Annotated in this window: 46 protein-coding genes and 2 pseudogenes (1 of these 48 running past the window's edge); 31 read left to right on the top strand and 17 right to left on the bottom strand. The window is 59.5% G+C overall.

From position 1 onward, the window contains the following. A protein-coding gene (locus ASG68_RS32830) for a calcium-binding protein (protein ID WP_156373978.1) crosses the window boundary here: on the top strand, positions 1-430 show its 3' portion. Its footprint begins 1277 nt before the window's first position; the window shows 430 of its 1707 coding nt (coding positions 1278-1707); its start codon lies off the left edge, out of view; its stop codon occupies positions 428-430. 35 nt (positions 431-465) lie between these two features. On the opposite strand, the gene ASG68_RS25190 is transcribed toward ASG68_RS32830, so the two are convergent. Further along, positions 466-1353 (bottom strand): hypothetical protein, encoded by an 888-nt coding sequence (locus ASG68_RS25190; RefSeq protein WP_062584100.1) that lies wholly within the window; start codon positions 1351-1353, stop codon positions 466-468. Between the two features lie 449 nt (positions 1354-1802). On the opposite strand from ASG68_RS25190, the pseudogene ASG68_RS32615 reads away from it, so the two are divergent. Continuing rightward, positions 1803-2855, top strand: a pseudogene (locus ASG68_RS32615) (diguanylate cyclase domain-containing protein). A gap of 26 nt (positions 2856-2881) precedes the next feature. Here the strand turns inward: ASG68_RS32615 and ASG68_RS25175 are convergent. After that, a complete protein-coding gene (locus ASG68_RS25175) occupies positions 2882-3814 on the bottom strand; it encodes a DMT family transporter (RefSeq protein ID WP_062584509.1) in 933 nt (310 codons plus the stop codon). Between the two features lie 245 nt (positions 3815-4059). On the opposite strand from ASG68_RS25175, the gene ASG68_RS25170 reads away from it, so the two are divergent. Genes ASG68_RS25170 through ASG68_RS25160 form a run of 3 tightly spaced genes read left to right on the top strand, consistent with a single transcriptional unit; the run spans position 4060 to position 7558 of the window. Continuing rightward, positions 4060-5211, top strand: a complete 1152-nt coding sequence (locus ASG68_RS25170) for a PspA/IM30 family protein (protein WP_413814043.1) — start codon at positions 4060-4062, stop codon at positions 5209-5211. A gap of 5 nt (positions 5212-5216) precedes the next feature. Continuing rightward, complete coding sequence (locus tag ASG68_RS25165) at positions 5217-5864, top strand: OB-fold-containig protein (protein ID WP_062584097.1); 648 nt, start codon at positions 5217-5219, stop codon at positions 5862-5864. After that, positions 5861-7558 (top strand): flotillin family protein, encoded by a 1698-nt coding sequence (locus ASG68_RS25160; RefSeq protein WP_062584096.1) that lies wholly within the window; start codon positions 5861-5863, stop codon positions 7556-7558. Before ASG68_RS25165 ends, ASG68_RS25160 begins: the two co-directional genes overlap by 4 nt. Before the next feature lie 68 nt (positions 7559-7626). Here ASG68_RS25160 and ASG68_RS25155 read toward each other — a convergent pair whose 3' ends face one another. The 4 genes from ASG68_RS25155 to ASG68_RS25140 all read right to left on the bottom strand — a co-directional run bounded on the left by ASG68_RS25155 (position 7627) and on the right by ASG68_RS25140 (position 11211). Then, positions 7627-8418 (bottom strand): 3-methyl-2-oxobutanoate hydroxymethyltransferase, encoded by a 792-nt coding sequence (locus tag ASG68_RS25155; RefSeq protein ID WP_062584095.1) that lies wholly within the window; start codon positions 8416-8418, stop codon positions 7627-7629. A 126-nt stretch (positions 8419-8544) separates the two neighbouring features. Continuing rightward, positions 8545-9771: an NAD(P)/FAD-dependent oxidoreductase gene (locus tag ASG68_RS25150; protein ID WP_062584094.1), complete on the bottom strand. Its 1227-nt coding sequence runs from the start codon at positions 9769-9771 to the stop codon at positions 8545-8547. Positions 9772-9782: 11 nt separating this feature from the next. Next, positions 9783-10094, bottom strand: a complete 312-nt coding sequence (locus ASG68_RS25145; RefSeq protein ID WP_062584093.1) for a MocE family 2Fe-2S type ferredoxin — start codon at positions 10092-10094, stop codon at positions 9783-9785. A gap of 31 nt (positions 10095-10125) precedes the next feature. After that, positions 10126-11211, bottom strand: a complete 1086-nt coding sequence (locus tag ASG68_RS25140) for a fatty acid desaturase family protein (RefSeq protein WP_062584092.1) — start codon at positions 11209-11211, stop codon at positions 10126-10128. 164 nt (positions 11212-11375) lie between these two features. Between ASG68_RS25140 and ASG68_RS25135 the strand changes: the two genes are divergently transcribed. The 13 genes from ASG68_RS25135 (at position 11376) to ASG68_RS31635 (ending at position 32376) form a co-directional block, all read left to right on the top strand. Continuing rightward, positions 11376-12407, top strand: coding sequence for a LacI family DNA-binding transcriptional regulator (locus ASG68_RS25135; protein WP_062584091.1), 1032 nt, complete (start codon positions 11376-11378; stop codon positions 12405-12407). Between the two features lie 737 nt (positions 12408-13144). Then, positions 13145-14074 carry a sugar ABC transporter substrate-binding protein gene (locus tag ASG68_RS25130; RefSeq protein ID WP_062584090.1) on the top strand — a complete coding sequence of 310 codons (930 nt, stop codon included), beginning with the start codon at positions 13145-13147 and terminating at the stop codon, positions 14072-14074. A gap of 143 nt (positions 14075-14217) precedes the next feature. Continuing rightward, positions 14218-15756, top strand: coding sequence for a sugar ABC transporter ATP-binding protein (locus ASG68_RS25125; protein WP_062584089.1), 1539 nt, complete (start codon positions 14218-14220; stop codon positions 15754-15756). A gap of 39 nt (positions 15757-15795) precedes the next feature. After that, positions 15796-16821 carry an ABC transporter permease gene (locus ASG68_RS25120; RefSeq protein WP_062584088.1) on the top strand — a complete coding sequence of 342 codons (1026 nt, stop codon included), beginning with the start codon at positions 15796-15798 and terminating at the stop codon, positions 16819-16821. A gap of 285 nt (positions 16822-17106) precedes the next feature. After that, positions 17107-18318 carry a plasmid partitioning protein RepA gene (repA, locus tag ASG68_RS25115; protein WP_062604032.1) on the top strand — a complete coding sequence of 404 codons (1212 nt, stop codon included), beginning with the start codon at positions 17107-17109 and terminating at the stop codon, positions 18316-18318. 72 nt (positions 18319-18390) lie between these two features. After that, a complete protein-coding gene (repB, locus tag ASG68_RS25110) occupies positions 18391-19353 on the top strand; it encodes a plasmid partitioning protein RepB (protein WP_062584086.1) in 963 nt (320 codons plus the stop codon). Between the two features lie 257 nt (positions 19354-19610). Then, a complete protein-coding gene (locus ASG68_RS25105; RefSeq protein WP_244484326.1) occupies positions 19611-19940 on the top strand; it encodes a DUF6074 family protein in 330 nt (109 codons plus the stop codon). Positions 19941-20586: 646 nt separating this feature from the next. Continuing rightward, positions 20587-21714 carry a calcium-binding protein gene (locus ASG68_RS32825; protein WP_062584085.1) on the top strand — a complete coding sequence of 376 codons (1128 nt, stop codon included), beginning with the start codon at positions 20587-20589 and terminating at the stop codon, positions 21712-21714. 96 nt (positions 21715-21810) lie between these two features. Continuing rightward, positions 21811-22629: an Ig-like domain-containing protein gene (locus tag ASG68_RS25095; RefSeq protein ID WP_062610241.1), complete on the top strand. Its 819-nt coding sequence runs from the start codon at positions 21811-21813 to the stop codon at positions 22627-22629. Beyond that, positions 22626-24224: an Ig-like domain-containing protein gene (locus ASG68_RS25090; protein ID WP_062610239.1), complete on the top strand. Its 1599-nt coding sequence runs from the start codon at positions 22626-22628 to the stop codon at positions 24222-24224. Before ASG68_RS25095 ends, ASG68_RS25090 begins: the two co-directional genes overlap by 4 nt. Beyond that, the gene (locus tag ASG68_RS32820; protein WP_413814047.1) at positions 24161-28024 is read left to right on the top strand and encodes a cadherin domain-containing protein; all 3864 of its coding nucleotides are present in this window, start codon (positions 24161-24163) and stop codon (positions 28022-28024) included. Before ASG68_RS25090 ends, ASG68_RS32820 begins: the two co-directional genes overlap by 64 nt. Positions 28025-28038: 14 nt before the next feature. Continuing rightward, entirely contained in the window at positions 28039-30135 is a 2097-nt protein-coding gene (locus ASG68_RS25080) for a TonB-dependent hemoglobin/transferrin/lactoferrin family receptor (RefSeq protein ID WP_082478615.1), read from the top strand. Between the two features lie 117 nt (positions 30136-30252). Continuing rightward, positions 30253-32376: a M10 family metallopeptidase C-terminal domain-containing protein gene (locus ASG68_RS31635; protein ID WP_062584082.1), complete on the top strand. Its 2124-nt coding sequence runs from the start codon at positions 30253-30255 to the stop codon at positions 32374-32376. A 115-nt stretch (positions 32377-32491) separates the two neighbouring features. Here ASG68_RS31635 and ASG68_RS25070 read toward each other — a convergent pair whose 3' ends face one another. Both ASG68_RS25070 and ASG68_RS25065 read right to left on the bottom strand, forming a co-directional pair. After that, a complete protein-coding gene (locus tag ASG68_RS25070) occupies positions 32492-32929 on the bottom strand; it encodes an RpiB/LacA/LacB family sugar-phosphate isomerase (protein WP_062584081.1) in 438 nt (145 codons plus the stop codon). A 25-nt stretch (positions 32930-32954) separates the two neighbouring features. Further along, the gene (locus ASG68_RS25065) at positions 32955-33722 is read right to left on the bottom strand and encodes a triose-phosphate isomerase (RefSeq protein ID WP_062584080.1); all 768 of its coding nucleotides are present in this window, start codon (positions 33720-33722) and stop codon (positions 32955-32957) included. 423 nt (positions 33723-34145) lie between these two features. On the opposite strand from ASG68_RS25065, the gene ASG68_RS25060 reads away from it, so the two are divergent. The 3 genes from ASG68_RS25060 to ASG68_RS25050 all read left to right on the top strand — a co-directional run bounded on the left by ASG68_RS25060 (position 34146) and on the right by ASG68_RS25050 (position 40594). Then, a complete protein-coding gene (locus ASG68_RS25060; protein ID WP_244484325.1) occupies positions 34146-37085 on the top strand; it encodes a calcium-binding protein in 2940 nt (979 codons plus the stop codon). Positions 37086-37256: 171 nt separating this feature from the next. Continuing rightward, complete coding sequence (pncB, locus tag ASG68_RS25055; protein WP_062584078.1) at positions 37257-38561, top strand: nicotinate phosphoribosyltransferase; 1305 nt, start codon at positions 37257-37259, stop codon at positions 38559-38561. A 221-nt stretch (positions 38562-38782) separates the two neighbouring features. Next, positions 38783-40594 carry a methyl-accepting chemotaxis protein gene (locus tag ASG68_RS25050; protein WP_062584077.1) on the top strand — a complete coding sequence of 604 codons (1812 nt, stop codon included), beginning with the start codon at positions 38783-38785 and terminating at the stop codon, positions 40592-40594. Between the two features lie 108 nt (positions 40595-40702). On the opposite strand, the gene ASG68_RS25045 is transcribed toward ASG68_RS25050, so the two are convergent. Next, positions 40703-40966 carry a hypothetical protein gene (locus ASG68_RS25045; RefSeq protein WP_062584076.1) on the bottom strand — a complete coding sequence of 88 codons (264 nt, stop codon included), beginning with the start codon at positions 40964-40966 and terminating at the stop codon, positions 40703-40705. A 129-nt stretch (positions 40967-41095) separates the two neighbouring features. Here ASG68_RS25045 and ASG68_RS25040 point away from each other — a divergent pair, with 129 nt between their 5' ends. The 5 genes from ASG68_RS25040 (at position 41096) to ASG68_RS25020 (ending at position 46418) form a co-directional block, all read left to right on the top strand. Beyond that, complete coding sequence (locus ASG68_RS25040) at positions 41096-41752, top strand: TetR/AcrR family transcriptional regulator (protein ID WP_082478616.1); 657 nt, start codon at positions 41096-41098, stop codon at positions 41750-41752. A gap of 162 nt (positions 41753-41914) precedes the next feature. Further along, entirely contained in the window at positions 41915-42736 is an 822-nt protein-coding gene (locus tag ASG68_RS25035; RefSeq protein WP_062584501.1) for an N-formylglutamate amidohydrolase, read from the top strand. Then, positions 42733-44628, top strand: coding sequence for a flavohemoglobin expression-modulating QEGLA motif protein (locus ASG68_RS25030; RefSeq protein ID WP_062584075.1), 1896 nt, complete (start codon positions 42733-42735; stop codon positions 44626-44628). Before ASG68_RS25035 ends, ASG68_RS25030 begins: the two co-directional genes overlap by 4 nt. 8 nt (positions 44629-44636) lie before the next feature. Continuing rightward, positions 44637-45683 carry a glutathione synthase gene (locus ASG68_RS25025; RefSeq protein ID WP_062584074.1) on the top strand — a complete coding sequence of 349 codons (1047 nt, stop codon included), beginning with the start codon at positions 44637-44639 and terminating at the stop codon, positions 45681-45683. Between the two features lie 90 nt (positions 45684-45773). Continuing rightward, positions 45774-46418 carry a spermidine synthase gene (locus ASG68_RS25020; protein WP_413814046.1) on the top strand — a complete coding sequence of 215 codons (645 nt, stop codon included), beginning with the start codon at positions 45774-45776 and terminating at the stop codon, positions 46416-46418. 1 nt (position 46419) lies between these two features. Here the strand turns inward: ASG68_RS25020 and ASG68_RS25015 are convergent, their stop codons facing one another. Beyond that, on the bottom strand, positions 46420-46788 hold the full coding sequence (locus ASG68_RS25015; protein WP_062584499.1) for a hypothetical protein: 369 nt from the start codon (positions 46786-46788) through the stop codon (positions 46420-46422). A gap of 326 nt (positions 46789-47114) precedes the next feature. Between ASG68_RS25015 and ASG68_RS25010 the strand changes: the two genes are divergently transcribed. Next, complete coding sequence (locus ASG68_RS25010) at positions 47115-47354, top strand: DUF2934 domain-containing protein (protein ID WP_062584072.1); 240 nt, start codon at positions 47115-47117, stop codon at positions 47352-47354. Positions 47355-47618: 264 nt separating this feature from the next. Next, on the top strand, positions 47619-49097 hold the full coding sequence (gene glgA, locus ASG68_RS25005) for a glycogen synthase GlgA (protein WP_062610258.1): 1479 nt from the start codon (positions 47619-47621) through the stop codon (positions 49095-49097). A gap of 40 nt (positions 49098-49137) precedes the next feature. On the opposite strand, the gene glgX is transcribed toward glgA, so the two are convergent. Continuing rightward, the gene (glgX, locus tag ASG68_RS25000; RefSeq protein ID WP_062584071.1) at positions 49138-51225 is read right to left on the bottom strand and encodes a glycogen debranching protein GlgX; all 2088 of its coding nucleotides are present in this window, start codon (positions 51223-51225) and stop codon (positions 49138-49140) included. 265 nt (positions 51226-51490) lie between these two features. On the opposite strand from glgX, the gene ASG68_RS24995 reads away from it, so the two are divergent. Continuing rightward, on the top strand, positions 51491-53599 hold the full coding sequence (locus ASG68_RS24995) for a mechanosensitive ion channel family protein (RefSeq protein WP_062584495.1): 2109 nt from the start codon (positions 51491-51493) through the stop codon (positions 53597-53599). Between the two features lie 15 nt (positions 53600-53614). Here ASG68_RS24995 and ASG68_RS24990 read toward each other — a convergent pair whose 3' ends face one another. The 5 genes from ASG68_RS24990 to ASG68_RS24970 form a co-directional block, all read right to left on the bottom strand. Further along, complete coding sequence (locus ASG68_RS24990) at positions 53615-53935, bottom strand: type II toxin-antitoxin system PemK/MazF family toxin (protein WP_062584070.1); 321 nt, start codon at positions 53933-53935, stop codon at positions 53615-53617. Then, entirely contained in the window at positions 53929-54183 is a 255-nt protein-coding gene (locus tag ASG68_RS24985; protein ID WP_062584069.1) for an AbrB/MazE/SpoVT family DNA-binding domain-containing protein, read from the bottom strand. Before ASG68_RS24985 ends, ASG68_RS24990 begins: the two co-directional genes overlap by 7 nt. A 143-nt stretch (positions 54184-54326) precedes the next feature. Further along, positions 54327-54707, bottom strand: coding sequence for a DUF6481 family protein (locus ASG68_RS24980; RefSeq protein WP_062584068.1), 381 nt, complete (start codon positions 54705-54707; stop codon positions 54327-54329). 242 nt (positions 54708-54949) lie between these two features. Further along, positions 54950-55165, bottom strand: coding sequence for a hypothetical protein (locus ASG68_RS24975; RefSeq protein ID WP_062584067.1), 216 nt, complete (start codon positions 55163-55165; stop codon positions 54950-54952). Between the two features lie 194 nt (positions 55166-55359). Further along, positions 55360-55569 carry a cold-shock protein gene (locus ASG68_RS24970; RefSeq protein ID WP_060637157.1) on the bottom strand — a complete coding sequence of 70 codons (210 nt, stop codon included), beginning with the start codon at positions 55567-55569 and terminating at the stop codon, positions 55360-55362. 403 nt (positions 55570-55972) lie between these two features. Between ASG68_RS24970 and ASG68_RS24960 the strand changes: the two genes are divergently transcribed. Together ASG68_RS24960 and ASG68_RS24955 are read left to right on the top strand one after the other, a co-directional pair. Then, on the top strand, positions 55973-56905 hold the full coding sequence (locus ASG68_RS24960; protein ID WP_062584065.1) for a VOC family protein: 933 nt from the start codon (positions 55973-55975) through the stop codon (positions 56903-56905). Between the two features lie 12 nt (positions 56906-56917). Then, positions 56918-57517 (top strand): alpha/beta hydrolase, encoded by a 600-nt coding sequence (locus tag ASG68_RS24955; RefSeq protein ID WP_062584064.1) that lies wholly within the window; start codon positions 56918-56920, stop codon positions 57515-57517. Positions 57518-57558: 41 nt separating this feature from the next. Here the strand turns inward: ASG68_RS24955 and ASG68_RS32905 are convergent. Then, positions 57559-57671 (bottom strand): annotated as a pseudogene (locus tag ASG68_RS32905) (IS110 family transposase); the annotation flags it as partial.

Here is a 57671-nt window from a genome sequence, read left to right as displayed (position 1 = left end):
CGGACTTGTTAACACGATCACCGGAACGACCGGCAAGAATACGCTGTCCGGCGGCGCGGGCAACGACACGCTGAATGGCGGCCTTGGCATAGATAAGCTGATCGGTGGCGCCGATGATGACACCTTTGTGCTCAACACCAAGCTGGGATCGGCGAATATCGATCTGATCGATGATTTCGTTGTCGCGGACGACAGGATCGTGCTCGACGACGACATTTTCACCAAGGTCGGCAGTGCGGGAGATCTCACCGTGTCCGCTTTCTACATCGGCGCTAAGGCGCACGACACCAACGACCGGATCATCTACGACCAGTCGACGGGCAGGCTCTGGTACGATGCCGATGGCAGTAACAGCGGCGCAGCGGTTCAGTTCGCCTTGCTCGACAAGGCGCTGAAGATGACCGCCGCGGATTTCGATATCATCGCGTGATCAACGTCCCGATCTTGTGGACACGCGGGGCGTGGCTACTCGGGCAAAACCGCGCTTGCATAGGCGTCGTCAATGGCGCGAAACTTGACCGCCTGCCAGGCTTCGTAACTCCGGATCAGTCGTTCGGAGACATGGAGATCGCCCCTGTTTTCCGATTGGCTCCAGGCGAGCAACCCGAGATCCTTGGCCCGATTGAAAACCCTTTGCAGGTGTCCGCGCGAAAGCGTGTGACGCTTGGACACCGTGCTTGCCCGAAAATTCCCAAGCGGCACAAATCCGTCATGCGATGACTTCAGGGGTATGCGGGAGATGAGTTCGTGCAGGATGTTGCTGCCTGATTCGGTGCAGACGAAGATATCGGCTTCGAGCGGCGGCTGTGACCATCGTGGATCGAACACGAGCGATCGAACCGTAAGCGCCTGTACGCGCGCGAGAAGCTGTGGATTGCCGATAACAGCCGACACACGCGTGCCACCATCGAGCCGGTCGAGCGCTGACAGATGACTTGTCGACCATCGGCCGATCATCTCCTCTCCATAGTCGCTTAGCCGTAACGGCCGCGACCGGCGATCGCTTCCGCCGAGATCGATGACGAGCCCGTAGCGGCGCATTTCAGCAAGATGGGCGACGATGGTGTTCCTGCTCATAAGGTTCTGGTTATCGAAGAAGGCTATGAGTGCTGAAGCCGTCAATGGTGGGGCCGCCGCGTCGAGTTTCCGCTCGAAATGAAGGCCTGTAATGGCCTGGGTGATCAGCCATTTCTGGATGCTCGACACATAGCGCACGACACGCGGGTCAATGTCGTGCATCTCCAGAAGCGTGAGCGCCGTTTCTCTTAAAACCAGTCGGAACGCCGGATTTTCGAGAATGTCATCAGCCCCGGTTTCACCGTCTGATGTCTTACGCTCAGGCTTGCATGTCATTTCGGTATGCCCAGGGCAATATTGGAATTGGAGAAGGGCCTCTTCCAGGAGGCAGTCTGACAATCGAGGTAGAGGAACGGGTACGAAAATCAATGATTTTCGCTGTTTTGGGCGAACCGCGGCCACGGATGTATCAGGTCGTCTCGGTCATGCCGTGACTCATTTTTGGGTTCATCCGATCCTCGTTCCTTGGCTTTCGCCTTTTGGAAATGCGAACGAGTGGTCTCTCCGTTTGGAGTTAAAACAAACTCAAGCTGTTGATTTCAAATAACTTTGTGCGTTTCGATCGGCTTCCAAAGTTGCATTGGCTGCAATTCGTGTCTGTCGAGATACAGTTTGGAATACGATAGCTTTCAGTTTTCACGCAAGTTGTTGGTAATCAACGGCTGACCATTAACCCCGCCGTAGGTTTGTTGTTCTACCGTCGTCTGCCAGGATCGGAGGGTGTTGTGGCAGGACAGAAGGCAAAATCAGGCTTGGCGGTGCCGCCGCAACCCGTGACCGCGGCAGATGTCGCGGATCAAATCCAGGCGCTTCTGAAGACGCGCGACAATTTCCGTGATGACCTTTTGAGCGGCCTCGACGCTTTGAAGCGGGTGACGGAGGAGCGCGATCAGTTGCTCGCCCTGATCAACCAGGTTCCGGACCAGCTTTTCGTCAAGGATCTCGACTCTCGTTTTCTGGTCGCCAATCAAGCGGTTGTCGCCGACAAGTCCTTCATAGCGACTGGAGAAGCGGTTACGGTCGAAGCATTGATCGGCAAGACGGATTTCGATCTCTTCGCACCCCCGGTCGCCCAGGAATTCCGCGATATCGAAGTCCAAATCATGCAGTCGGGGCAGCCGATGCTCAGCATGATGGAGCACAATGCCTATGCGGACGGCAGCCCGAAATGGGTTTCGATGACAAAGGCGCCGCTGCGTGACAGGAACGGCGTCATCACGGGCCTCGTCGGTGTCGCTCATGATGTGACCCTGCGCAAGGAGGCCGAGGACCGTGTCCGCTTCATGGCGCATCATGATGTGCTGACAGGACTGCCGAACCGCGCCTTGCTGGTGGATCGTCTCGATCAGGCCATCCTGCAGGCGAACGAAGCCGGGCGTTCAGTCGCGATCGTCTTTCTCGATCTCGACAATTTCAAATGGGTCAACGATACCCTTGGCCATTAGGCTGGTGACAATCTGCTGACGATCGTCAGTTCCAGGATCACCGTCTGTCTGCGCGCGACCGATACGGTCGCGCGGCTCGGTGGGGACGAGTTCGTCATCCTGCTGCCCGATCCGCCGCCGGAAGTTGCACAGATGGTCGATGTGGTCGAGAGGGTGCGGAAGGCGGTCGCGGCGCCGGTCGAGATCGGCGGCCATACTTTCAATGTCACCACCAGTCTCGGTATTGCGCGCTTCCCGCTTGATGGCAAGGGGCGTGACGAACTGCTGGCGAAGGCAGATGCGGCCATGTACCGGTCGAAGAAAAACGGCCGCAACACCTTCAGTTTCGCCTGAGCTGGCCATTTACTGCCCCGACAATGTCAGACGGCGCCTGCCCTGTCCTCCTGCGCGGCCGGTGACGAGAGCGCGAAAAGACCGGCAATGATGATCATGCAGGCGCCGGCGATCGTCGTCAGGTAAGGCACTTCCCCGAAAAACAGGAAGCCCCAGAGCGGCGCCCAGAGCATGCCGGTATATTCGAACGAGGCGACCACGCTTGCCTTGGCAATCCGGTAGGCATGGGTCAGCAGTGTCATGCCGATCGCGGCGATCACGCCGCAGGATGCCATCAGCATTGCGTCTTTCGCAGTTGGCCAGACCCAGGGGCGGACCAGGAACTCGATCGACTTGTGAGTGGCCTGCTGGAAGCCGGTCGCGTGAAAGAAAGCGGCAATCAGAAGCGCGCCCGTGAGATAGACGCCATTCTGGTAGAACGCCATGACCGACGCGGTGGCTTCGTTGCTGATCTTTCGCGCCATCAGCATGGCCAGGGCATAGGTCGCGGCCGACGACAGAGATAGAAGCGCTGCCGGTTCGAACAGCCCTGCCCCTGGCTTTAGCATGATTACCACGCCGACGAAGCCGACGACAACGGCGGTGATGCGGCGCCAACCGATGGCCTCGCCAAGCATGACGGGCGCGAGCGCGATCATGAACAAAGGCACCGTGAAATAAAGCGCCACCGCATCGGCGAGCGGCAGTGCCGGAAACGCCATGTAATAGGTGGTGTAGGCGACCAGCAGCAGTGCCGCGCGGCCGACGAGCGACTTGAACTCACGGCTGAAAAGGCTGCGGAGCCCCGCCTCGAAATGGACAAGCAGCAACAGGATCGGGACTGAGACAAGGCAACGGGTGGAAACGACCTGTGTCAGGGCATAATTGCCCGACACGGCCTTGATCACCGCATCCTGCAGCGAGAACACGAAGATGCCGAGGCAGAGGAAAAAGATTCCGAGAGTGGCGCGATTCTGCACGAGGCTCCCCAAGCTGTTGGAGGCATATTGCATTTTCGCGATCGCCCTGCCTTTCCTTTCGCGACATTTCCGCGTCGATGACTGATGAATTTGCTGCCGGAGCGGGTTCAGCCATTTGTCAGTGTATCACTTTGGCACGATATGGAGGGAAATCCGGAAACTCGATATAGGTCTGCAATCTGGGATTAATCAATCGACGCCGCATGCAAAAATAAAGGGTACCACTTCTTGAAAGCACTAAAGTGGTGCTTTACGTTATATGCATGGCTCCAATGACACACAATTCGACCTTACGCTACCGGCTCGCTCCCAGCGAGGAGGCGGAACTGGCTTTGCAGGAAACGTTCGACGCCTACTCTGCCATGCTCCTGCTTCTGGAGGAGCTTGCGGCGGAAAAGGGTGGTGCCAATCTCGTTACTTTGCATGAACTTGCCTATGAAACCGTCCGCGAGCGCACTGGACTTCCTGCGCGGCTTGTCACGCTGGGCCTGCGTGACTTTGCGTCCAACCGCGGTCATCCGTCCGGACCGCCTAGGCTGCCGCTCGATGAAAAATTGTTTGCCATCAAGGGGCCGGCGGATCTGACGATTGCCACGGTGCGTGGCCGCGTCGCCATCCCCTTTGACGTCGCCGGCTATTCGCGCGGCCCGCTGAATATTTTCGCAGCCCAACTCGTTGCCGATCATGGAACCTATGAAATCCATGTCGGTGTCACCACGCATTCCGATCGAATGGAGGAAAACATGATGATGAACGAAGGCATTCTTTCTCGCATGGGGCGCCTGATCGCCGGCGTTGCCAACGCCGCGATCGACAAGGCCGAAGGAACCAACAAGATCGCCGTCGTCGAGCAGGCCCTGCGCGAAATCGATGCAGCCGCCGATGAAGCGCGCACCGATATCGGCAAGGCGCGCGCCGAGGAGTACCGCCTTCAAAGCCGTCGCGGCGAAATCACTGCCGATCTGAAGGCACTGGACGAAAAGATCCGCCTCGCCGTCTCGTCCGACCGCGATGACCTCGCCAAAGCTGGCGTGTCGCGACAGATCGACCTGGAATCCCAGGTGGCTGCCCTCGACAAGGCGCTGGCCGATGCGCGCGCCTATCTCGATGAGGGCCAGCAGGCTCTGCAGGCGGTGCTGGCTACGCGCCGGGAAGCCGAGGCGCGGCTGGTCGACCTGAAGCGCAGCCTTGCCCAGTTTCCGGAAGAGACAGGATCGGGGCGGGTGCGAGTGAGTGCCACCGATGGCGCCGCTCGCGCGGCTGCGGCTGTCTCGCGTATTACTGGCGTTCCTGTCGGGGCGAACGCAACAAGTGCTGAACTGGATGAACTGGACCGTCTTCATCGCGAACAGGCGATCGAAGCGCGACTGGCTCAGTTCAAGACGGGCAAGAACTGACGCCCATGCAGCTGTTTCTTGCGCCGGAATCCCTGCCCTTCGCGATTGCCGCCGTGATGCTGGCCGCATTGACCGGGATCGAGATCCTCTGCCTGCTGGTCGGTTTTTCGCTCGGCGAGGCGATCGACAAGGCCCTGCCCGACGATCACGGCGGTATGCTGGGGCTGATGTCGTGGTTGAATGTCGGCGGAGTACCGATCCTGATTCTCATCATGCTGCTGCTCGGATTCTTCGCCATTATCGGATTCGTCATCCAGAGCGTCGCGCATGCCGTCGGAATCTCACTGCCCGCTACGCTTGCCGCCCTGCCCGCCTTCGTTCTGGCGCTTCCGGCGGTGCGGGCTTCCAGCCGCACCGGGGCGCGCATCGTGCCGAGGGATGAGACCTATGCGGTCGAGATGAGCGAATTCGTCGGACGTACCGGCGAAGTCACCGTCGGTCCGCTCGATCAGGGATTGCCGGGCAGCGTGCGGGTCAAGGACCAGCACGGCAACTGGCATAGTCTGAGAGCGCGTGCCGCCAAGAGTGAGAACCCGATTGCGATCGGCACGACGGTCCTGCTCGTCGACCATGTTTCCAATATCTACATCGCCATCCGTGCGACGTCGGACATTTTTCCGACACCCGGACCCACATCAACGGAGCTATCATGATCTACGATCTTCTCCTGCCTGCCGGCATCGGCATTGTCCTGATCCTCGGCATCGGTTTCGTTCTCGCATCGCTCTACACCCGCTCCAGCCGCGATGAAGCCTATGTGCGTACCGGTCTTGGCGGACAAAAGGTGGTTCTGGATGGCGGCTCCGTCGTCCTGCCGATCTTCCACTCGATCGCCCGCGTCAACCTGAAAACCTTGCGGCTCGAAGTGCGCCGCGGCGAGGGCGATGCCCTGATCACCAAGGACCGCATGCGCGTTGATATCGGCGCGGAATTCTATGTCCGCGTCAAGCCGGATGCATCGTCGATCGCGCTTGCCGCCCAGACGCTGGGCAACCGGACGAATGATGCAGAACAATTGCGCGTGCTGATCGAAGCGAAATTCGTCGACGGCCTGCGTTCCGTTGCCGCCACAATGACACTGGACGCCCTGCAGGAACAGCGCATGGACTTCGTCAAGGCGGTGCAGGAAGCGGTTGGCGCCGACCTCCAATCGAACGGTCTCGAGCTGGAATCGGTCTCGCTGACCCGCCTCGACCAGACGGATATCAAGCACTTCAACGCCAACAACTTCTTCGATGCTCACGGTCTGGCGGCGCTGACCCGCATCACCGAGGGTCGCAAGAAGGAGCGCAACGAAATCGTGCGCGATACCGAAGTGGCGATCGCGCAGAAAGACCTGGAGGCCCGCCAGCAGTCACTGGCGATCGAGCGGACGAAGCGTGAGGCGGAACTCAGCCAGGAGCGCGATATCGCCAACAAGTCGGCCGCGACCCGCGCCGAAACCGCCCAGCAGGAGCAGGCCGCCAAGCGCGCCGAAGAAGAGGCCCGTATTGCCTCCCAGCAGGCGATTGCGGAAGCTGAAGCCCTCGCCAAGCAGGTCCGCGAAAGCGCCAATATCGCAGCCACTCGCGCAGTCCAGCAGCGCGATACCGAGGCTAAGCGTGACCTTCAGATCGTCGCCCAGGAAAGCGCGATTGCCGTTGCCAACAAGAGCCGGGAGGAATCCGAGGCCAAGGCACAGGCCGAAAATGCCCGTGCGCTGGCGATCGCGGCCGAGGAAAAGGTTGGAACCGCCAAGGCGGTCGAAATCGCCGAACGCGAACGCCTGATCGCCGTCATCGATGCGCGCAAGCGTGCTGAAACCGAGGCAACGGCCGTGACCGTTGGCGCCGAGGCCGAAAAGCAGGCTGCGTCCGACCAGGCCGATGCTATCAAGACGCTGGCAACCGCCGAAGCCGATGCGGCGATCATCCGGGCGAAGGGCGTGCTCGAAACCGGCAAGGCCGAGGCTGAAAGTGCCGCTTTGCTCAACGAAGCCCGCAACAAGCTGAGTGCCGCCATCATCGACTTCGAAATCCTGCGTGAGCGGATCCGTATCATTCCCGAAGCCTTGGCCGAAGCGGTCAAGCCGATCGAAAAGATTTCCGACATCCGCATCTTTGACACCGGCGGCATGCTGGGGCGCGGTGGCGGTGCTGCCGGCGGAAGCGGTGTCGGCATGGGCGAGGGCTTGGCTGGACAACTGCTCGCCTACCAGGCCAACAAGCCGATCCTCGACAAACTGCTGAAGGAGGCAGGCTTCGAAGGCGACAACGCGGTCTCGGCCCTGCTCGGCAATCTGCAGGGCAACAAGACCGTCATCGTCGAAGAAGTAGATGAGGACGAAGAGGACGAAACCGCGAAGTAGTATGCAGTAGCAGCGACGGGGCGGGTAATTCCGCCCCGTTTTGTGTTGGGCTTTGCTGTAACAAAAGTTCAGTCCAGCGATGCCACAAAAGCTTCAAGCTCAGCCCGCTCGATCCCGACGAGATGCTCCCGGGCGGGATAAACCCCGGATTTGACGTCGGCTACATATTCCGAGAATGCGGCGATGCGCTCCTGCTGCAGGCGGTCGTATTCTGCCGCGAAATTGCGGTAGATCTTGGCGTGGCGCGGGACATGGCCCTTGTTGGAGCCGAGAACGTCATCGGTGAAGAGATATTGGGCGTCACAGCCTGTGCCTGCGCCCATGGAAAGCATCAGCATGGAGGTACGCTTGCTGATCTCGGCGGCGACTTCGCCGGGCACGACCTCTATTTCGGCGGCAAAGGCCCCGGCTTCCTCAAGTGCCTTAGCTTGCCGCCAGATTTCGAGCGCACTCTCGGCCGTCTTGCCGACGGCGCGGAAGCCGCCTGTCCAGGTTGCCTTCGACGGAATGAGACCGAGATGACCGCAGACCGGTATGCCCTCTTCACGCATGCGGCGGACGATGCCGAGACCCGCGGCGCAATAGACGGCGTCGCCGCCGGCTTTCAGCGCTTGGAAGGCAGCGCGGATATACTCGTCGGCCGTGACGAGGTCGCCATATTCGAGGCCCGGAAAGGCAAAGACAGAGGGCGCCGCCTCGCGAAACGCCGGGCCAAGCAAGGCTGGCGGCACGGAGACGAGATCGACCCCTGCCCGCTCGGCAGCATCCGCCTCGTCCAGCGTCTCGACGCGCAGCATGCTCAGCTGCCGCTTTCCCTTCATGGATAGAAGGTCTGCGACGGTAGGGCGACGGTGTCTCATGGGGTTCCTCCAGGCGTGCGCGATGAGGGCTTTGCCGCCGTCGCCGTGTGATTTGTCATTGATTTGACGCAGAACGCCGCAATCCGCTGTCGCGACGTCCTGAAAGAAGGGTTTCAGCTGTTACTGTCAGGCAGCCAGCAGGCTTTTCAGCTTCGTCCCCGGCGCCGCGAGGGCATCGGGATCGGGACGCACGCCGGCGGCGATCATCATTTCGGCGAGGCGGATATCACGGGCGATCGAATTGCCTGTGCCGATGCCGCTGGCGGCGATCAACCGGCCGGTTTCATCGAGATGGAACAGGATGAACGCGCCTTCGGCGACCTCCCGGCGAACGGTCAGCGTCGCGCCATCGGCCATTCCGGCAATCTGCAGCGTCAGGTCGTATTGATCCGACCAGAACCAGGGGACCGCCGAGACGGTGGCACCCTCGCCCATCAGATTGGCGGCGGCCAAGTTGCCTTGGTCGTGGGCATTGCGCCAGGCTTCCAAGCGCAGGCGCCGGCCACCGTAATGCGAAAGCGGAAAGGAGCAGCAATCGCCGGCGGCAAAGATGTCAGGCGCCGATGTCCTCAAGTGTTCGTCGACGGCGATGCCATTGTCGATCGCAAGGCCTGCGTCACGGGCCAGTTCGACATTCGGAACGGCGCCGATGCCGACGACGATCATGTCCGCGCTAATCGTACGGCCGTCGGCAAGGCGGATATGGGCAGCGTCTCCATCTTCGCTCAGGCTTTCGATCCTGGCGCCACAGAGCAGTTCGACCCCTTCCGCCCGGTGCCGATCCGCGACGATGGCGGCAATCGGCTCGGGCACGCCGCGTGACAGGATGCGCGGCAAGCCTTCAACCAGCGTCACTGCGACGCCCAGCTTGCGGGCAGTGGCGGCCAGTTCCAGTCCGATGAAGCCACCGCCGATGACGGCGAGATGTTTGCCGGGCTGCAAAGCATTGCGGATCTCGACCGCGTCCCCGTGGGTGCGCAAAGTCCGGATCCGGTGATTGTCGCCCGAAAGCCCAGGAAAGGGTCGCGGGCGGGCACCCGTCGTTAACAAAAGCTGGTCATAGGCAAGAATGACGCCATTGGAGAGCCTGACGATCTTGCCAGCCGGATCAATGCTCTCGGCAGTGACGCCGGTCAGAACCTCGATGCCGGCCTCCGCATATTGCGCCAACTCGGAAACGAGCTTCGGCGCATGGCCGTGCAGGAGGGCTTCCTTCGACAGCGGCGGGCGCTCGTAGGGAAGATGTGTTTCCGCGCCGACAAGCGTGACGCGTCCATCAAAGCCCTTTTCTCTGAGTGCGAAGGTGGCGCGGGCGCCGCACTCCCCTGCTCCGATGATGACGATGTGTGACATGGACGGTTCTTTCACAGCGAGATGTAGACGGTGCCGGCTTCGACCTTGACCGGATAGGTCTTCAGGTTGACGCAGACGGGAGCACCCTTGGCTTCGCCGGTCTTGTAGTTGAACCGGCCATTGTGCTTCGGACATTCGATGATGTCGTCCATCACCAGTCCATCGGCGAGATGGATCTTTTCATGGGTGCAAAGCCCGGCGGTAGCAAAGAACGTGTCGTCAGGGCTGCGATAAACAGCGAATGTCATTCCGCCGTGATCGAACCGGATGACGTCTTCCTCGTCGATCTTGTCCGTCGCGCACACTTCTACCCAGTTGCTCATTGTGTCCTCCCTTGGATGTTCAGTACCGGCTCTATTCGGCGGCGATCGGTGCTGCGTGAAGCTCTTCCCGATAAGGCTTGGCCGTCGGGGGCAGTTCGCGCTTGAGGAAATAATCCTCGTTCTTCAATTGGCGCAGGAAGGCGGGAATCATCTCGCGATAGCCTTCCAGCATGGATGCATTCGGCCGCGGCAGGTCGTGCTTGATCATTTCATGCAGTTGCGGCAGGGCGTGATAGGGCACCATCGGGAACATGTGATGTTCGACATGGTAGTTCATGTTCCAGTACACGAACCGGCTGAAGGGGTTCATGTTGACGCTGCGGCTGTTCAGTCGATGATCGATGACATTGTCGGCAAGGCCGCCATGCTGCAGCAGGCCGGTCAGCACATGATGCCAGGCACCATAGAGACGCGGCAGGCCGATCAGCATTAGCGGCAAGATGGAGCCCATATAAACGGCGAGAGCAATCGTCGCGGCGTAGATCAACACCCAGATGCGGGCAATCCGGATGGCGCGCGGCTGTTCCTGCTCGGGAATGAAGGTTTTTTCCGCATCACTGATGATGCCGGCCGCATTGCGGATCATGTCGATCATCGCATAGCCGGCATCGAGGATGCCGAAGAAATTCAGCATCAGGCGGAAAAGGTCCGGCGGGCGCATGACGGCGATTTCCGGGTCGCGACCGACAATGACCGTGTCGGTGTGATGGCGCGTATGGCTCCAGCGCCAGGTGACCGGATTGCGCATGATCATGAAACAGGCGATCTCATAGACGGCATCGTTCATCCAGCGCGTCTTGAAGGCTGTGCCGTGGCCGCATTCATGCCAACGCGAATCCGAAGCGGAGCCATACATCACACCGTAGATGAGGAAGAAGGGTACGCACCACCACGAACCCCAGAAGTAAACGCCGGCCGCACCGGTAACCAGCATGCTGCCCAGCCACAGGATCGTATCGCGAATGGCCGGGCCATCCTCGCGCTTCATCAATTCCTTCATCTGCTTGCGCGGAATGTCGGTATGATACCACTCGGCGGCGGAAAGCCCGCTTTCGACCGCGGCCTTCGCATCACGGCCAAGCAGGCTGTAATCGCGTTTGCTGGCACCCTTTTCCATCTTGTCCTCCCTGCGTCAGGTCCGGCATTGCCGTCGGCCTGGTGCTGTCGTCGTTGAGAGAACGATAGGTTGACTTTTCCGACAGCTCAATGCAGCCTTGCAATAATCTATCAAAACACATCAAATCTTGCATAGTGTGATGATGGTTTTTATCAGGAGAGACGATGAGCACGCGACCCACGATTACCGATCTTGCCAAGGCTGCAGGCGTCAGCGTCGCCACAGTCGATCGTGTGCTGAACGGCCGTCACAAGGTGCGGGAGGAGACGGCCCGCCGCGTTTACGATGCGGCCAAGGCAATCGGCTATCACGCCGTCGGTCTGCTGCGGCAGAGGGTTTTCGAGGATCTGCCGAAATATCGGCTGGGCTTTGTTCTGCAGAAGCCGAACCAGTTCTTCTATCAGTCGATGACGAAGGAGATTGAAAACGCCGCGCTGAACATGCCGGGTGTCCGTATCATTCCGCAGATCGATTACAATATGAGTGGGACACCGGTTGCTCTATGCGAGAAGCTCAGGGCGGTTGCCGCGCGCAATCAGGCCGTTGCGCTGGTCTGCCCGGATCACCCGGCGGTCACGGCCGTGGTCGAGGAGCTACGGGACAAGGGTATTCCCGTCTTCTCGCTGCTATCGGATTTCGCCGCCGGCGTGCGGGAAGGCTATGTCGGGCTGAACAACCGCACGGTGGGGCGCACGGCCGCTTGGATGATCGCCAAGGCTGCCCGCAAACCCGGTAAGGTCGCAACCTTTATCGGTAGTCACCGCTTTCACGGCCACGAACTGCGCGAGATCGGGTTCCGCTCCTATTTCCGCGAGAACGCACCAGAGTTTGAGGTTCTGGATACGCTGGTCAATCTCGACACGGCCGAAATCACCCATGAGGCGACTGTCAATCTGTTGCAGCAGCATCCGGATCTGATCGGCTTCTACGTTTGCGGGGGTGGTATGGAAGGCGCGATCACGGCGCTCGCCGAGGAGAAGATGGCCGGCAAACTACTCGTTGTGGTCAACGAGCTCACGCCGGAATCACGTGCGGCCTTGGCGGAGGACCTGGTGACCATGGCGATTTCGACCCCGGCGGCGATGGTTTCGCGGGAACTGGTCCAGCAGATGGTCGCTGCTGTCGATCGCGGCGTGCCTGGAGTGCCCGGTCAAACCTTTCTTCCCTTCGATATTTTTACGCCGGAAAACATCTGAAGGGCCTGCTTTGAGAGAATTATCTCACGCCATTTTTTCAATTCCATCACGGATGCAAGGGAAAGTCTTAGCTTCCCTTTGACTGCATGACGTTAGTCGAGGAATCTTCCCCCAAAAGCCATACGGTGTCCTCGTTCTCGTTAATGGGGCTCCGGTTTGAAATTTTCCCCAGCGGTGCGCAGCCGAAGCCACTGCGCAGCTTGGTGGTGTCGTTGGAGCGGCGCTTTCCAAGTGCTGTATGATACGTTCTAGTATTGAATCTGAGGGGAAGAAAAATTCCATCTGGAACTGGTTGAGGCCGGCAAGATTTTTGGCGTGTCGATATAAACTTGGCCATCGCGGCATACGCGTTCCGTGCCGGATTTCCATTGATCCTCTAGTTAATTCCCACATCGGGGATCGCGCCTAAGAACCTCGGAAATATTGCCAATCGTACGCATTTTCTCGTGTTTCGCCCGTTTAACGATCTTTCTCAGGGACGTCGCTGCGAGGGTGTTTGAGCAAGGGTCGGCGCCCGCGGATGTTTTTGCAGGAATATCAGTTGACGCGTACTTGACGTCGGAATTATAAAATGGAATACATATTCCGTCTTATCGAAATATCGGTTTGTTTATTCTGTTTTTGGACGGAGACCGCCGGGGAGAGGCGGGAGTAAGGAAATGGGCATCGCCGTGCGACGGGATGCTTCCGGCTTGTGGAGGGTGGTCGCCGGACACCGTTTTGTGGAGGAATAAATCATGAAGAAACTGATCCTGTGCGCGGCACTGGCTGTGATGATGTCGACCGCCGCCCATGCGGAAACCGTTGGCGTCTCGATGGCGAAGTTCGACGACAACTTCCTGACCGTTCTGCGCAACGGCATGCAGGACTATGCAGGCACACTGAGCGGCGTGACGTTGCAGGTCGAAGACGCGCAGAACGATGTTGCCAAGCAGCAGAGCCAGATCCAGAACTTTATCGCTGCCGGCGTCGATGCGATCATCGTCAATCCGGTCGATACCGATGCGACGGCAGCCATGTCGAAGATCGCCGAAGAAGCCAAGATCCCGCTGGTTTACGTCAACCGCGAGCCGGTCAACATCGACACGCTGCCGGAAAACCAGGCTTTCGTTGCATCCAACGAAGCTGACTCCGGCACGCTGGAAACCAAGGAAGTCTGCCGGCTTCTCGGCGGCAAGGGTAAGGTTGTCGTCATGATGGGCGAACTGTCGAACCAGGCAGCCCGCATGCGCACCAAGGACGTCCATGACGTCATCGCGACCGACGAATGCAAGGGCCTCGAGATCGTCGAAGAGCAGACCGCAAACTGGTCGCGCACCGAGGGCGCCGACCTCGTGACCAACTGGCTCTCCGCTGGTACCGAGTTCGACGCTGTTATCGCCAACAACGACGAGATGGCGATCGGCGCCATCCAAGCGCTGAAGGCGGCCGGCAAGGACATGAGCAAGATCGTCATAGGCGGCGTCGACGCCACCCAGGACGCACTGGCTGCCATGGCCGCAGGTGATCTCGACGTGACCGTGTTCCAGAACGCTGCCGGCCAGGGCAAGGGTGCGCTCGATGCGGCCCTGAAACTCGCCAAGGGTGAAAAGGTCGAGAAGAAGGTCTACGTTCCTTTCGAACTGGTGACCCCGGAAAACCTCAAGGACTACCAGGCCAAGAACTAAGCCTGCATCATACCGGGGCGCGGCTTGTCCGCGCTCCGGACTGCCCGGTTTCCGCAGCGGCCAGTGGTGCCGCCAGAAACCATGGAGAGCCGACGCGCGACGCGCGGGCTCCGGCCGAAAACGGCGACAGGGAGACATCTAACATGGTCAGTCCGACAACCATCGCAGCGGTTCGCGCCAGTGGCGCCGTGCCGAATGCGGAATATCTTCTCGCCGTCGAAGGCGTCCGCAAGGAATTCCCGGGTGTGGTCGCGCTCGACGATGTTTCGTTTCGTCTGAAGCGCGGCACGGTGCATGCGCTAATGGGCGAAAACGGCGCCGGCAAGTCGACGCTGATGAAAATCCTCGCCGGTATCTATACGCCCGACAAGGGCGACGTGAAATTCAAGGGTGTCGATATCCGCCTGAAGTCGCCGCTCGATGCGCTCGAAAACGGCATCGCGATGATCCATCAGGAACTCAATCTGATGCCGTTCATGACGATTGCGGAAAACATCTGGATCCGGCGCGAGCCGCTCACCCGGTTCGGTTTTGTCGACCATGGCGAGATGAACCGCAAAACTGCCGAGCTTTTCAAGCGCCTGAACATCGCGCTTGATCCGCAGTCGGAAGTCCGTGATCTCTCGATCGCCAACCGGCAGATGGTCGAGATCGCCAAGGCTGTTTCCTATGAGAGCGACGTTCTGATCATGGACGAGCCGACCTCGGCGCTGACCGAGCGCGAGGTCGCGCATCTCTTTACCATCATCCGCGACCTGCGCAGCCAGGGTATCGGCATCGTCTATATTACCCACAAGATGAACGAGCTGTTCGAGATCGCCGACGAGTTTTCGGTGTTCCGTGACGGCAAGTATATCGGCACGCACGCCTCCACCGACGTGACGCGCGATGACATCATCCGCATGATGGTTGGCCGGGAGATCACCCAGATGTTCCCGAAAGAAGAGGTTCCGATCGGCGATGTCGTGCTGTCGGTGAAGGACCTCTGTCTGAAGGACGTCTTTCATGACGTGTCCTTCGAGGTTCGCGCAGGCGAGATCCTCGGCGTCGCCGGCCTTGTCGGTTCAGGCCGGTCGAATGTTGCCGAAACCCTGTTTGGCGTGACGCCCGCAAGCTCGGGATCGATCGCGATCAACGGCAAGCAGGTCAACATCGGTTCTCCGACCGAAGCCATCCGCAACCGCATGGCTTTCCTGACGGAAGACCGCAAGGACACGGGCTGCCTGCTGATCCTCGACATCCTGGAAAACATGCAGATCGCGGTGCTTCAGGACAAGTTCGTCAAGATGGGCTTTGTCGATGAAAAGGGCATTTCGGCGAAATGCGAGGAAATGGCCCGCAAGCTCAGGGTAAAGACGCCGAACCTGCAGGAGCGGATCGAAAACCTTTCGGGCGGCAACCAGCAGAAGGCCCTGATCGGCCGGTGGCTTCTGACCAACCCGCGCATTCTTATTCTCGACGAGCCGACCCGCGGTATCGATGTCGGCGCCAAGGCGGAAATTCATCGCCTCGTTACCGAACTGGCACGCGACGGCGTCGCCGTCATCATGATCTCGTCGGAGATGCCGGAAGTTCTCGGCATGAGCGATCGCGTCATGGTCATGCACGAAGGCCGTGTCACCGGCTTCCTCGATCGGGCGGAAGCAACCCAGGTCAAGGTCATGGAACTCGCAGCGCAGTGATGGCGCGCTTTTAGAAATACCATCAGGGAGGACCAAGATATGAATACCAAGCTGGAAGCCTCGGTCGCAGGCGTGGCGCCAACGCCGCACAAGCGGCGCATGCCGCCCGAGTTTAACATTTTTCTGGTGCTTGTCGGCATCGCGCTGGTCTATGAAATCCTCGGCTGGATTTTCGTCGGTCAGAGCTTCCTGATGAACCCGCAGCGCCTGACGATCATGGTTCTGCAGGTGGCGGTCATCGGCATCATTGCCGTCGGCGTCACGCAGGTCATCATCACCGGCGGTATCGACTTGTCTTCCGGCTCCGTCGTCGGCATGACGGCGATGTTCGTGGCCAGTCTCGCGCAGGCATCGACCTGGCCTCGGGCGCTCTACCCTGCCCTCACCGACATGCCGGCAATTGTCCCGATCGGGGCCGGTCTCCTGATTGGTCTGCTCGCCGGGTACATCAACGGACAGCTGATCGCACGAACGAAGATCCCGCCCTTCATTGCCACCCTCGGAATGATGGTTTCTGCCCGCGGCGTCTCCAAGTGGTACACGAAGGGCCAGCCGGTCTCCGGCCTGACGGAACAGTTCAATTTCATCGGCACGGGTATCTGGCCGGTCATCGTCTTCCTCGTCGTCGCCCTGATCTTCCATGTCGCCCTGCGCTATACCCGCTACGGTAAGTTCACCTATGCAATCGGTGCGAACGTGCAGGCCGCCCGCGTCTCCGGCATCAATGTCGAGGCGCATCTCGTCAAGGTCTACGCCATCGCCGGCATGCTGGCCGGTCTCGCCGGCGTGGTGACCGCCGCCCGGGCACAGACGGCGCAGGCAGGTATGGGCGTGATGTATGAACTCGATGCGATTGCGGCGACAGTCATCGGCGGCACATCGCTCACTGGCGGCGTCGGTCGGATCACCGGTACAGTGATCGGAACCGTCATCCTCGGGGTCATGACCTCAGGCTTTACCTTCCTGCGGGTCGATGCTTACTACCAGGAAATCGTCAAGGGCCTGATCATCATCGCCGCCGTCGTCATCGACGTCTACCGGCAAAAGAAACGCAAGACAGCCTGATAAAATCGCTGTCATCTTTTGCCCGTTTCTCCCCAGGCAAGCAGACGACGCGAATGGCCGACCGACACGGTTGGCTTCAAGAGCGCGGTAGTGGCATCATGCTGCTGCCGCGCCTTTGTTTTGAGCCCTCCCCTCCCCTTCTCCGCGGCGAAAAATAAAATCGTTCAGAACCAGCGGTGTAATCTTTCGTTAACCCTAAATTCCTTGTGTATGACAGGCGGCAGCATTAGTAACGGTTATCGGCGTGAATCAGCCATAAAATCGTTATTTGAAAGTATGTCTCCAATGAACGCTAATTTGGCAATTTCGACAGAATCCGGTTCCCAGCATTTCGAAGACCAGATTCTCGAGCAGGGCGACCTGATCTCGAAGAAGCTTCATCTCCTCAGCGTCCAGCGTTTTCCGCCCAATGCCCGCAAGAACCTGCGGTCATTTAGCCTTGCTGAGGTGGCCGATTATATCGGTGTTTCGCAGAGCCACTTGAAGAAGCTGCATCTCGAAGGAAAAGGCCCTGCCCCGCAAACGTCGCCGACGGGACGGCGAACCTATAGCGCCGAGCAGATGCTGGAACTGCGCGAATATCTCGATCAGAACGGCCGCTCGGAAGCCAAGATGTATGTGCCGCATCGGCGTCCCGGTGAAAAGCTGCAGGTGATCGCGGTGGTGAACTTCAAGGGCGGTTCCGGCAAGACGACGACAGCGGCGCATCTGGCGCAGTATCTGGCCCTGACCGGCCACCGCGTTCTGGCCGTCGATCTCGATCCGCAGGCGTCCTTGTCTTCGCTACATGGCTTTCAGCCGGAAAGGGACCAGACCCCATCGCTCTACGATGCTATCCGCTATGACGACCAGAAGAAGCCGCTGGCCGACATCATCCATTCGACGAACTTCCCGGGGCTCGATATCGTCCCGGCCAATCTCGAGCTGCAGGAGTTCGAGTACGACACACCGCTCGCGATGAGCAACAAGGGATCGACCGAGGGCAAGACCTTCTTCACCCGCATCGGCAAGGCGCTGGCCGAGGTCGATGACCGGTATGACGTCGTCGTCATCGACTGCCCTCCCCAACTCGGATACCTGACGATCACCGCCCTGACGGCGGCGACCAGCGTACTGATCACCATCCATCCGCAGATGCTCGACGTTATGTCCATGGGGCAGTTCCTGTTGATGCTGGGCGGCATCCTCAAGCCGATCCGCGCAGCCGGCGCCGCCGTCAATCTCGAATGGTATCGCTATCTGATCACCCGCTATGAACCGACGGATGTGCCACAGGCCCAGATGGTCGGTTTCATGCAGTCGATGTTCAATCAGAACATGCTCAAGAACCAGATGCTGAAATCGACAGCGATCTCGGACGCCGGCATCACCAAGCAGACGCTCTACGAGGTGGAGAGGGCGCAGATGATCCGCTCGACCTATGAGCGGGCGATCGAGTCGGTCGATACTGTCAATGCCGAGATTGCCGCATTGATTCATGCTTCCTGGAAACGGTAGATTGTTGTCAGCTGACAAAAATCGACTTTTCTGACAATAATTCAAATAGATAACATAGTTGGAGCTGACATCATGGCCCGGAAAAACCTGCTCGCAGGCCTCATGGATCAGAACGATACTACCGACACCCCAGCCTATCCGATGCGTGGTGCTTCGAAGACCATGATCCGTTCCATCGATGAGCTCGCCAAGCAGGCTGAAAAGCTGATGGAAGGCGAAACCATCGTCGATATCGATCCCGATACGATCGACGGCTCGTTCGTGACCGATCGCATGGAGGATGATAGCGAGCAGTTCCAGGATTTGTTGCGCGCCATGCAGGAGCGGGGACAGGATTCGCCGATCCTGGTGCGCCCCCATCCGCAGACCGATGGCCGCTACCAGATCGTCTTCGGACATCGACGGGTGCGTGCTGCCCGGCAACTCGGGCGGCCTGTGCGGGCCGTGATCAAGGCACTGGACGATCGCACCCATGTGATTGCCCAGGGACAGGAAAACTCCGCGCGCGCCAACCTGACCTTCATCGAGCGTGCGGCCTTTGCCCGCCGGCTGGAGGATCTCGGCTACGACCGCGAGACGATCATGTCGGCGCTTTCGGCCAATGCGGCTTCGGTCTCGAAGATGATGAGTGTCACGGAGCGCATTCCGGCTGGCATCATCGAGCGGATCGGATCAGCCGCCTCGATCGGCCGCGAGCGCTGGGTGGAACTGTCGCTGTTGATCGGTCGGCCGAATAATCTCACGAAGGCAAACGACATTCTCGATGCCGAGGATACGATGTCTCTGGACAGCAGCGCTCGGTTCAATGCGTTAATGGCGGGACTGAAGACGACGGCGAAGCGGGTGACGAAGTCCGTCGCCACGGGCACCACATGGGCATCGGCGGACAGCAGCATCTCGGCGCAGATCAAGAGCGACAGTTCGGGCTTTTCGCTCTCTCTCAAGGCCGGGAACGGAGCCAAATTCGGCAGGTTCCTCGCCGACAATCTCGATGCGCTCTATGACCGGTTCCTGAAGGATGGCGATCGGGGCTGATCTTGCGCCCCGGACCTTGAAGAACGGCGGCAGATCGATGTGCCGCCGTTTTGCTTTGTCATGGGCATCGCGGACCCAGCCAGAAGCAAGTCCGGCAGGCAGAATAAGGGCGTAAGGGGCAGGTGGCCTGCTCTATATTCGGGGTCATTTTTCCGGAGAAATTTGGCTGGAGTCGCATTTCAGGCCATGAAATCGGCAAAGGACGCAGCGCGGATACGAAGCGTTAACTATATGCTTTGTAAATCAGAATCGGTAACATGGAGAACCGCCTGATGAGTGCTGCGTTGAGGGATGTGCGTTTTTCGAAAACGAACGAGCGGGTTGTTCCGTTTCCCCTGGCCGGGCAGGTGAATACCATTCGGCGCTGCGCTGCAGAACTCGAAAACATTCACGGCGAGGCCGCGCTTCAATACTGGAAGACCGAATGCCGGGCGTTGGCCGAAAAGTTGCGGGCGTTGGGAACTGAGGAAGAGGCGATCCGCCAGCAGGTGATGGCCTTCCAGACCGAAGTTCAGGTCGAAATGATGCGTCGCTATTCCGACCGCTTGGCGGCGGAAGCGCAGGACGGCTATCGCCTCACCCCGTGACCGGGTTCCCGTCGAACCGGCACGCAAGTCAGCGCAACGATCGCGGTTCGCCTCCACACGTCTCGTATCATTACGGTCTGAAAATGCACCCTTTCGGGGCAGGTCGATAATTTTTCGACCAAACAACACGGATATACTTGACTCTAAAAATCATGATATCTAAACGTTTCCTCCAGGTAACGAAATCCTAAGGATACCGCGCTGGGCACGGGCTTAGGCTTTTTTACCCGGATTGGTGCGTCTGGAACATCAGGCGCTGCGATCCCGCAAAACTAGGCATGCTCGGCTGATCCCGTTTCGTTTTGAAGCCCGACCAGTGCGAGCAAACCCAAACCATCGTCACTGATATTTCGGCCCGTGGGCAGCCTGCACACGGTACGGCGGAGCTTTGTGCTTCGTGCCGGTTTGGGGGAAGCCATGAACACCATCACCAAGGATATGCGCGCCGATTTCTGGTGTCGCTCGGGCCTGTTCACGAGGACAGGTTTCCGTTCGACACCGGCTGAAGGCGCCCGGCCGGCCATTCACCAACCTTCCCGAGGCATGGAGATGCTCCATGCAGAAACAGGAAAGACGATGACTATGGCAACGCGACCAGTATCCCGCCGCGCATTCGCGCTCCCCGCAACAGCAGGGAGAGCATGACATGGCTGTGACCATTACCGTCGGCACAAGCGCCGGCCTCAACTATGACGACTATCTCAGTACGTCAGCCACCTCCTTCCTCAACGGCCATGTTGCGAGCCCTGCCTATGGCGAGTTCTACGGCACGGCGCATTCCGTCTTCGGCGGTACGCAGCATCTCGTTTCCGGCTCGGCCGTGGATGGAACAGCGACTTCGACCGAGAAGGGCGTGCTCGCGACCGGCGATTTCGACTATAATTTCAATGGTCACACGCTGGATGGCACGCTGAACAAGGTCCAGTTCGGTCACGGCCCGAAGCTCAATACGGCAGGTTTGCTCGGCGTCGACAGCTATGTGACGCTCGACAGCGGCACGGACCTGACGATCGACGGTCTCAACCTGACGACGACCGGGGCAGGGGCCAACACCACGCACTCGATCCTCTATGGCTTCATCAGCGATACTGCCGTGCCGTTGACGACCTATCTGGCGTCGCTGACCTCTGGTGTCGAATTCTACGGCAATACCGGCAACGACACCTTCACCGGCTATGGCTATAACGACAAGATCGACGGTGGGGCAGGGGCCGACACGCTGAATGGTGCCGGCGGTGACGACATCGTCAACGGTGGGCTCGGCAACGATACGCTGGATGGCGGTTCGGGTACGGATACACTCGATTATGCGTCGGCAACATCGTTCGTGACGGTCAATCTGGCCAGCGGGACGGCGAGTGGCGGTCTCGGCAGCGACACCTTCATCAACTTTGAAAATGTTATCGGTTCGGCAAACAACGACACGCTGATTGGTGGATCCACCGTCAATCAACTGACCGGTGGTGCGGGCAACGACACGTTCCAGTTCGCCGGAACCAATGCCAACGGCGATGCGATCCTGGATTTTAACGGTGTCACCCTCAGTGGCGGCGACGCCGATGTCATCAATCTGCGGCCGATCGCCAATCTCACTGCCTGGGGCGGGACGACGGCCGGAGCGAATGCCGTCTGGTACGCGACTGGTGCGACGGACACCGTCGTTTCCGGTGATACGTCGGGCGACGGTGTCGCCGATTTCAGCTTCACCCTTGCCGGTTACACCGGCGGCCTGACCGGAGGCACCTCCGGCGCAGGCTTCGACATCCTTGTCTAATCAAATATCGGGGCCGGCGCTCAGCGCCGGTCCTAACCTATTGCTTGTAAACATTGTTTCGCCTTCGACAAGGCGGATTTTCTAAGGACCCCGACCATGGCCTCTGGCGATACGACAATCACTTTTTCCAATCTGACGATTGATGAGAACTCACCCCAGGGCACGGTCATTGGTACCATCACTTACGACGATCCAGATGGCGGCGATACGATCTATGTCGATGGCACGATCAATGGCGTGCATGCGTCCCAGTATCTGGAATTGGTCAATAATTTCGATGGTACCGCCACCTTGATCGTTGGCGCGACGCCGCTCGATTACGAGACGCTGGTCTCGCAGGAACTGCAGATCTATTTCCAGGATTACGAAGGCAATGACGAGTATATCCCGTTCACGCTGATCGTGAATGACGTGAACGAGGGTGGTTCGACGGCTCCTGTCGCCACGGATGATACTGCCTCGACGGTAAAAGACCTCTCGAAAGCGATCAGCGTGCTCTCGAACGACACGGATGCAGATGGCGCGCTGGATCTCGCCTCCATCACCATCGTCGATGCTCCGCTGCACGGCACGGTGACGGTCAATGCAACGACCGGGGTGATCACTTACAAGCCGACCTCCGGCTATGTCGGTGCTGACACATTCACCTATACGGTGAAGGACGATGCGGGCAACGTCTCGAACGTCGGGACCGTGACGCTCGACGTCACTGGCGCGCATATCCTGACCTCCGGCGATGACGTGTTCTCGGGGGACTCGCTCGGCCTGACAGCGAATGGCATCGAGGTTCATGGCGGCGACGGATCCGACTACATCGTCACCAGCAACCAGGCGGCCAAGGCTGATACGATCTACGGCGGTGCCGGCAATGACGTGATCTTCACCGGATCTACGGCGGTGCCGGCAATGACGTGATCTCGTTCGTCGTTCGCTTCACGGATGTCGGGACCACCACCATCACCGACAATGACGGCACTCTGTTCCACGGAACGTTCCGCCCGGCTTCGTACCCGTCGTCCTGGACGCCTGCTCCGGGTGCGACGAGTGGCTTTGCCATTGCAGGTGAGGCCACCATCGTCAGCGAGGGTGTCTGGAGCCTGACACTGACCGACAACACCAACGCAACCCGCACCCTGACCCTGACGCTGAACGGTAGCGACCTGACGATCACGGAATCCGGCAAGCCGCAGACGGTCGTCATCAAGGACTATGTCAACGGCACATTCGGACTGACACTGGAAGTGGAAGTCGATGGTACGCCTGTCGCCACTGACGACACTGTCTCGACGGTGAAGGATCTGACGAAGACGATCAATGTTCTGGCGAACGACACGGATGCCGACGGCACACTGGATGTGACTTCAGTGACAATCGTTGACTCGCCGCTGCACGGCACGGTGACGGTCAATGCGACGAGCGGCGTGATCACCTACAAGCCGACCTCGGGTTATGTGGGCAGTGACACGTTCACCTATACGATCAAGGACAATGAAGGGAACGTCTCGAACGTCGCGACCGTGACGCTCGATGTAACGGGTGCGCATATCCTGACGTCCGGCGACGACGTGTTCTCGGGTGACTCGCTCGGCCTGACAGAGAATGGCATCGAGGTGCATGGTGGCGATGGCGCAGACTATATCGTCACCAGCAACCAGGCCGCCAAGGCCGACACGATCTACGGGGGCGCCGGCAACGACGTGATCTTCACCGGCGGCGGCGACGACTACGTTGAAGGCGGTGATGGCAATGATGTCATCCACTTCGTCGTTCGCTTCACGGATGTCGGGACCACCACCATCACCGACAATGACGGCACTCTGTTCCACGGAACGTTCCGCCCGGCTTCGTACCCGTCGTCGTGGACGCCGGCGCCTGGCGCGACCAGTGGCTTTGCGATCGCCGGCACGGCGACTGAAGTCAGCGAAGGCGTCTGGAGCCTGGTGCTCACCGATAACACCAATGCGAACCGCACGCTCACGCTGAGCTGGTCTGGCGCAGACCTCACCATCACGGAATCCGGCAAGCCGCAGACCGTCGTCATCAAGGACTACGTCAACGGCACCTTCGGCATCACGCTCGCCGGTGAACTGTTTGCCGGCGACGACACTGTCTCGACGGTGAAGGACCTGACGAAGACGATCAACGTTCTGGCGAACGATACGGATGACAGCGCGCTGGATCCGACCTCGGTGACGATCATCGACAGCCCGCTGCATGGCACGGTAACGGTCAATGCAACGACCGGCGTCATCACCTACAAGCCGACCTCCGGTTATGTCGGTGCCGATACCTTCACCTATACTGTCAAGGATGACGCGGGCAATGTCTCGAACGTCGCCACGGTGACACTCGATGTTGCCGGTGCGCATATCCTGACGTCCGGCGACGACGTGTTCTCGGGCGACTCGCTCGGTCTCACCGCCAACGGGGCGACGGATCCGACTACATCGTCACCAGCAACCAGGCGGCCAAGGCTGATACGATCTACGGCGGTGCCGGCAATGACGTGATCTTCACCGGCGGCGGTGACGACTATGTCGAAGGCGGTGCAGGCGACGACGTCATTCACGCTCGCGCAGGCAACGATACTGTCATCGGCGGTGATGGCAACGACACCTATGTCGTTCGTTTCACGGACTCGGGAACGACGACGATCACCGACAATGACGGTGCGCTGTTCCATGGCACGTTCCGCCCGGCGAGCTATCCGTCGTCCTGGACACCGACTCCGGGCGCGACCAGTGGCTTTGCCATCGCCGGCGAAGCAACCATCGTCAGCGAAGGCGTCTGGAGCCTGACACTGACCGACAACACCAACGCAACCCGCACCCTGACCCTGACGCTGAACGGTAGCGACCTGACGATCACGGAATCCGGCAAGCCACAGACCCTCGTCATCAAGGACTACGTCAACGGCACGTTCGGCATCACGCTGGCGGCAGAAAACCACGCACCGACGAACCTTGCGCTCTCCAACGACAATGTCGATGAAAACAGTGCTGTCGGAACCGTTGTCGGCACCCTCTCGGCCACCGATCCGGAAGGCGGCGCGGTCACCTATGCCCTTTCGGCTCCCAGCGATTATTTCGAAATTGTCGGCAACGAAATCCGGGTCAGGGGTTCGCTTGATTATGAAGCGATCGCTTCGCACAATCTGACCGTCATCGCCTCGGATGCGGACGGCAAGACGACGCAGCAGACGTTCGAAATCGGTGTCAATGATGTCGATGAAGCGCCGACCGAACCATCGAAGGGCATGATCACCATCGATGTTTCGGGCCAGGGCTCTGCGGGCGTCGATTTCGAAGCCTATATTCGTGGTGGTTTCATTTCCGACACGGTCGGCGGCGGTTTCCCGTCCTTCGACAACAGTGGCGCCTTCTCCGGCGAGGAAATGTTCATCGGCTACGGCGATACCGCAGCGTCGAAATATGTGCTCGCCCACGGCAATCTCACCTACAGCTTCGACACACACACGATTGTTGGCGAGATCAACACGATCGAGTTCGGCACGCGCGGTACGGGCAGCTTCGACGCCAACGGCTATTACACCGGAGGCAACACGGCGCTGAGGATCACCGGCCTGACCTTTGCCAACGGAACCCCGACCAATCCGACTGAAGAGGCATCGATCGAGGCCAACGGTCTCGTGCATCTGTTCGGCATTGCCCACATGTACGGTAATTCCTCCGACCCGGCGACGGCGGCGAAAGTAGCGGCAGCACTCGACAAGATCGCCGACGGGCTCGATGCCTACGCCCAGCACTTCATCGGCTCGGCTGGTGCCGACGTGTATGTCGGTACCCAGTATGCCGACGAAATCGAGGGTGGAGCCGGAAACGACATGCTGTCCGGCGGCGGTGGTGACGACATCATCACCGGTGGTGCGGGCAATGACATCATTGCCGGTGGCTTCGGTTCCGACACGGCAGCCTATGGCGAACTGAAGTCGAACTACACCATTACCGACAATGGCGATGGAACCTTCACGGTTCTCGACGGTGTTGCCGGTACCAGCGACACGCTCTCGGGCGTCGAGTTCCTGCGGTTCAAGGACAAGATCGTCGATCTCTCCGACGGCTCGGAAACCCCGGTCGGCGAACCGCCTGAAAACATCCAGCTTTCGGCGACCAGCGTCGCTGAAAACGCGACAGTCGGGACAGTGATCGGGACGCTTTCGGCGGTCGACCCGGATGGTGGCGCGGTGAGCTTCGCGCTTACGGGTGCCGTCAGCGACAAGTTCGAGATTGTCGGCAACGAACTGCGCCTGAAGGCCGGCATCGACTTCGAAACCGCCCATTCGCACGACATCACCGTCCGCGTCACGGATGCCTTCGGCAGCACGACGGATAAGACCTTCACGATTAACGTGACGGATATCGACGAAACACCGGTCAACCTGGCACTCAACAAGACCTCGGTCGCTGAAAGCGCTGCGGTCGGCACGGTCATAGGCACCTTGTCCGCAACCGATCCGGAAGGCTGCGCGCTGACCTACAGCCTCGGCTCCAATCCGGACGGCAAGTTCGAGATCGTCGGCACGGAACTGCGCCTTAAGGCCGGACTGGACTATGAGACGGTGAAGAACCACCCGATCACGGTCCTGGTGAAGGATGCGGCCGGCAACACGACGTCGAAGGACTTCACGGTCAAGGTTACGAATGTCGATGAGGCGCCCATCTCGGTTGCCCTGTCGAAGTCGACGGTTGCCGAGGGTTCCAAACTCGGTACGACAATCGGTACGCTGTCGGCGGTCGACCCGGAAGGCGGTGAGGTGGTTTACAGCCTGTCGTCCAATCCGGACGGTTTGTTCGTGATCGTCGACAACAAGCTGCAGGTTGCCAAGCCGATCAATTTCGAGGCGGCGGCGAGCCATACGATCACCATCGAAGCGATTGATGTCGGCGGCAATGTCACGGAGAAAACCTTCACGATCGGCGTGACCGACGTCAACGAGGCTCCTGGTTCGGTCGCCTTGTCGAAGTCCACCATTGCCGAGAATTCGGCGGTCGGCACAACGATCGGCACGCTGTCGGCTGTCGATCCGGAAGGCAAGGCCCTGACCTACACGCTGACCGACAATGCTGGCGGATTGTTCAAGCTGAACGGCAATGTCTTGCAACTGGCCAAGGCTGTCGATTATGAAACACTGAAGTCGGATACGATCACCGTCGAAGTCACGGATGTTGGCGGCCTGAAGGTCACCAAGACGTTCACGATCGGTATTACCGACGTCAACGAGGCGCCCGGTTCGGTCGCGCTGTCTAAGGCGACGGTTGCGGAGAGATCCAAGCTCGGCACGACGGTCGGTACGCTCTCCGCCGTCGATCCAGAAGGCAAGGCGCTGACCTACGCGCTGACCGACGACGCCGGTGGCCTGTTCAAGCTCGACGGCAACAAGCTGGTGACGGCGAACGCGATCGACTACGAAACGGTCAAGTCCGATACGATCACCGTCGAAGTCTCGGATGGTGTCACCAAGACCACCAAGACCTTCACCATCGGTATCACCGACGTCAACGAAGCGCCCGGCTCGGTTGCTCTTTCGAATTCGACGGTTGCCGAGAGATCCAAGCTCGGCACGACGGTCGGCACGCTGTCGGCGATCGATCCCGAAGGCAAGGCACTGACCTACAAGCTCACTGACGACGCCGGCGGCCTGTTCAAACTTGATGGTAACAAGGTGCAGGTGGCCAAGCCCATCGACTACGAAAGTGTCCAGAAGGACACGATCACGGTCGAGGTGAAGGATGCGGGTGGCCTGACGGTAACCAAGACCTTCACCATCGGTATGACTGACGTGTTGGAAACCGTTACCGGTACGTCGGCATCGGAAACCCTGAGAGGGGACATCGGTGCGGACAAGATCGTCGCCGGTGCCGGCAACGATACCCTGATCGGCTACGCCGGCAACGATCTTCTGTATGGCGATGCGGGCAATGACACGCTGTATGGTGGGCTCGGTGCCGACGATCTGACGGGCGGCGCGGGCCAGGATACGTTCCAGTTCAAGTCGGTCCGTGACTCGACGGTCGCGACCGCCGGACGGGACACGATTTTCGACTTCTCGCTCTCCGACGGTGACCGGATCGATGTGTCGACAATTGACGCAAACAGCGCGCTCGCAGGCAATCAGGCCTTCTCGTTCATCGGATCGGCCGCGTTCAACGGCAAGGCTGGCGAACTGCGCTACCAGAAGACATCGTCCGACACCTATGTCTACGGCGATGTTGATGGTGACGGGAAGACGGACTTCGCCATCCATCTCGATGATGCCGTTACTCTGACGAAGGGATACTTCGTCCTGTGATACGGAAAAGTCCAATGACCCGTGTAAAAGGGGGCGGCCCGAAAGGCCGCCCCGAACTGCGTTCTAAGACCGGCGCATTTCAGCTCCGGTTTTCGCTGCTGGCGACGGTTTCCATTGCCGCCATGATCATCGCATGCATTCCGGGACCGGCTGCCCATCCGGCGTTCGCGCAGGATGCGGAAGCGACCGAGCCTACCGCTGTGGACACGTCCGGTGACGCGACGGTTCTGGAAAAGCTGGTTGCGACGGCAACCAGGCTCGGCGAGGCAGTCTATGACACTCTGTCCGGTTCCAGCGCGGTGACGCGCGAGGAACTCGACGTGGTGATGCCGGGCGCACCGGTCTCCCAGATCATGACGCTTGTTCCCGGCGTCACGACGCAGACGTCCGCCGACGATCCCGGCACGGCGATCAACATGCGCGGTCTGCAGGATTTCGGCCGCGTCAATGTCATGGTGGATGGCGCCCGCCAGAACTTCCAGAAAAACGGCCACGAAGCCAATGGCACGTTCTATCTCGACACCAACATGCTGAAGGCTGTCGAGGTGACGCGCGGTCCGAGTTCGGTCGTTTATGGCAGTGGCGCGATCGGCGGCGTGGTCAATTTCACCACGATCGATGCCGACGATGTGCTGATGGACGGCGCAGATCAGGGCGGGCGTCTCAAGCTCGGTCTCGATACCAATGGTTTCGGGCCGACCGTGCACGGCGAAGCGGCGATGCGCTTCGAGGATGCCGCCGATTTCGTCATTGCCGGCACATGGTTCCAGCCGGACGACTACAAGTCGGGCGACGGCGAGAAGATCGAATCGGCTCAGGACCTGCGGTCAGGTCTCGCCAAGGCCCGTATCCGTCCAACCGATGACCAGGAAATCAGCCTGTCTGCGACGCGCTACTTCAACACGTTCGACTATGGTTCCAGCAGCATCCGCGAAGCCGATGTTACGGTCGATACCTATACGGCCGGCTACCGCTACACGCCGGATTCGGATTTCTGGGATCTGAGCGCGAAGGTCTACTACACCAGCACCCTGTCCGATCAGTCTGCGAGCGGTGTTATCGGCGATTCCGCTCAGTCCTTCGATGTCGGTACGGCGGGGTTCGATATCTTCAACACCTCGACCTTCGATACAGGCCGGCTGACGCATGAACTGACTTACGGCGCAGACGTTTTCCGCGACAAGGTGACGACAGTCGATCCGGCCGGCAGCAGCGACGACCTGACGCCGTCGGGCACGCGCGTCGCCTATGGCACCTATATCCAGGACAGGATCTCGTTCGACGACTGGCTCGAAGTCCTCGCTGCGCTGCGCTACGACGGCTACAGCCTGAAAGACGACGACGCGATCGGCACGGACGGCCAGCGCCTGTCGCCCAAGCTGACGGTGGGTGTCACCCCTTGGGAACAGGTGACGTTCTACGGCACCTATGCGGAAGGCTATCGCGCGCCCGCCATTACCGAAACGCTGATCGACGGCTTTCATCCGCCACCGGTCATGGGACGCTTCTTTCCCAACCCGGACCTGAAGCCGGAGGTGGCGCACACGATCGAAGCCGGCGTGAACCTTCGCTTTGACGACGTCATAACCTCCGACCAATTACGGGTGAAGGTGGGCGTCTTCCAGAACGATGTCGATGATTACATCGACCAGGTCTTCCAGATGTTCCCGATCCCGGGCGGATATCAATACCAGAACATCGCCAAGGCGCGGATCAAGGGTGTCGAGTTCGAGGCCAACTACGACGCCGGAACCATCTTCGCCGGTCTTTCCGGGCAGGTCCTGGACGGTGAAAACCTGACGACCGGCGGTCCGCTGCAGAAAGTGCCTCCGTTCCGGGTCGTCACGACGCTCGGTTTTCGCGCGCTCGACGAGCGCCTGACAGCCGGCACGCGGGTGACTGTCGTCGGCGAGAAGGATGACGACCTTGCCACCGGCTTCGTCGGCGAGGCGTACCAGTTGGTCGACATCTTCGCCAATTTCGAGGTGAACGACACCATATCAGCCAATCTGCAGCTGAACAACATTCTCGACCGCGAATACACACAATATCTGAATGCCGATCCAAGCCCGGGCTTTAACGCCAAGGCATCGCTGACGATCAAATTTTGAGCCTGACCCATCCGCGGATGCGGATGGTTTGCGATCACGGCCGGCGGCATTCGTCGGCGGCCCTGCCAGCAAAGCGGAAACGGCCGAGCCATCCGCCCAACGACAAGGACTGACGAGATGACCATTACCATCACTCTCACCGCCGAGATCGGTTCCGCAACAGGGGTCGATTTCAACACGGAATTCACGAGCTATTTTTCCGGACTGGTGCCAACGGGCTGGCCGTACATTCTGGGCGGCGACAGCCAGTTCGACGGCGATGAGATCGTGCTCCTCGACAAGATCATCGAAGGACAGGAGAGCGACACCAAGGCGATCATCCTTGATGGCTCGGATTTCAATTATTACTTCAACGACCATACACTGAGTGGGACGCTGACGACGGTGCGCCTGTCGACGCTCGGCGACAGTTACAACAGTTCGAACGGCTCTTTCGATCAGGACGAGAACGACCACATCATCAATGTGACGACGCCGATCGAGATCAGCGGTCTCAACATCAGCAATCCGTATGGAACGAAGGGCGACCTGCACGATGTAATCTATGCCCTGATGGGCGGAGCCCATGATGAGGGCGGATTTTCGAATCCGTCGCCTCTGGAGGGTTTCCTCTGGGCAGAAGCACACAACATCGTCGGATCGACCGGCGCCGATAGATATAGCGGCACACAGTTTGGTGACACTATTCGCGGCAATGGCGGCAATGACGTGTTCGACGGCAAGGGTGGAACGGACACGGCTGTCTTTTCCGGAACCAAGGCGAGCTATACGCTGACCAAGAACAGCGATGGGAGCATCACTGTTCAAGACAACCGGGCGGGCAAGGACGGCAAGGATACCCTGACAAACATCGAAATCGCCAAGTTCTCGGACGGCACGGTCGATCTGACGACACTCACCACCGAGGACAAGGCGCCGACATCGCTGGCGCTTTCGAAAGCCTCCATCGCCGAAAACTCGGCTGTCGAAACGACGATCGGCACGCTTTCGGCTGTCGATCCGGAAGGCAAGACGCTGACCTACAAGCTGACGGATACGGCCGGCGGCCTGTTCAAGCTGTCCGGCAACAAGCTGCAACTGGCCAAGGCGGTGAACTACGAGGCGTTGAAATCCGATACAATCACCGTCGAGGTCTCCGATCCGGCCGGCAACACGACGACGAAGACGTTCACGATCGGTATCACCGATGTCAACGAGGCACCCGTTTCGGTGGCGCTGTCGAAGGCGACGGTTACCGAGAGATCCAACCTCGGCACGGTGATCGGCACGCTGTCGGCCGTCGATCCGGAAGGAAAGGCCTTGACCTACGCGCTGACAGACAATGCCGGCGGCCTGTTCAAATTGTCGGGCAACACGCTGCAGGTTGCCAAGGCGATCAACTACGAAACCGTTCAGAGCGATACGATTACAGTCGAAGTGAAGGATTCGGGTGGGCTGACGGTCACCAAGACGTTCACGATCAGCGTGACCGACGTGCTCGAGACGATCACCGGCACGACGGCGGCGGAAACTCTGAAGGGCGATATCGGCGCTGACAAGATACTCGGCGGTGACGGCAACGATGTGCTCTACGGATACGGCGCAAATGACCAGTTGTTCGGAGAGGCTGGCAACGACACGCTGAACGGGGGTGCCGGTGCCGACAAGCTGGATGGTGGCGCCGGCACGGACACAGTCTCCTATTCCGGAGCAACTGCCGGCGTAACGGCAAGCTTGTTCAACTCGGCGGTCAACACCGGCTATGCCCTGGGAGATACCTATGTCTCGATCGAGCGCCTGACCGGATCGAGCCACGCTGACAAACTGTACGGCAATGCAGCGGCGAACCGGCTCACCGGCGGTTCTGGAGATGATATTCTCTCGGGTGATGCCGGCAACGATACGCTTGACGGTGGCCTGGGTGCCGATGACCTGACGGGCGGCTCCGGGGCGGATACCTTCCTTTTCAAGCTGATGGGGGACAGCACTGTCGCCAGCCGCGACACGATCTTCGATTTTTCCGCCGCGGACGGCGACAGGATTGATCTTTCCGCCATCGATGCCAATTCCGCCGTGGCTGGAGATCAGGCGTTTACCTATCTCGGCACGGCAGGTTTTACCGGTACCGCCGGTGAATTGCGATATATCAAACAGGCCTCGGATACGTATATCTACGGTGATACGAACGGCGACAAGAAAGTCGACTTCGCTATCCATCTCGACGACGCGGTGACCCTGTCGAAGGGGTATTTCGTCCTGTAGGCGAGGATCGCCCATCGGCCTGCTTGAAACGAAAACGCCCGGCATTTTCGCCGGGCGTCGTTCTGCAGGACATGAGGGAGGATCTACATATTCTGCGGAAGGGATGCTCAGATATTCACTTGCCGGCGTCGAGACGGTCGATGGCCTGGACGTTGCCTGCGGAGGAACCGTTCGGGTCGAATTCGGATTCCAGCCACTTGTCGACGATGGCCTTTGCCAATTCCGGGCCGATAACACGGGCGCCCATGGTGATGATCTGGGCGTTGTTGGACTTCGCCGCGCGTTCGGCCGAATAAGTGTCGTGCGTCAGGGCGGCACGGATGCCCGGCACCTTGTTGGCGGAGATGGAAACGCCGATGCCGGTGCCGCAGATCAGGATACCGCGATCGTTTTCTCCGCGGACGATCGTTTCTGCAAGGCCCTTGGACAGGTCAGCATAGAAGCCGGACTGGCTGAGGTTCTTGACCTCAAGGCCGCTCTTGGTGGCCAGATGTGCTTCGATGATGTCGAGAAGCGGCTTGCCTGCGCTGTCGGCGCCGATGGCGATTTTCATGGCTGTATCCTTCCTGTGTTGGGTGTCAGAGTGTTTTGGAAACGCGGTCGAGAATGTCGAGATAGCCGTTGACGTCCCAGGCCGAGCGGCCGATGAACAGGCCATCGATATGCGGCTTGGCGATCAGCTCCGCGCAATTGCCGGGATTGACGCTGCCGCCGTAAAGCACCTGAACGGCAACGCCGAGGCTTGCCTTGGCCCATTCGGCGATCAGGGCATGGCGTTCATCGGCGTAGTCGGCAGAGGCCGGAATACCGTTGACGCCGATCGCCCAGACCGGCTCATAGGCCAGAAGGATCGTCTTGGTCTTGTCCGTGCCTTCGAGCAGGCCCAGTGCGCCTTCCACCTGGCGCTTGAGAACGGCATCAGCCTGGCCAGCTTCGCGTTCCGCCAGGGTCTCGCCGATGCAGATCAGCGGTATCAGCCCGTGCTTCACTGCCGCTGCCGTCTTCAGCCCGACCGTGCGGTCTGTTTCGCCAAAATGTTCGCGCCGCTCGCTATGGCCGAGTTCGACGATATCGAGATTGCAGTCTTTCAGCATGACCGGCGAGATTTCCCCGGTCCAGGCGCCTGCGTCGTCCCAATGCATGTTCTGTGCACCGACCTTGACGCTGGTCGCAGCCAGCCTGTCCTTCACCTGCCGGCCGGCCGTGAACGGTGGGATGACGAAGCGCTGGATACGTTGGTCGCGTGCGGCGTCGCTGCTAACCAGACCCTCGGCAAAGATCATGGCCTCGGCCAAGGTCTTGTTCATCTTCCAGCTGGTTCCGACCCAGGCCGATAATGTTGTCATGTCCTCTCCTTTGCGGTGGTCCCGCTCATTTCAAGAAATGGAATGTCTTCGCGTAGCGCCGAACTGCAGGATGTATTGCGTCGAATGACATCGGATCGCGCATCTCTTGAGGCTTTTCGTCCGGCCTGTCGTGTTGATCTCTCCCTGCGGCTCCCACCGCTGTGGAGAGTGAAATATCACAGATGGCGGCCAATTATCAATTAATATCTGATATTTTGTTATGAAGAAATGTTATATTTTTGATTTTCTTCATATCCGTCTCGTTTCGGAGGCGCAAAACAACGGGATTTTTTGTTCCCGTGGGAACATATGGTCGGGGATCGGCGGGGCTAGCCATAGTCGGCCGCAGCGTTTTTTGAGCGCCGGTTCAAGTGAAGCCAAAAGGCCCGACATCCGGTTTGGCCGATGATCCATGAGGACAAGATGAAGAAATTATTGAATGCGACGCAGGCTTCTCCTGCCGCCGCGCCCTATACCATTCCCGGCGTCGGTGATCAGACGCTGTTCGGGACGGACGGCGCAAATACGCTCACCGGTGGCTCAGGCAATGACCAGTTTTTCGGCGGCTTGGGTGGAGACACGATCAATGCCGGAACCGGTGACGACATTATCTACTGGTTCGACCCCTCGGCGAGTTCCGCTGCAGGCGACAAGATTGATGGCGGTCTCGGTTTCGACAGCCTCGACTTCAGTTTCCAAAGCTCAAGCAAGGGCATGACGTTTACAGCCTGGGATCCGATCGACAGCCGGAGTTTCCTCGGCGCGACGCTGGTCAACGTCGAGCAATTCAACATCGCCGGTAGCGTTTTTGCCGACACGATGACGGGCGGTCGCTGGAATGACCGATTCCTGGGTGGCGATGGAGCAGACACGCTGGATGGCGGCATCGGTGACGACATCGTCAACGGTGACGAGGGCAATGACACGCTCAAAGGCGGCAATGGTGACGATTCACTTTCGGGAGGGGCTGACAATGACCTCGCGTTCGGTGGATACGGCGATGACTTTCTGTCCGGCGATGACGGCGATGACCGCCTTTATGGGGACAACGGCGACGACGCGCTTTTGGGCGGAGCGGGCAATGACCGTATTCTGGGTGGCGCCGGAACGGATTTCATCCAGGGCGGCGATGGCATCGACTATATCGACGGTGGCTCTGAAGATGATTTTCTCTATGGCAATGGTGGCAATGACACCGTGCTGGGCGGAAGTGGTAACGACATCATCGTTCACTCGCTCGAAACCTGGGCGAATGAAGGCAAGGACGTCCTCGATGGCGGCACGGGCAATGACCGTGTGATGCTTCAGGGCGTGTCCGGCGTCTTCACGGCCAAGGACCCGACCGTCAAGCAGGTGCTCTCCAACGGGACCAGCATCGTCAACTTCGAAACCTATACGATCATGGGCTCGGAAACCGCCGACAAGTTCACCGGCTGGACCGGAGACGATGTCCTGTCCGGCCTCGACGGCAATGATGTCCTGTCCGGCGGTAAGGGCAACGACATGCTGGATGGCGGTGAAGGCGTCGATACGCTGGATGGCGGCGATGGCAATGACATCCTGGTTGTCGGCAGCGGCGGCAAGGATACGATCAGGGCAGGGGCCGGCTTCGATACCGTCTGGGTCGATCGTTCCGACGTCTCCAGTGCCGTCACCTTCTCCATCACCGGCACGACGGCAAAACTTTCCGACGGTACTGTCATCACGGACGGAGAAAGCTTCACGATCGAGACCGGCAAGGGCAATGACGTGCTGAATGGCACCCGCGCGTCCCACGTTGATTTCGATGCCGGCAGTGGCAATAACACGCTGACCGGCAGCAGCGGCGATGACCAGTTCTACAGCACGACCGGCAATGATGTGATCAAGGGTGCGGCCGGCAACGATACCATCGTCGATACCGGCGGCGCCAACAGGATCGATGCGGGAACGGGCAATGACAGCGTTTCCGTCAGCGTCGAGACCGGCACGCATGTCAACACCGTCGCGCTCGGCGATGGCAATGATATCTCCTATGTCAACAATGCCAGTGGCTCGGCAGCCGGCCAGTTCAACATCGATGGCGGCGCGGGCACGGATACCGGCTGGGTCAACCGCTTCAAGAGCACGGCCGATCTCACCTTCACGCTTTCAGCCGATGCCACTCTCGTCAATGGCGGCGTCACGCTGAAGAATATCGAACGTGTTCATATCACGTCCGGTACCGGCAACGACTCGATGAGGGGTGGCGCGCTGGATGACTATTTCAACGGCAACAACGGTAATGACACGCTCAAGGGGCTCGGCGGCAACGACGACATCATCGGCGCAAATGGAGCCGACCTGATTTATGGTGGTGATGGCGATGATACCCTCTGGGCAACCGGCGGCATCAAGGATACCCAGAACGACAAGGTGTACGGCGAGAACGGCAATGACGTGCTGCACATCAACAATGGTGATTATGCCTCTGGTGGCAGCGGTACGGACCGGATCTTCATCGATTTCTCGGAGGAGACATCCAACGTCACCTTCGTCTTCAGCAACGGTCTTGTCGATGTCAACTCGACAACGTCATTCAACACGATGGAATCGCTGGATTATGAAGGCGGATCCGGCCATGAGACGGTAACGGCCGGGACGGGTGATGACCGCCTGTCCGGCGGGGCCGGCAATGACACCTTCAGGGGTGGTGCCGGTGTCGACGTCCTCATCGACGGCAAGGGCAACGACAAGCTTTATGGAGACGACGGCAACGATCATCTCGAGCGCACCGATGCCAGCGGTACGGACTATTTCGACGGCGGCGCTGGTCGCGATCTCCTGACCTTCAATATCGTCTCCGACAAGTCGGTCATCCTTGACTTGATGAACAATTCCAGGAATGGCGGGCTTGCCGCCGGTCTGTCGGTATCGAGCATCGAGGATGTCATCGGTAGCGATCGCGACGACACCATTCTCGGCAGAGGATCCGACAACAAGCTCGTCGGCGGTGGCGGTGACGACAAGCTCGATGGACGCGATGGCAACGACGTGCTGGAAGGCGGCGCACATGGCGATCTTCTGACCGGCGGTGCCGGTGCCGACCAGTTCGTTTACGCGTCTGAGGATGCCATCGGCTCCGGTGATGAGATCACCGACTTCACCCGCGGGGAGGACAAGCTGGTCATTGACAAGTCGGAGTTCGGGTTCTCCAGCCTCGCGCTCTTTTCCGGCAACGACCTGCAGGCGACCGGTACCGCCGCGCAGTTCTTCTTCGAGAAGGACAATGGCCGGCTCTGGTATGATGCCGACGGAACCGGCAACGATCATGACGCCGTTCTTGTCGTCACACTCGACAACGTGACGAGCCTGTCCACCAGCGACTTCCTGCTGGTCGCCTGACCCCCGTCACCATCCGACGACTGCGAAAGCCCGGCTGAAGCCGGGTTTTCTGCGTCAACTGTGCTGTTTTGTTGCATTCTTCGTGTTGCAGCCGAACCGAATGCCGTGTCATGACTGCGGGGTGAACCACATGTGCATGACCGGTCAGTGCCGGAGCGGGGGAGATTTTTCATGACCAAGACGGACATCGCCCGCCGGGTCTACGATAATGCCTGGAAGCTTGATCCGGTCGTTCGCAGCCTGCTGGACACGGACTTCTACAAGCTCCTGATGCTGCAGATGATCTGGCGGCTTTACCCGGAAGTCGACGCCACCTTCTCGGTCATCAATCGAACGAAGACAGTCCTCCTGACGGACGAAATCGATGAACAGGAGTTGCGGGAGCAACTGGATTATGTCCGTGGCCTGCGGTTCACCAAGAAGGAGATGATCTGGCTCGCCGGTAACACCTTCTATGGCCGCAAGCAGATTTTCGCGCCGGATTTCCTCGCCTGGCTCGCTGATTTCCAGCTACCTGACTACGAATTGTCCCGCCGTCACGGTCAGTACGAACTGACCTTCCCGGGCAAATGGACCCATACGACCATGTGGGAAATCCCGGCGCTCGCCATCATCAACGAATTGCGCTCGCGCACGGCGATGAAGGATATGGGGCCGTTCGCGCTCGATGTGCTCTATGCCCGTGCCAAGGCCAAGATGTGGTCGAAGGTCGAGCAACTTCGAGCCCATCCGAACCTTCGGATTTCCGATTTCGGCACGCGCCGTCGCCACAGCTTCCTCTGGCAGCGCTGGTGCGTCGAGGCGCTGAAGGAAGGCATCGGCAAATCCTTCTCCGGAACGAGCAACGTTCTGCTTGCCATGGATACTGACCTCGAAGCGCTCGGCACCAATGCCCATGAGTTGCCGATGGTCGCGGCGGCGCTTGCCCGCAACGATCAGGATCTGGGTGAGGCGCCCTACAAGGTTCTGCAGGACTGGAACCAGCTTTACGGTGGCAACCTGCTGATCGTGTTGCCGGATGCCTTCGGTACGGCCGCTTTCCTGCGTAATGCGCCGGACTGGGTGGCCGACTGGACCGGTTTTCGCCCCGATAGCGCGCCGCCGATCGAGGGCGGCGAGAAGATCATTGCCTGGTGGAATAAGATGGGGCGGGATCCCAAGGAAAAGCTGCTGATCTTTTCCGATGGTCTCGATGTCGGGACGATCCTCGATACCTATCGGCATTTCGAGGGCCGGGTGCGCATGAGCTTCGGGTGGGGCACCAATCTGACCAATGATTTCGCAGGTTGCGCGCCCGTTGAAATCAGCGGTCTCAACCCGATTTCGGTTGTCTGCAAGGTCAGCGATGTCAATGGCCGTCCGGCCGTCAAGCTGTCCGACAATCCGCGCAAGGCGACCGGTGAACCGTCGGAAGTCGAACGCTATCTCAAGTTTTTCGGGACTGAGGATTTCACCGAGCAGACAATCAGGGTCTGATGATCTGAGCTTTCGCCCTTTCGGTGGGCAAAGACTCAAAAATCTCTCCGTGTTCGTTAAAACTTACATTAATTTAATCGTTTGAAGCTAATGTAACTGGCAAAGTTGAGCGTGATGCCGGAATGATTCCGGTTGTTCAATCCCGCCAGTCATGACGTCTGCTCCGGGTTGCCCCTTCACCGCATCGGCGGGAAGGCTGTACCGATATGGGAGCCCGTTGCATGTCCAGACCGTCCATCAGAACCTCGCTTGTCGCCACTTTTTCCGCCATTGCGCTGATCACGGCGGGCTTTGCCTGGGTGTCGCTCGACTCGCTGTCGCGCCTTCAGGGCACGACCCAGCAGATTACGAGTGAATCCCTGCCGAGCATGCTGACGGCCAAGGACGTCAAGGCGAAGATGCTGGAGATGAAGATCGGCTATCTCGCGCATATTACCGCAGCCTCTCCGAAGGCGACGACGGCGGCCGAGGAAGCAATCAAGAAATCGCAGGACGAGATCAAGGCCGTCACAACGAATTATGCTGCGCTCGCCACCTCCGACAAGGAGCGTGAAATCCTAAAGCGCACGACGGATGGCATCGACGCCTACATCAAGGCGGGCGAAGGCATGATGAACCTGTCGAAAATGGGCATGTATGACGGCGCCGCCAAGGCGCTCGGGGATATGAACACGATTTCCGATCCGGCACTGCAGGCCATCGACGAACTCGTCGCGCTGAATTTCGAGGATGTCGGCAAGGCCGTGCAACTGACCAAGGACACGCATGCTTCCGCAGTCACTTTCGTCTATGCGATCATTGCAGCCATTGCGACCCTGATCGCCATCTCGACACTCTATGCGCTGCGCGGGATCGCCCGGCCTATAGGCATCATCACCCGCTCAATGATCAATCTGGCCGAAGGCGATACCGACAAGACCATTCCCTATGCCGATCGCGCCGATGAAATCGGCTCCATGGCCGGTGCCGTCGAAATCTTCCGCCAGGCTGCCCTGTCCAACAAGCGCCTCGAACTCGAAGCGGAAGAGGCCCGCCGTCAGGCCGAGGCCGATCGTCAGCGCCTGACCGCGGAAGCCGAAACCGCCGCCCAGCGCCGTCTGCAGCAGGCGACGTCCGGCCTTGCGGGCGGTTTGAAGCGTCTCGCCGCCGGCGATCTGTCCTTCCAGTTGACCGAGCCTTTCGCTCCGGATTTCGAAAGCCTGCGTCACGATCTGAACACGGCCGTTAGCCAGTTGCAGGAAACGCTGGTATCTGTCGCCCATGCCGCCGATCTGATCGACAACGGATCGCGCGAAGTCAGCCACAGCGCCGACGATCTGGCGCGGCGTACGGAGCAGCAGGCGGCTTCGCTGGAGGAGACCGCCGCCGCGCTCGACGAGATCACCGTCAACGTCACCAATTCGACGCGACGGACGGATGAGGCTCGCGGCGTTGCTGCCAAGGCCAATGCCAGCGCCTCACAGTCCGGTGCTGTCGTCGCCAGCGCCGTCAACGCCATGGGCCGGATCGAGCAGTCGTCGAACCAGATTTCCAACATTATCGGCGTGATCGACGAGATTGCCTTCCAGACCAACCTTCTGGCGCTGAACGCCGGCGTCGAGGCAGCGCGTGCAGGGGAAGCCGGGCGTGGCTTCGCTGTTGTCGCACAGGAAGTGCGCGAGCTTGCCCAGCGTTCCGCCAAGGCCGCCAAGGAAATCAAGGATCTGATCCGCAACTCGACAGCCGAGGTCGAAAACGGCGTCAAGCTCGTCAGCGAGACTGGCGAGGCGCTGAAAACGATCGAAGACTATGTCGTTGTGATCAACCAGCACATGGATGCGATCGCGACCTCCGCTCGCGAACAGTCGACCGGTCTTGCCGAAGTCAACACGGCCGTCAACCGGATGGACCATGTTACGCAGCAGAACGCGGCGATGGTCGAGGAAACCAATGCGGCCGGCGCAACCCTTGCCAACGAGAGCGTCAACCTGCGCGCCCTGATCTCGCACTTCACGCTGCAGGCACGGGCCGCGTCCCACAGTCGCGCGGCCTGATTGTAGCAAAAGACAAATCCTGGAAAGCACAAACCCAGCCGGGGAGGTCTCCGGCTGGGTTTGTGTGTGCGCATTCAGGGGATGCGCCGGGAGGAAGGTTGGCTCCGATCAGGCCGCGGTTCTGCGGTAATCGGAGGGGGAGGCGAGCGGATGGACCATCGACAACAGGCGCCGTTTCGGCGCTGCCAGAAGATTGGTCGTGTGATTCTTGGCGCTCACCGAACCCGGCTGCATTTGGCGCAGAGCGCTCGCAGCGGAGTAGAGGAGAGTCTTCATCTCGGTGGTTGTGACGCCGTCCGCACGCATGATGGCACGGATCATCGGGTCGCCCAGGGCTTCCGTTATGGTCAGATCGCTGCTTGCCGGGTGCATTATGGTATTCCTTCGGGTTCATTCGTCTTTTCCGGCTGGCGAATTCCCGCCGGGGTCGTAAACTTGACTTCAGTTAAATACAATGTTACTGCTAGGTAACATCTGAATAGTTACCGACCGGTCACACCTATGTCAATAACCATCGGAAATAAAAATTCGAAATCCGTATCGAGCCCGAAGCCGGCAGATATAAGGCTGGAAAAAGGTCAGTGTGTGGAAGTGCGCGCCGCACCGCGAGATCGTATTGTTTCAATGGCATGCGAGCTGTTCCGGCAGCACGGCATTCGTGGCATTGGCGTCGATGCGATCGCCGAGGCGGCCGAGACGAACAAGATGACGCTTTACCGTCATTTCGGCTCGAAAGACGACCTGATCTGCGAGACTTTGCGGTTCAAATCCGAAAAGGCGGCCGAATTCTGGGATGACCTGGAGGCGAAAAATCCCGGTAACCCGATGGCCCAGTTGCAGGGGTGGGTACAGGCCAGCGCCAAGTGCCTGGAAGACAATAAATATGGCTGCGATCTTGCCAATGCGGCCGTCGAACTGAAGGAGCAAGGCCATCCGGCCCATGCGGTGATCGAGAATTTCAAGCTCACCCAGCGCCGCCGCCTCGAACAACTCTGTCGCGATGCCGGTGTCAGCGAGCCGGAACTTCTGTCCGATACGCTTTCCATGCTCAGAGAAGGCGCGCAGGTCAGCAAGCTTGCCACCGGCAGCGAAGGCCCGTCCGCCCGCTTCACCCGCGCTTGCGAAGCCGCAATCGCTTCGTTTAACCACCCGGGTTAAATCAGCCGATAAGGCCTGTTCGTTTCTGCTCGCATAGGCTGCTTTACGAGCCAGTTCCGGCTTTTGATGGAACAAAAGCCCTCCCTATCCATTCTCTCGTTGAGAAAAATTGCATTGCGCGACCGCGCTTTCGGTCTGCGGCATGTCAACGAGAAGGACAGCATGTCCCCTTCAGGCACTTTCATCCTCGATCCGGATCCCTTGGAATGGTGGACCACATCCCGTGGTGCCTCACCGATCGTCGGAACCGCCATCCACAACGGCCATCACGTGCGCGGCGATCTCCTCGAATCCATGGCGCTCAATAGTGACGAGCGGCTGCGGGAAGAGGATCCGTTTACCGAATATTTCATCCGGGACATTCCCAACCGCATCGTGTTTCACCGGTCCCGCTTCGAGATCGATCTCAACCGGGCGCGTGACGGAGCCATCTACTTCAAGCCGGAACAGGCTTGGGGGCTGAAGGTCTGGAGGGAGCCGCTGCAGGAAGCGGCCACGGCCGCCTCCCTTCATGTTCATGACGCCTATTACGCCATGTTGGACGCTTACTTGCGTGGCCTTGAACAGCAATATGGCGCGTTCATCGTCCTCGACATGCACAGCTACAACCATCGCCGGGACGGTGCCGACGGCCCGGAAATGGCCTTTGAAAAGGCGCCGCAGATCAACATAGGCACGTCCTCCATGGATCGCGACCGCTGGGCTGACGTCCTTGATCCGTTCATAGAGCAGTTGCGCCGCTTCGAGTTTCGCGGCCAGCCGATGGATGTGCGGGAAAACATCGCTTTCCAGGGCAAGGGGCAGCAGACGCGCTTCGTGCACGAGCGGTTTCCCGAGACGGGCTGCGCCATCGCCATCGAGTTCAAGAAGTTCTTCATGGACGAATGGACAGGTGAGCCCGATATCGAGGCACTCAAGGCCATGCGTGAGATGATCCGGCTGTCTTTACCGGTTCTCGTCGAAACGCTGAAGGCGCTGTCATGAGCACCGCGCGGCGCAGGGCAAGGCAGGAGGCATCTCATCCCGACTGGCTCGAGGATATCCTCGATTGCATACGGACGGACAAGTCGGTGCGCAAGGATTTCGATCGTGGCGGCCGCCTGCATATCGACCGGCCGCTGCCGTTCCTATGTGTTCACGTGACGAAGGGCCGTGAGGATTTGGCGGCGCGCGATGTCAGCGCCGCCCACGCGTCCTACCTCATCGTCAATGACGTGGAGGAGGCGCTGCCGATCATCCTTGCCGTCGGCGAGGTCCTGCATGCCCGCTTCGGCGCGTTCATGCTGCTCGATGTCGATGAACTCGAGCATGACACATTGATCACCGCTGACGCGCCGTATCTGCCGCCTTTCGAGATACGGCTTTTATCGACTGATGATGCCGCCGCCGAGCAGGCGGCGACGGTGCTGGCGGAGGGTGCCGATATCCGTCAGGTGAAATTCCGCACCCCCTATGTAAAGCGCTTCGAGCTTTCAACCGATCCGCAGGCTCTGGCGCTGGCGCGTGGGACTGGCTTTCCTCTGGTCGCGGTTCGTTTCGCGCCGATCTACCGGCAGCCGGAATCGGGATACATCTATCCCGACCTGCGCGAACGGCTGGTCGCCAATATCTTCGATGCAGGTCTGAAGGCTTTCGCGTCCTTTGTCAGTGCGACGCAGACCGTGAAGCTGACCTCCCATCGCGCCTTGGGTCGAAAGGCCTTTGTCGATGCCGTCAGCCGGGCGGATCGCAGTATCGACGACGTCGCCTCCACATTCGATTTCCTGCTTGCCGTGACGCCCATCAATGCCGACGCCGCCTGGCAGGAATTCAAGGCGAACAAGTTCAAGCGGACGCCGCAATTTCTTTATCGGCCATTGTCGGTGCAGGTGGAGGCAGAAAAGCGCAAGCTCTTCTCCGTAGCCTTCGATCGTTTCGAGGACCCGGTTCTCTACCATCTCTACCGCGAGAAGCAGCAGGAACTTGATCTGCAGCTTTCTTTGATCTCGTCACGCGAAACTGGCCGTTTCATCGAGTTCGGGCGCGCTCTTTATGGCCCCGTCGAGCCGTCGCTGCACCGCATCGCGACGGATATCCTGCTGAGAACCGAGAAATTCGTTCGTGGCGACGAGGGAGAAGAGGACGAAGCCGGGATTGCGGATTGCTTCGAGGTGGAAGCGGCTGCCCGGGCGATGATCGAACAATACCGCCACCAATATTCCCGCTTTGTCGCCGAGATCGAACTACGCGACGACTTGCCCTCCGGTCTGCTGGTTTCGGGCGAGCGTCTGTTGATCTCGCGGCATACCCGCATGGACCGCAACCGCGTCCATGCGCTTCTGAGCCACGAGATTGGTGTTCATCTGCTCACCTATTTCAATGGCTCGGCGCAGGGACTGCGGCTGTTCCGGTCAGGCTTGGCCGGCTACGAGGGCATGCAGGAAGGGCTTGCCGTCTTTTCCGAATATATGGCAGGCGGCATGACCGTCGGTCGGCTTCGGCTGATCGCGGCTCGTGTGATCGCCTGTGCCATAATGCTCGACGGCAGGCCGTTTGCGGAAACGTACAGCCTGCTTGTCGATGAATACGGATTTGCACCGGCCGCCGCTTTCAACCTGTCGCTCCGGCTTTACAGAGGCGGTGGCCTCGCCAAGGATGCCATCTATCTGCGCGGGCTCCTGGAACTGCTGGAGCATCTGAAAGCCGGCGGCGCGCTCGATCCGTTCTGGATGGGCAAGATTTCGGCGGCGCATTTCAAGGTCATGCAGGAACTCGGCCTGCGCGGCCTGTTGAAGGCACCAGTCATCCGTCCCGCCTTCCTCTCCCATCCGCAAGCACAGGCTCGCCTCGACAAGGCGCGAGCCGGATTGAACCCCCTCGACCTGATCACCAGCTAGGAGCTCCCATGCGCGTCGCCTTCTTCGTCAATTCCATCGAGAGCGAGGAAACCCACTTCACCACGACGGCGCTGGCGATGGCGGCAAGCGCCCGTGGCCATGACGTCTGTTATGTCGCGCCGGGCGATTTCGTGCTGCGGCCGGACGACAGCCTGATGATCCGGGCGACCGTCGTCGCCGGAACGAAACACAAGGATGCGGAAGCCTTTCACAAGGCCTTTCAGGGCAAGGATGCCAAGATCCAGACGATCAACGTGGAGGAGGTCGATGTCATCTTCCTGCGCAACGATCCGTCGCTCGATTCCGACGACCGGCCATGGGCAGCGCATATCGGTGCCATGTTCGGACGGCTTGCGAGCGAACGCGGTACGATCGTAGTCAACGATCCCGCCGGCTTGGCGCTCGCCCAGAACAAGCTTTACTTCCAGGGTTTTCCAGAGCCCGTACGTCCCGAGACCCTCATATCCAAGAGCATCGAGGAAATCCGGGCCTTTATCGCGGATCATCGCAAGGGTGTGATCCTGAAGCCTTTGCAGGGGTCGGGCGGCAAGAATGTCTTCAAGATCGCGACGCCTGATGACGCCAATCTCAACCAGATTTTCGAGGCGGTCAGCGGCGAAGGATACCTGATCGCGCAAGGCTATCTGCCTGAGGCCAAGGCTGGCGACATCCGCTTCTTCATGATGAATGGCAAGCCGCTGATGCGTGATGGCGTCTATGCCGCTTTCCGGCGTGTACCGGCCAAGGGCGAGGTCCGCTCGAACATGCATGCGGCGGGCACGGCCGCCGAGGTCAAGATCACCGAAGATATTCTCGCCGTCGCCGAAATGGTCCGGCCGAAGCTGGTCGAAGACGGCATGTTCCTCGTCGGTCTCGATATCGTCGGCGACAAGATCCTGGAGATCAACGTCTTCACGCCGGGAGGGTTGCCGGAGATCGCGCGTATGTACAAGGTCGATTTTTCGGCTGAGATCATCCGGTCACTGGAGGAGAAGGTCGCCATCCGCAAGGTCTATTCCGGTTCGATTTCCAACCGGGCTCTGGCAACGCTTTAGGCTGTTTTCGCCCCGCATTTGTGCTATCGGCTGCGCTTCTGACGATTGGAAGCGCGCGTGATCCCCTGGACCCACATTGACACAGCGATAATGCCGGATGGCGGTGGTGAACTGCGGCTGAAGCAGCGCGGGACCGAATTTTCCATCATGCTCGGCACGATCGAATTGATGAACAACCGGCTGAGCGGGTCCGAGGAGGCGTTGGCCAAACTCTCCTACGAGCGGATCAGCAAACATGCGCGTCCGCATATGCTGATCGGCGGTCTCGGCATGGGGTTCACGCTGCGGGCGGCGCTCGCCGTACTGCCGACGGATGCGACGGTGACGGTCGGTGAACTCGTGCCAGCCGTCGTCGCCTGGGCGCGCGGGCCGATGGCCGAGGTTTTCGCCGGCTGCCTTGATGATGCGAGGGTGACGATTCGGGAGGGCGATGTCGGCCGTCTGATCCATTCCGTCGCCGCGGCCTATGATGCGATCCTGCTCGATGTCGACAATGGGCCTGAAGGTCTGACCCGCAAGGCAAACGACGATCTCTATTCCGTCGCCGGCCTGCGTGCCGCGCGCAAGGCGCTGCGTCCGAACGGCGTCCTCTCCGTCTGGTCTTCGGCCCCCGACGCGGGTTTTACCCGGCGTCTGCGCGATGCGGGGTTTACTGTTGAAGAGTTAAGCGTTCGGGCGAGCACCAAGGGAAGAGGTGCGCGCCACGTGATCTGGATGGCGACGAAATCGAAATAGGCTACAGGCCTTCGCGTTCCAGCAGAACGCGCACCTCGTCAAACCTCCGCTTGTTTTCCTCGTTCTTTTCGTCCGCGGAATAGCACGTGCTGGCGACGCAGAAACGCTTCACCCTGAACGGTGCCTTCGCATTCTCGAACTGGCACTCGATCGTATCGACCATATCTTTCTTCTCCACGCCATCGCGCGTCGAATAGGTCATGCGGGCGCCGGGTGGCTTCAGTTCCGGAAAGGACTGCACGACGCCGGTGTGCAGATTGTCGGTCATCAGAAGATGTTTCGCCACTTTCACGCAGAGATCTTCGACCGTCATCGTCTGGGCCGCAGCGGGAGATGCGATCAGCACCAGGGCGAGAACGATTTTCTTCATGGCAGACTCCTGAAACGCCGACGGGTCGAGCGGCAAGCGCATAACGGAGCGACCGTGTCTTTGGTTCCATGAACTGCGTCAGAGTGTGACGGTGTGCAGCTGCGAATATCGCTCGCTTGCAATCCGATTCAGCGTAGAATCTCCAGGCGAATCGTTTTTGTCGTGTCCTTTTCGCAGCGCTTAGGGGAGTGCGATATTCCGGGGTGCAATTTCCGGAATGACATCCTGAGATTACATGGTGATCAACTCTTCGTGTTGATCTTTCCGGATGGAACCATGCGCTCCCCCCGCAGTTATGTTTGGCACTTTTGCAAAGGGAGAAGCATATGACGGATATCAGCGAAGACGATATCAGAGCCCGAGCTTATGCGCTTTGGGAAGCGGATGGCCGGCCGGACGGCAGTCACGACGCGCATTGGCTGGAAGCCTTGCGTCAATTGACAGAAGAAGCGGAGGCTGCTTCCGCCGCACCGGTCGCGAAGGTTGCCAAGACCTCGAAGCTGTCCGTCGTGAAAAATGACGCGGTTCCGGAATCGGTTGCGAAGAAGCGCAGCAAGATCGCCTGATGCATCTGGCTGAGCGGAACGCCGGCTAAGGACGTTCACGCTGACCTCATCTGACCGGCCATGACCCGGCAATCAGCAGTGCTTGCCGGAAAAGACGGTTTTGCTGCCGGTTCCGGACTGGGTAATTTTGCGCTGCAAAAAAATTGCGGCTTCGCACTCTTTTCTGCGGACATCGTCTTCGCTTTGCAACATCATGGGGAGGGGCGAAGTGCTTTGCGCAAACACGTCCCGATCGTAACCGTCGGTACAAGGAATGTGACCTGCGTGAAAATACTTTCGGTGACCTCTGAAATCTTCCCCCTGATCAAGACCGGAGGCCTTGCCGATGTCACAGGCTCCCTTCCGAAGGCTCTTGTCGGCTACGGCTGCTATACGCGAACACTTGTTCCCGGCTATCCGCAACTGTTTGCCGGCCTCACCGGCGTGAAGTCACTCCATTTCTTCCCCGACCTGTTCGGCGCGCCTGCCTCGCTGCTTGAGGCGCGTTACGAGGAACTGGATCTGCTGGTCCTTGATGCCCCCGCGCTCTACAATCGTCCGGGCGGTCCCTATCTCGATGAAACCGGCCGCGACCATCCCGACAACTGGAAGCGTTTCGCGGTCCTTTCCTATGTGGCCTCGGCGGTGGCCGGCGGGCTCATTCCCGGCTGGTGGCCTGATGTCGTTCACACCCATGATTGGCAAACGGCGCTGACATCCGTCTACATGCGCTATTCCAGCAATGCCAACACCACGCCTTCAGTGTTGACGATCCACAATCTGGCGTTCCAGGGACAGTTCCCGACCTCCGTCGTCAGCCAGATCGGTTTGCCGCCGGAAACAGTGACGCTCGATTGCCTCGAATATTATGGCGACATCAGTTACTTGAAAGGCGGAATCCGCACAGCCAGCGCCATCACCACCGTCAGCCCCACCTATGCCCGGGAGGTCATCTCGCCGGAGCTTGGCATGGGTATGGCCGGTGCGCTGAGTTCGCGCCCGCGCACGCTGACCGGCATCGTCAACGGCATCGACATGGAAATCTGGAACCCGGCGACCGACGAATATCTTCCGGCCAAATATGATCACAAGCGGATGCGGTCCCGCGGGGTCAACCGGGCGAAACTCCTCGAAACCTTCCGGCTGGATGATGGGCCGGGACCGATCTTCGCTGCTGTAACCCGCCTGACCTGGCAGAAAGGCGGCGACATGCTGGCGGAGGTGGCGGAGGAAATCTCCTATCTCGGCGGCCGGCTGATCGTGCTCGGCAAGGGCGAAGCGCAGGTTGAGAACGCTCTTCTGGCGGCGGCCGGGAGGCATCCTGATCGCATCGGCGTCTGGATCGGTTACGACGAGGCGACGGCCCACCTCATCCATGGCGGCAGCGACGTCGTCATCCAGCCATCTCGTTTCGAGCCCTGTGGCCTCACCCAACTCTACGCGCTTCGATACGGCGCGGTGCCGGTCGTCTCCCGCACCGGCGGACTGTCGGAAACAATCATCGATGCCAACGATGCGGCGATCTCGGCGCGGGTGGCGACCGGCTTCCAGTTTCATCCTGCCACGGCCGAAAACCTCCGGCTTTCCATCCATCGCGCCTTTGCCGCCTATCAGGATCCGAAGAAATGGGCGCGGTTGCAGAACCAGGGCATGAAGGCCAATTTCTCCTGGGAGCGGAGCGCCGAACAATATGCGGCGCTCTACGCTTCCCTGCTTCCGGGTCGGCGCGAAATACTGGCCACTGTGCCGAGGGCGGCGGAGTAGAGCCGCCGCTGAACACGGCCCGTCTCTGAATCGAACCCGCCTATTTCGGTCGCAGGACGGTCAGACTGCGCGGCTGCATGTCGATGACACCGTCGTCGCGGATGTCCGTCGCGGTGTCCTCCTCTTCTGCTGTCGTCAGTGCCAGCACCCATGAGCCGGATGGGCAGCGCGGCAGAGTGAACGGTACAGGCCCATCATGCGGATTAAAGATCAGCAGCACGTCGGCCCACACACCCTCCTGGTTTTTCAGATCCTCACGCGCGAGATGCACGCCGATCGTGGTGCCGCCTTCGTCCCGCCATTGCACGTCGGTCTGTTCGCCACCGCCGGCATTCAGCCAGGTCACGCTCATGCCGTCCCGCCAGCTTTCGCGCCGAAGCAGAGGCTGTTCGGCACGAAGCGTCGTCAATCGACGGACAAAGTCGCGAAGTTGCTCGGCACTGTCCGGCAGGTTCTCCCAGTGCACCCAACTGATTTCGCTGTCCTGGCAATAGCCGTTGTTGTTGCCGAGTTGGCTGCGGCCGAATTCGTCGCCCGCCAGTAGCAGCGGTGTGCCGTGCGAGAGGAGCAGGGTGGTGAGGAAATTGCGTTTTTGCCGGTCACGGATCGCATTGATCGCGTCCTCGTCGCTTGGGCCTTCAACGCCATAATTGGCGCTCCTGTTGTTGCTGTGCCCGTCCTTGTTGTCCTCGCCGTTCGCATCGTTGTGCTTGTCATTGTAGGAAACGAGGTCGTTGAGCGTGAAGCCGTCATGGGCGGTGATGAAGTTGACGCTTGCCCAGGGCCGCCGCCCGCGCAGATCGTAAATGTCGCCCGAGCCGAGAAGACGGGCGGCGAAATCCGGTGCCGTACCGTCATCGCCCTTCCAGTAGTCGCGCAGTGTGTCACGGTATTTGTCGTTCCATTCCGCCCAGCCCGGCGGAAAGCCGCCGACCTGATAACCGCCAGGGCCGATATCCCAAGGTTCGCCGACCAGTTTCACCTTCGACAGGACGGGATCCTGCGTCACCGCGTCGAAAAAGCCACCACGCTGGTCAAAGCCTTCCGGCTCCCGCCCGAGAATGGTGCCGAGGTCGAAGCGGAAGCCATCGACATGCATCTCCTCCACCCAGTAGCGCAGGGAATCCGTGACCATCTGCAGCACGCGCGGATGCGAGGTGTTGACCGTATTTCCGGTGCCGGTGTCGTTGATGTAATAGCGGTGATCGTCCGGCAGGGTGCGGTAATAGGAGAAATTGTCGATGCCCTTCAGCGACAGGGTCGGACCGAGTTCATTGCCCTCCGCCGTATGATTGTAGACCACGTCCAGAATGACCTCGATATCGCCGTCGTGGAGCGCGCGCACCATGTCGCGGAAGCCGTCCATGCCGCGCGGCCCGTAATAGCGTGATGCCGGTGCGAAGAAGCCGAGGCTGTTATAGCCCCAAAAATTGCGCAGGCCCTTGTCGATCAGATGACTGTCGTCGGGAAAGGCGTGGATTGGTAGAAGTTCCACGGACGTGATGCCGATGCTTTTCAGATAATCGACGATCGCCTTGTCGCCCATGCCCTCGAAGGTGCCGCGCAGTGCCTCGGGTACGGCCGGATGCAATTGTGTGAAACCTTTCACATGGGTCTCGTAGAAGATGGTCTTCGACCACGGGATATCAGGGCCGCGATCACCCCCCCAGTCATAGGATTTCGGATCGATGATCCGGCATTTCGGCATGCCCGCCGCGCTGTCGCTTGTGTTGAAGGAAAGGTCCTTGTCTGCAGATTCGAGATCATAGGCGAAATGCGCCTTCGACCAGGCCACATCGCCGACCAGTTCCCGCGCGTAGGGATCGATCAGCAGCTTGTTGGCGTTGAACCGATGGCCGTTTTCCGGATCGTAGGGACCATGGACGCGATAGCCGTAAAGCGCACCCGGTTTCAGCCCGGGAATATATCCGTGCCAGACCTCGTTGGTGTACTCTGGAAGCTCGATGCGGGCCATCTCGATTGCGCCGCTGTCATCGAACAGGCAAAGTTCGACGCGTTCGGCATGCGCGGAAAACAGCGCGAAATTCACACCGTCTCTGTCAGGGATCGCGCCGAGTTGGGTCCAATCACCGGCCTCGATCCTGTATTGCTTCACCCTGGCATCCATTGGCAACAATCCCCCTGATTGAAATCTCAGGGAGGGTAATTGTGCAACGCAGCATTTTGTTCCATGCGGCGGAGGATTTTTATGACTTTTATGGATGCGGAGCATTGCCGTTGAGCACAAACCAATCGGGCAGGTGACAAAGTGTACGGGGGGTGATCTAACTCTCAGAATTGCATGATTGTGCATAAGCGGGCGTATGAGTTTGAGGGGACGGGGTTTGGAAAAGGTTCTTCATATCCGGGGATTATTGTCGAGATTCTGGATCATGGTCGTGATGTTGTCAGGCATGGCCGTGTTTGCGGCCCAGCCCGCTCTGGCGCAGACCGCCACGCCACCTGCATCCACCGCTTCCAGTGAAAAGATCGATCAACTCATCAAGCTTCTGGACGACCCTGAAATCAGGACACTCCTGAACAGCCGTGCGACGACACCGACGGCTACGCCGGACAACGAGATGTCGGCGGATCAGTTCAGTGCCTGGGGCAACCGAATCCGGCACCATCTCCATGACATCGGTCAGGCCGTTCCGCAGGTTTCCTCCGAGTTCATGCGCGCCGGCGGCACGATCGCTGCCGAGATTAACGGCCATGGACCTTTCAGCGTTTTCCTGCTGTTCCTGACACTCGTTCTCATCGGCTTCGGGGCGGAATGGCTGTTCACGCGTATCGCCAATAAAAGCCGCCTTCGCGCGGTGCTCGCTCACCCGGATGGGGTGGCGGAAAATTCGCTGCACAGTGCCGGACGGCACCTGTTTGCCCTGTTTGCGCCGCTGATCGCGTTCAGCCTGGCCAGTCTCGGCCTCTTCATGGCCCTGACCTGGCCGCCGCTTCTCAATGCATTGATGCTGCCGCTGCTGCTCGGCGTCATTGCCTGCCGTTTCGTCATCCGCGTCGCCCGGGTCTTGCTGATCGGTCCCACTTCGTCCAGCGGCATGCCTGCTGCGTCGGGGCTGGTTCCGCTGGATTACGCCGGCGGCGCATTCTGGTACCGTCGCATCGTCTGGTTCGCGTGCATCCTGTTTACCGGCTGGGCGTTTGCCGGGTTCATGTCGGCGCTGAACATTGCGCCCGCCGTGCGGGGCGTTGTGGTGTATGCGCTCGGGCTCGGCCTTCTGCTCGTCGCGATCGAGACCGTCTGGAATCGCCCGGCGGCAATCGCCCGCCCTCATGGGCGTGGAGCGATGGAGTGGGCGCTCACCTTCTATCTCTGCCTTCTCTGGCTTCTGTGGGTTGCTGGGCTGATTATTATTCTTTGGGTCGGCATCTATGCGCTGATCCTGCCTGGGTTGCTCAAGGTAACAACCGCCACCGCCAAGAATGCCTTTGCTGGCGATCCCGATGTGCCCGGAAGCGGTAATCCCGTGATTGAAGTGCTTGTGGAAAGAGGCGCGCGGGCTGTCATCATCACGCTTGCGGTCATCTGGCTGGGTTATCTCGTTAAAACCCGCTCAAGCATGTTCAGCGGCGAGGCGATGACCGACCAGCTGATCCAGGGCATCCTTGCCGGTGCCGTCATCCTGCTTGTCGCCGATATCCTCTGGCAGATTGCCAAGGCAGTGATCAACAAGACGCTTGAGAAGGCGAGGGCGACCGTCACCGAAGACTCCGCCCATGCGGCCCGGAATGGGCGGTTGTTGACCTTGCTGCCACTGCTGCGGACCTCGCTCGCAGTCGTCATTTTGGTGATCGCGGTGCTGATGGTTCTCTCCGGTCTCGGGGTGCAGATCGGTCCGTTGATTGCCGGCGCCGGCATTTTCGGCGTGGCGATCGGTTTTGGTTCGCAAACGCTCGTCAAGGACGTCATCAGCGGCGTCTTCTACATGATGGACGATGCCTTCCGCGTTGGTGAATATATCCAGAGCGGCAGCTACAAGGGAACCGTGGAATCCTTCAGCATTCGCTCGGTCAGGCTCCGGCATCACCGCGGGCCGGTCTTCACTGTCCCGTTCGGCACGCTCGGTGCCGTCCAGAACATGAGCCGCGACTGGGTGATTGACAAGTTCAACATTTCCGTCGCCTACAACACCGACATCAACAAGGTCCGGAAGATGGTGAAGGGTGTCGGTGCGGCGCTGCTCGAGGACGAGGAATACGGCTCGTACATCATCGAAACCGTCAAGATGAAGGGCGTCGACCAGTTCGGGGACTATGGCATTAGCCTCATCTTCGCGATGATGACCAAGCCGGGTTACCAGACAATGATCCGCCGGAAAGCCTATATGATGATCCGCGAGGTCTTCGCCGCGAACGGTGTCGTCTTCGCCTCGCCGACGGTTCAGGTTGCCGGTGGTGAAGCATCTACCGCAGCGGCGGCCGCCGTCGTAAAGACCGCGATGGATCAGAAGAGGTTGGCAGAAGGCGGCGAGGGTGGCTGACGCAGCCGGCAGATGTCATTCTTCGTAGAGTTCTCGCAATGTCTTGAGGGTTTGTCTCAACACACTGTCCGAAACCGAACCGAGACGCTTGACGAGACGTTGCTTGTCAAGCGCACGGGCTTGCTCCAGAAGAATGAGCCCGCTGACACCCTGGAACGTTACGGGTACGCGGAAACCTGCAGGACGGCTGCCAGAGGTCATCGGTGCGACAATGACTGTGCGCAGATAGTCGTGAATTTCCATCGGTGAGATGATCAGGCAGGGCCGGGTCTTCTGGATCTCGCTGCCAACCGTCGGATCCAGGCCGGCAAGCCACACCTCGCCTCTTTTCACCATTTAAAGGTTTCGTCTTCTGAATTGCCGAATTCCGGCCAAGTCAACATGTCGTCCTCGGTGTCAGCCAGTCGTTTCGCGTCATCAGCCCAACCTTGGCGCGGCACAGTTGCCACGCGCTCGATGACGATACGCCCTGCCTCCACCTTCAGTTCAACGCTATCGCCCGTTTCCACGCCGACCTCTGCAAGGAGTGGTTTGGGAATGATGATTCCGGAGGAATTGCCAAATTTCTTCACAGCACTCAGCATGGTCTTCTCCGGCTAATAGCTTGAAAAATACTCTATCAAAAAGACCGGCCCGTTACAACATTGTTGTAACGGGCCGGTCTTCGTCTGACGGTCTGTGTCGATAGTCGAATGATTACGACGCTATACTGGTCGGGAGCTCAACCTCAACGCTGACGCGCCTTGCGTGCGGCATAGCGGCGATCGCGCTCTGCCTTGCGAGCGGCTTCGTCAGCGAGCAGCCGCGCAATGCGGTCGTGTTCCGCCTGTTCGCGCGCCTGGGCTTCGGCCTTTGCTTCGTGTTCTGCGGCAGCGGCCCGAGCTGCGGCTTCCGCCAGCTTCTTTTCGTTTTCCTGCTGCTTCAGAAGTTCGCGTTCGGCACGGCGCGCCTCGCGTGCAGCCGCGTTGGCCTGACGCTCGGCAAGCTTTGCAGCCAGTGCCGGATCGTCTGCCTTCGGTGCCGATATGAATTTCTTCAAAAGCTGCTGCTTGGCTTCGGCTGCGGCTTTGCGCCGATCGGCAAAGCCATTATCGGATGCATGTCTCAATCTTGGTCGTCCTTGTTTGTCGATTTGGTCTCGGCCGCGTCGAATGGCGGAGGGCATCCACCACGACAATCAGCACATTTGAACTTGCAGTTTGCGTCCCCGAAAAATAGGGCGAGATCGCCGGAAAAACAGACGGGGTCGCCGACTTTCGCATGCGCGATGCGCGGCCCGCATCAAACAGTCCGATGATCCCAAGCCAATTGCAGCAATTTTTCGATGGCTGCAAGGGGGAAACGGTGCGATCAGCGTTTTGTGGTCTTCTTCGGCTTGGAAACCTTGGCAGGTGCACTTGCTTCCCGTTCCAGCCGCAGTTCCCGAAGCCTCTGGGTCTTGGCATCGCGCTCGGCCGCCGCGGTATCGATCTCGGACATCATCCGGTTGCGGGCCATGGACTGGGTCTGGGTTATGCTGAACGCGGATTCCGCGTCGTTGCGGGCTTTCGACGAATTCTCGGTCATGATGTTATCCTTCGGGCTGTCGCAGGGGCATCCGTCCAGATCGGTCTGTCGAACGCATTGTGCGGCTACGGCCTGTCGGCCACGAAAAAAGGCCAGGCGATTGCCTGACCTCTCGTTGAATGTCGCCTCGTCAGCGGTGCCAGTACATCCGTGGTCACCGGAGAGACAATCATTCCATTCAGGCAGAGCCTGTATCAGGCGGCCTGGAGTTGGCAGGCGGACATCTTGCCCGACTTGTTGTCGCGTTCCATCTCGTAGCCAAGCTTCTGGCCTTCGACGATTTCCCGCATGCCGGCGCGCTCGACAGCGGAGATGTGGACGAAAACGTCCGGACCGCCGTTGTCAGGCTGAATGAAGCCGAAGCCCTTAGTGGAATTGAACCATTTAACTGTGCCAGTGGTCATGATGAACCCTTTCAATAGCAACATGTTTCCATCGCCGTACGACGCACGGCGATCAGTCATCTCGATTTTTGAAGGGGAAGTTCGTCAGAGACGCGTCAAGCGCGGGCAGAAACAAATATCAGTCAAACAACTATCGATAGACGGTCATATAGGTCGTTGTTTTCGATTTGTCAACTTTTAGTTTTTCAATCGCAAGAAATCATCTTTAGATTGTATTGGTGTTTTGTTCGCGCTGTTCGGAGAGGTCGCTTTCGAATGTCGAATGTCGAACAGTCCCTTTCCGTTGTTCATCAACTGAAGACAATCCGTGCATTCATGCATGTCTATCGCCAGGCCCGAAATAGGCACATCTATATCGGCGAAACGAAGCCCGCTTTTCAGGGCGGCAGAAAGGGACACGATCATGCTCACTCAGATCAAGGGACTGCACCACGTCACCTCGATGGCGGCAGATGCCCGCACCAACAATCAGTTTTTCACCGATACGCTCGGCCTGCGCCGTGTCAAGAAGACCGTCAACTTTGATTCGCCCGATGTCTATCATCTCTACTACGGCGACGAGACTGGCGCGCCGGGTACGGTGATGACCTATTTCCCGTTTCCCGATATGGGACCGGGCCGTCCCGGCACGGGCGAAGTCGGCACCACGGTGTTTTCCGTTCCGGAAGGTTCGCTCGGTTTCTGGAGCGACCGGCTGTCGAAGCGCGGCATTTCTGGCCTGAAGGCGGAAGAAACCTTCGGAGAGAAGCGGCTGAATTTCGGCGGTCCTGACGGCGATGGTTTCGCGCTGGTGGAAGTTCGCGACGACGAGCGTCCGGTCTGGACCGCCAATGGCGTTTCCGCCGATCATGCCATTCGCGGCTTCCATTCGGTCGCCATGCGCCTTCGTGACGAAGGGGCAACGGCCGAACTGTTGAAGTACATGGGCTACGAGACGTTTGACGCCAGGGATGGCGTTACCCGCCTGATCGTGCCCGGCAGCAATGGCGCAGGCCGCATCGATCTGGAGACCATGCCGAACATCCAGCGTGGCCTGCAGGGCGCAGGCTCGGTGCACCATGTCGCCTTCTCGGTCGAAAACCGGGAAAAGCAACTGGAAGTTCGCAAGGCGCTGATGGACACCGGCTATCACGTCACGCCGGTGATCGACCGCGATTATTTCTGGGCGATCTATTTCCGCACGCCGGGCGGTGTTCTGTTCGAGATCGCCACCAATGAACCCGGCTTCGACCGCGACGAGGATACCGCGCATCTGGGCGAAGCGCTCAAACTGCCGCAGCAGCACAAGCATTTGCGGCCGATCCTCGAACAGCATCTGGCGAAGCTGGATGGCTAAGGGAGATTCAAAATGACCGATTATGGCTATGTGCACCGGCTGAAGGCCGGTGCTCCGGGAAACCCGATCTTCTTCGTCTTCCACGGAACCGGTGGTGACGAGCGGCAGTTCTTCGATTTCGGTGGCGACCTGCTGCCGGACGCGACGATCGTCTCGCCGCGCGGCGATGTGTCCGAACATGGTGCGGCACGCTTCTTCCGCCGCACTGGCGAAGGCGTCTATGACATGGCCGATCTTGCCCGGGCAACCGACAAGATGGCCAGCTTCGTGCGCACGCTGGCCGACGAACACAAGGCGTCGGAGGTGATCGGGCTCGGCTTTTCCAACGGCGCGAACATCCTGTCCAACCTGCTGATCGAAAAGGACCTGTTTTCCAAGGCGATCCTGCTTCACCCGCTCATTCCCTTCAAACCGAAAACCAATCCGGCGCTTGCGGGTAAAAAGATCCTGATCACCGCCGGCCAGCGCGACCCGATCTGCCCCGCACCGCTGACCCAGGCCCTTGCCGATTATTTTACGGCACAGAAGGCAAGCGTGGAAATGGAGTGGCACACCGGCGGACACGATATCCGCCAGAACGAGGTCGAGGCGATCCAGCGGTTTGTGGGTTGATGGTCCCTTCTCCCTAGCGGGGAGAGCGACTGTCTTTGCTGTCAAGCGCTTTGCCATGGCTTTTCGTCCCGGATGATGGCGTTGAGGATGGTGAGGAGTTTGCGCATGGTTGCGACGCGTTGAGGATGGTGAGGAGTTTGCGCATGGTTGCGAC

The organism is Rhizobium sp. Leaf453, assembly GCF_001425605.1.
In the GTDB taxonomy this organism is placed as follows: Bacteria; Pseudomonadota; Alphaproteobacteria; order Rhizobiales; family Rhizobiaceae; genus Pararhizobium.
The sequence above is the reverse complement of the archived record's forward strand: the minus strand, read 5'-3'. Positions and strand labels throughout refer to the sequence as shown.

Coding starts and splice junctions, on each gene's coding strand:
- ASG68_RS25190 (WP_062584100.1), bottom strand. CDS start 1,353: ATGACATGCAAGCCTGAGCGTAAGACATCAGACGGTGAAACCGGGGCT.
- ASG68_RS25165 (WP_062584097.1), top strand. CDS start 5,217: ATGCAGCTGTTTCTTGCGCCGGAATCCCTGCCCTTCGCGATTGCCGCC.
- ASG68_RS25160 (WP_062584096.1), top strand. CDS start 5,861: ATGATCTACGATCTTCTCCTGCCTGCCGGCATCGGCATTGTCCTGATC.
- ASG68_RS25155 (WP_062584095.1), bottom strand. CDS start 8,418: ATGAGACACCGTCGCCCTACCGTCGCAGACCTTCTATCCATGAAGGGA.
- ASG68_RS25150 (WP_062584094.1), bottom strand. CDS start 9,771: ATGTCACACATCGTCATCATCGGAGCAGGGGAGTGCGGCGCCCGCGCC.
- ASG68_RS25145 (WP_062584093.1), bottom strand. CDS start 10,094: ATGAGCAACTGGGTAGAAGTGTGCGCGACGGACAAGATCGACGAGGAA.
- ASG68_RS25140 (WP_062584092.1), bottom strand. CDS start 11,211: ATGGAAAAGGGTGCCAGCAAACGCGATTACAGCCTGCTTGGCCGTGAT.
- ASG68_RS25135 (WP_062584091.1), top strand. CDS start 11,376: ATGAGCACGCGACCCACGATTACCGATCTTGCCAAGGCTGCAGGCGTC.
- ASG68_RS25130 (WP_062584090.1), top strand. CDS start 13,145: ATGAAGAAACTGATCCTGTGCGCGGCACTGGCTGTGATGATGTCGACC.
- ASG68_RS25125 (WP_062584089.1), top strand. CDS start 14,218: ATGGTCAGTCCGACAACCATCGCAGCGGTTCGCGCCAGTGGCGCCGTG.
- ASG68_RS25120 (WP_062584088.1), top strand. CDS start 15,796: ATGAATACCAAGCTGGAAGCCTCGGTCGCAGGCGTGGCGCCAACGCCG.
- repA (WP_062604032.1), top strand. CDS start 17,107: ATGAACGCTAATTTGGCAATTTCGACAGAATCCGGTTCCCAGCATTTC.
- repB (WP_062584086.1), top strand. CDS start 18,391: ATGGCCCGGAAAAACCTGCTCGCAGGCCTCATGGATCAGAACGATACT.
- ASG68_RS25105 (WP_244484326.1), top strand. CDS start 19,611: ATGGAGAACCGCCTGATGAGTGCTGCGTTGAGGGATGTGCGTTTTTCG.
- ASG68_RS32825 (WP_062584085.1), top strand. CDS start 20,587: ATGGCTGTGACCATTACCGTCGGCACAAGCGCCGGCCTCAACTATGAC.
- ASG68_RS25095 (WP_062610241.1), top strand. CDS start 21,811: ATGGCCTCTGGCGATACGACAATCACTTTTTCCAATCTGACGATTGAT.
- ASG68_RS25080 (WP_082478615.1), top strand. CDS start 28,039: ATGACCCGTGTAAAAGGGGGCGGCCCGAAAGGCCGCCCCGAACTGCGT.
- ASG68_RS31635 (WP_062584082.1), top strand. CDS start 30,253: ATGACCATTACCATCACTCTCACCGCCGAGATCGGTTCCGCAACAGGG.
- ASG68_RS25070 (WP_062584081.1), bottom strand. CDS start 32,929: ATGAAAATCGCCATCGGCGCCGACAGCGCAGGCAAGCCGCTTCTCGAC.
- ASG68_RS25065 (WP_062584080.1), bottom strand. CDS start 33,722: ATGACAACATTATCGGCCTGGGTCGGAACCAGCTGGAAGATGAACAAG.
- ASG68_RS25060 (WP_244484325.1), top strand. CDS start 34,146: ATGAAGAAATTATTGAATGCGACGCAGGCTTCTCCTGCCGCCGCGCCC.
- pncB (WP_062584078.1), top strand. CDS start 37,257: ATGACCAAGACGGACATCGCCCGCCGGGTCTACGATAATGCCTGGAAG.
- ASG68_RS25050 (WP_062584077.1), top strand. CDS start 38,783: ATGTCCAGACCGTCCATCAGAACCTCGCTTGTCGCCACTTTTTCCGCC.
- ASG68_RS25045 (WP_062584076.1), bottom strand. CDS start 40,966: ATGCACCCGGCAAGCAGCGATCTGACCATAACGGAAGCCCTGGGCGAC.
- ASG68_RS25040 (WP_082478616.1), top strand. CDS start 41,096: ATGTCAATAACCATCGGAAATAAAAATTCGAAATCCGTATCGAGCCCG.
- ASG68_RS25035 (WP_062584501.1), top strand. CDS start 41,915: ATGTCCCCTTCAGGCACTTTCATCCTCGATCCGGATCCCTTGGAATGG.
- ASG68_RS25030 (WP_062584075.1), top strand. CDS start 42,733: ATGAGCACCGCGCGGCGCAGGGCAAGGCAGGAGGCATCTCATCCCGAC.
- ASG68_RS25025 (WP_062584074.1), top strand. CDS start 44,637: ATGCGCGTCGCCTTCTTCGTCAATTCCATCGAGAGCGAGGAAACCCAC.
- ASG68_RS25020 (WP_413814046.1), top strand. CDS start 45,774: ATGCCGGATGGCGGTGGTGAACTGCGGCTGAAGCAGCGCGGGACCGAA.
- ASG68_RS25015 (WP_062584499.1), bottom strand. CDS start 46,788: ATGAAGAAAATCGTTCTCGCCCTGGTGCTGATCGCATCTCCCGCTGCG.
- ASG68_RS25010 (WP_062584072.1), top strand. CDS start 47,115: ATGACGGATATCAGCGAAGACGATATCAGAGCCCGAGCTTATGCGCTT.
- glgX (WP_062584071.1), bottom strand. CDS start 51,225: ATGGATGCCAGGGTGAAGCAATACAGGATCGAGGCCGGTGATTGGACC.
- ASG68_RS24995 (WP_062584495.1), top strand. CDS start 51,491: ATGGTCGTGATGTTGTCAGGCATGGCCGTGTTTGCGGCCCAGCCCGCT.
- ASG68_RS24990 (WP_062584070.1), bottom strand. CDS start 53,935: ATGGTGAAAAGAGGCGAGGTGTGGCTTGCCGGCCTGGATCCGACGGTT.
- ASG68_RS24985 (WP_062584069.1), bottom strand. CDS start 54,183: ATGCTGAGTGCTGTGAAGAAATTTGGCAATTCCTCCGGAATCATCATT.
- ASG68_RS24975 (WP_062584067.1), bottom strand. CDS start 55,165: ATGACCGAGAATTCGTCGAAAGCCCGCAACGACGCGGAATCCGCGTTC.
- ASG68_RS24970 (WP_060637157.1), bottom strand. CDS start 55,569: ATGACCACTGGCACAGTTAAATGGTTCAATTCCACTAAGGGCTTCGGC.
- ASG68_RS24960 (WP_062584065.1), top strand. CDS start 55,973: ATGCTCACTCAGATCAAGGGACTGCACCACGTCACCTCGATGGCGGCA.
- ASG68_RS24955 (WP_062584064.1), top strand. CDS start 56,918: ATGACCGATTATGGCTATGTGCACCGGCTGAAGGCCGGTGCTCCGGGA.